42 protein-coding genes (1 of these 42 running past the window's edge) are annotated in these 47,791 nt (G+C 62.3%); 14 read left to right on the top strand and 28 right to left on the bottom strand.

Annotation, left to right across the window (positions count from 1 at the left end; translation table 11 throughout):
- Positions 1-246: 246 nt before the first annotated feature.
- The 7 genes from BW990_RS03630 to BW990_RS03600 are packed head-to-tail and all read right to left on the bottom strand — an operon-like array spanning position 247 to position 5,931.
- Complete coding sequence (locus BW990_RS03630; RefSeq protein ID WP_076445038.1) at positions 247-1,536, bottom strand: MSMEG_0569 family flavin-dependent oxidoreductase; 1,290 nt, start codon at positions 1,534-1,536, stop codon at positions 247-249.
- Positions 1,518-1,796 (bottom strand): MSMEG_0570 family nitrogen starvation response protein, encoded by a 279-nt coding sequence (locus tag BW990_RS03625; RefSeq protein WP_076445178.1) that lies wholly within the window; start codon positions 1,794-1,796, stop codon positions 1,518-1,520. The genes BW990_RS03630 and BW990_RS03625 overlap by 19 nt, the downstream gene beginning before the upstream one ends.
- Positions 1,789-2,769 carry a sll0787 family AIR synthase-like protein gene (locus BW990_RS03620; RefSeq protein WP_076445176.1) on the bottom strand — a complete coding sequence of 327 codons (981 nt, stop codon included), beginning with the start codon at positions 2,767-2,769 and terminating at the stop codon, positions 1,789-1,791. The genes BW990_RS03625 and BW990_RS03620 overlap by 8 nt, the downstream gene beginning before the upstream one ends.
- The gene (locus BW990_RS03615; RefSeq protein WP_076445036.1) at positions 2,766-3,311 is read right to left on the bottom strand and encodes an MSMEG_0567/Sll0786 family nitrogen starvation N-acetyltransferase; all 546 of its coding nucleotides are present in this window, start codon (positions 3,309-3,311) and stop codon (positions 2,766-2,768) included. The genes BW990_RS03620 and BW990_RS03615 overlap by 4 nt, the downstream gene beginning before the upstream one ends.
- Positions 3,308-4,426, bottom strand: a complete 1,119-nt coding sequence (locus BW990_RS03610; RefSeq protein WP_076445034.1) for an MSMEG_0568 family radical SAM protein — start codon at positions 4,424-4,426, stop codon at positions 3,308-3,310. The genes BW990_RS03615 and BW990_RS03610 overlap by 4 nt, the downstream gene beginning before the upstream one ends.
- Before the next feature lie 4 nt (positions 4,427-4,430).
- Positions 4,431-5,396: a Nit6803 family nitrilase gene (locus BW990_RS03605; RefSeq protein WP_076445032.1), complete on the bottom strand. Its 966-nt coding sequence runs from the start codon at positions 5,394-5,396 to the stop codon at positions 4,431-4,433.
- Between the two features lie 52 nt (positions 5,397-5,448).
- A complete protein-coding gene (locus BW990_RS03600; RefSeq protein ID WP_076445030.1) occupies positions 5,449-5,931 on the bottom strand; it encodes an MSMEG_0572/Sll0783 family nitrogen starvation response protein in 483 nt (160 codons plus the stop codon).
- A gap of 254 nt (positions 5,932-6,185) precedes the next feature.
- On the opposite strand from BW990_RS03600, the gene BW990_RS03595 reads away from it, so the two are divergent.
- Complete coding sequence (locus BW990_RS03595; protein WP_076445028.1) at positions 6,186-7,547, top strand: aminotransferase-like domain-containing protein; 1,362 nt, start codon at positions 6,186-6,188, stop codon at positions 7,545-7,547.
- A 634-nt stretch (positions 7,548-8,181) separates the two neighbouring features.
- Here BW990_RS03595 and BW990_RS03590 read toward each other — a convergent pair.
- Positions 8,182-10,974: a winged helix-turn-helix domain-containing protein gene (locus BW990_RS03590; protein ID WP_159441600.1), complete on the bottom strand. Its 2,793-nt coding sequence runs from the start codon at positions 10,972-10,974 to the stop codon at positions 8,182-8,184.
- A gap of 206 nt (positions 10,975-11,180) precedes the next feature.
- Between BW990_RS03590 and BW990_RS03585 the strand changes: the two genes are divergently transcribed.
- A complete protein-coding gene (locus BW990_RS03585) occupies positions 11,181-11,408 on the top strand; it encodes a hypothetical protein (protein ID WP_143526054.1) in 228 nt (75 codons plus the stop codon).
- A 491-nt stretch (positions 11,409-11,899) separates the two neighbouring features.
- On the opposite strand, the gene BW990_RS03580 is transcribed toward BW990_RS03585, so the two are convergent.
- Complete coding sequence (locus BW990_RS03580; protein ID WP_076445175.1) at positions 11,900-12,604, bottom strand: IS6 family transposase; 705 nt, start codon at positions 12,602-12,604, stop codon at positions 11,900-11,902.
- A gap of 257 nt (positions 12,605-12,861) precedes the next feature.
- Positions 12,862-13,833 (bottom strand): MBL fold metallo-hydrolase, encoded by a 972-nt coding sequence (locus BW990_RS03575; protein ID WP_076445022.1) that lies wholly within the window; start codon positions 13,831-13,833, stop codon positions 12,862-12,864.
- 329 nt (positions 13,834-14,162) lie between these two features.
- Between BW990_RS03575 and BW990_RS03570 the strand changes: the two genes are divergently transcribed.
- Positions 14,163-15,359, top strand: a complete 1,197-nt coding sequence (locus BW990_RS03570) for a winged helix-turn-helix domain-containing protein (protein ID WP_076445020.1) — start codon at positions 14,163-14,165, stop codon at positions 15,357-15,359.
- A gap of 212 nt (positions 15,360-15,571) precedes the next feature.
- Here BW990_RS03570 and BW990_RS03565 read toward each other — a convergent pair whose 3' ends face one another.
- The gene (locus BW990_RS03565; RefSeq protein WP_076445018.1) at positions 15,572-15,883 is read right to left on the bottom strand and encodes an antibiotic biosynthesis monooxygenase; all 312 of its coding nucleotides are present in this window, start codon (positions 15,881-15,883) and stop codon (positions 15,572-15,574) included.
- Between the two features lie 88 nt (positions 15,884-15,971).
- Positions 15,972-16,574 carry a 2-hydroxychromene-2-carboxylate isomerase gene (locus BW990_RS03560; protein ID WP_234990147.1) on the bottom strand — a complete coding sequence of 201 codons (603 nt, stop codon included), beginning with the start codon at positions 16,572-16,574 and terminating at the stop codon, positions 15,972-15,974.
- Between the two features lie 414 nt (positions 16,575-16,988).
- Between BW990_RS03560 and BW990_RS03555 the strand changes: the two genes are divergently transcribed.
- The 5 genes from BW990_RS03555 to BW990_RS03535 all read left to right on the top strand — a co-directional run bounded on the left by BW990_RS03555 (position 16,989) and on the right by BW990_RS03535 (position 22,987).
- On the top strand, positions 16,989-18,386 hold the full coding sequence (locus BW990_RS03555) for a pyridoxal phosphate-dependent decarboxylase family protein (protein ID WP_076445014.1): 1,398 nt from the start codon (positions 16,989-16,991) through the stop codon (positions 18,384-18,386).
- 138 nt (positions 18,387-18,524) lie between these two features.
- Positions 18,525-19,475, top strand: a complete 951-nt coding sequence (locus tag BW990_RS21215) for an NAD-dependent epimerase/dehydratase family protein (RefSeq protein ID WP_143526052.1) — start codon at positions 18,525-18,527, stop codon at positions 19,473-19,475.
- A gap of 412 nt (positions 19,476-19,887) precedes the next feature.
- Positions 19,888-21,894: a VWA domain-containing protein gene (locus BW990_RS03545; protein ID WP_159441599.1), complete on the top strand. Its 2,007-nt coding sequence runs from the start codon at positions 19,888-19,890 to the stop codon at positions 21,892-21,894.
- Positions 21,891-22,421, top strand: coding sequence for a TadE/TadG family type IV pilus assembly protein (locus tag BW990_RS03540; protein WP_076445009.1), 531 nt, complete (start codon positions 21,891-21,893; stop codon positions 22,419-22,421). Before BW990_RS03545 ends, BW990_RS03540 begins: the two co-directional genes overlap by 4 nt.
- Positions 22,422-22,432: 11 nt before the next feature.
- Positions 22,433-22,987, top strand: coding sequence for a TadE/TadG family type IV pilus assembly protein (locus BW990_RS03535; protein ID WP_076445008.1), 555 nt, complete (start codon positions 22,433-22,435; stop codon positions 22,985-22,987).
- Between the two features lie 58 nt (positions 22,988-23,045).
- Here the strand turns inward: BW990_RS03535 and BW990_RS21210 are convergent, their stop codons facing one another.
- A complete protein-coding gene (locus tag BW990_RS21210; RefSeq protein WP_143526051.1) occupies positions 23,046-23,414 on the bottom strand; it encodes a hypothetical protein in 369 nt (122 codons plus the stop codon).
- 833 nt (positions 23,415-24,247) lie between these two features.
- Here BW990_RS21210 and BW990_RS03530 point away from each other — a divergent pair.
- On the top strand, positions 24,248-24,553 hold the full coding sequence (locus BW990_RS03530) for a hypothetical protein (RefSeq protein ID WP_143526050.1): 306 nt from the start codon (positions 24,248-24,250) through the stop codon (positions 24,551-24,553).
- A gap of 96 nt (positions 24,554-24,649) precedes the next feature.
- Here the strand turns inward: BW990_RS03530 and BW990_RS03525 are convergent, their stop codons facing one another.
- Positions 24,650-25,159: a 3'-5' exonuclease gene (locus tag BW990_RS03525; RefSeq protein WP_076445005.1), complete on the bottom strand. Its 510-nt coding sequence runs from the start codon at positions 25,157-25,159 to the stop codon at positions 24,650-24,652.
- A gap of 2 nt (positions 25,160-25,161) precedes the next feature.
- Complete coding sequence (locus tag BW990_RS03520; protein ID WP_200798012.1) at positions 25,162-25,455, bottom strand: hypothetical protein; 294 nt, start codon at positions 25,453-25,455, stop codon at positions 25,162-25,164.
- Between BW990_RS03520 and BW990_RS22525 the strand changes: the two genes are divergently transcribed.
- Complete coding sequence (locus BW990_RS22525) at positions 25,439-25,708, top strand: helix-turn-helix domain-containing protein (RefSeq protein ID WP_083950450.1); 270 nt, start codon at positions 25,439-25,441, stop codon at positions 25,706-25,708. The genes BW990_RS03520 and BW990_RS22525 overlap by 17 nt on opposite strands.
- Positions 25,709-25,965: 257 nt before the next feature.
- Here BW990_RS22525 and BW990_RS03510 read toward each other — a convergent pair whose 3' ends face one another.
- From BW990_RS03510 to BW990_RS03480, 7 genes are all read right to left on the bottom strand, one after another.
- Positions 25,966-27,936: an AAA family ATPase gene (locus tag BW990_RS03510; protein ID WP_076444999.1), complete on the bottom strand. Its 1,971-nt coding sequence runs from the start codon at positions 27,934-27,936 to the stop codon at positions 25,966-25,968.
- A complete protein-coding gene (locus BW990_RS03505) occupies positions 27,933-28,433 on the bottom strand; it encodes a hypothetical protein (RefSeq protein WP_076444997.1) in 501 nt (166 codons plus the stop codon). The genes BW990_RS03510 and BW990_RS03505 overlap by 4 nt, the downstream gene beginning before the upstream one ends.
- Positions 28,430-29,008 (bottom strand): hypothetical protein, encoded by a 579-nt coding sequence (locus BW990_RS03500; RefSeq protein ID WP_143526049.1) that lies wholly within the window; start codon positions 29,006-29,008, stop codon positions 28,430-28,432. The genes BW990_RS03505 and BW990_RS03500 overlap by 4 nt, the downstream gene beginning before the upstream one ends.
- A complete protein-coding gene (locus BW990_RS03495; protein WP_143526048.1) occupies positions 29,005-31,185 on the bottom strand; it encodes a hypothetical protein in 2,181 nt (726 codons plus the stop codon). Before BW990_RS03495 ends, BW990_RS03500 begins: the two co-directional genes overlap by 4 nt.
- The gene (locus BW990_RS03490) at positions 31,175-32,716 is read right to left on the bottom strand and encodes a site-specific integrase (RefSeq protein ID WP_076444991.1); all 1,542 of its coding nucleotides are present in this window, start codon (positions 32,714-32,716) and stop codon (positions 31,175-31,177) included. The genes BW990_RS03495 and BW990_RS03490 overlap by 11 nt, the downstream gene beginning before the upstream one ends.
- Positions 32,713-33,762, bottom strand: coding sequence for a site-specific integrase (locus BW990_RS21205; protein WP_159441598.1), 1,050 nt, complete (start codon positions 33,760-33,762; stop codon positions 32,713-32,715). Before BW990_RS21205 ends, BW990_RS03490 begins: the two co-directional genes overlap by 4 nt.
- A gap of 397 nt (positions 33,763-34,159) precedes the next feature.
- Positions 34,160-36,448 carry an adenosylcobalamin-dependent ribonucleoside-diphosphate reductase gene (locus BW990_RS03480; RefSeq protein WP_076444987.1) on the bottom strand — a complete coding sequence of 763 codons (2,289 nt, stop codon included), beginning with the start codon at positions 36,446-36,448 and terminating at the stop codon, positions 34,160-34,162.
- 122 nt (positions 36,449-36,570) lie between these two features.
- Between BW990_RS03480 and BW990_RS03475 the strand changes: the two genes are divergently transcribed.
- The 3 genes from BW990_RS03475 to BW990_RS03465 all read left to right on the top strand — a co-directional run bounded on the left by BW990_RS03475 (position 36,571) and on the right by BW990_RS03465 (position 38,995).
- Entirely contained in the window at positions 36,571-37,005 is a 435-nt protein-coding gene (locus tag BW990_RS03475) for a DUF1489 family protein (RefSeq protein ID WP_076444985.1), read from the top strand.
- Positions 37,006-37,283: 278 nt separating this feature from the next.
- Entirely contained in the window at positions 37,284-38,141 is an 858-nt protein-coding gene (gene yghU / locus BW990_RS03470; protein ID WP_076444983.1) for a glutathione-dependent disulfide-bond oxidoreductase, read from the top strand.
- A gap of 5 nt (positions 38,142-38,146) precedes the next feature.
- The gene (locus BW990_RS03465; protein ID WP_076444981.1) at positions 38,147-38,995 is read left to right on the top strand and encodes a class I SAM-dependent methyltransferase; all 849 of its coding nucleotides are present in this window, start codon (positions 38,147-38,149) and stop codon (positions 38,993-38,995) included.
- A 185-nt stretch (positions 38,996-39,180) separates the two neighbouring features.
- Here BW990_RS03465 and choX read toward each other — a convergent pair whose 3' ends face one another.
- From choX to hisS, 4 genes are all read right to left on the bottom strand, one after another.
- Positions 39,181-40,113 carry a choline ABC transporter substrate-binding protein gene (gene choX / locus BW990_RS03460; protein WP_076444979.1) on the bottom strand — a complete coding sequence of 311 codons (933 nt, stop codon included), beginning with the start codon at positions 40,111-40,113 and terminating at the stop codon, positions 39,181-39,183.
- Between the two features lie 129 nt (positions 40,114-40,242).
- Positions 40,243-40,935, bottom strand: a complete 693-nt coding sequence (gene hisG / locus BW990_RS03455; protein ID WP_076444977.1) for an ATP phosphoribosyltransferase — start codon at positions 40,933-40,935, stop codon at positions 40,243-40,245.
- Complete coding sequence (locus BW990_RS03450) at positions 40,932-42,014, bottom strand: ATP phosphoribosyltransferase regulatory subunit (RefSeq protein WP_076444975.1); 1,083 nt, start codon at positions 42,012-42,014, stop codon at positions 40,932-40,934. Before BW990_RS03450 ends, hisG begins: the two co-directional genes overlap by 4 nt.
- Complete coding sequence (gene hisS / locus BW990_RS03445) at positions 42,011-43,534, bottom strand: histidine--tRNA ligase (protein ID WP_076444973.1); 1,524 nt, start codon at positions 43,532-43,534, stop codon at positions 42,011-42,013. The genes BW990_RS03450 and hisS overlap by 4 nt, the downstream gene beginning before the upstream one ends.
- A 94-nt stretch (positions 43,535-43,628) precedes the next feature.
- Between hisS and BW990_RS03440 the strand changes: the two genes are divergently transcribed.
- Positions 43,629-43,835, top strand: a complete 207-nt coding sequence (locus tag BW990_RS03440; protein WP_200798009.1) for a SlyX family protein — start codon at positions 43,629-43,631, stop codon at positions 43,833-43,835.
- Between the two features lie 246 nt (positions 43,836-44,081).
- Here the strand turns inward: BW990_RS03440 and BW990_RS03435 are convergent, their stop codons facing one another.
- Complete coding sequence (locus BW990_RS03435; protein WP_076444972.1) at positions 44,082-45,011, bottom strand: hypothetical protein; 930 nt, start codon at positions 45,009-45,011, stop codon at positions 44,082-44,084.
- Positions 45,012-45,105: 94 nt separating this feature from the next.
- Positions 45,106-47,791: the 3' portion of a DNA polymerase III subunit alpha gene (gene dnaE / locus BW990_RS03430; protein WP_076444970.1), read on the bottom strand. It continues 878 nt past the right edge of the window; the window shows 2,686 of its 3,564 coding nt (coding positions 879-3,564); its start codon lies off the right edge, out of view; it ends in the stop codon at positions 45,106-45,108.

The following is a 47,791-nucleotide window of genomic DNA, read 5'->3' as shown; positions in this document are numbered from 1 at the left end:
CCCCGACGAACTCCGTCAGAGGCAAGGTTCCACATGGGTCAAATCTCAGTGACAATTCCGACTGCTGCCGGGTCAGTTCTCGGTGACATCCAACAGTGTTGGACCGTCGCGGATGGGCGCGCTTGACTTCGGGCTGGTCCATATTGAGAGGCGCATCCCGCGCAAAAGTCCCAAAAAAGACCGCAGCGAAGATAACATCTGAAAACCATACCGAAGTCTGCGCGTCGGCAGATTTCGCCGCCGGTCTTAGCCGTAGCGGCAATCACGCCCGGTCTGGTCCAGACGCGCCAAGATCACTCCCGTGACATGCTCGGCATCCTCACCAACGCTCAGAAACCGCCCAGAGCCCCAGGTATTCAGCCAGCCAAGCCCCAGGAAATAGACGCCCGGGTCCTGGCAGACACCGCGACGATGCACCGGGCGTCCGTTGGGATCGAGGCAGTCGAGCTGCAGCCAGCTGTAATCTGGCCGGAACCCGATGCACCAAAGAACAGATGTAATTCCCTCCTGAGCAGCGTCGATCTCGGTGATCTCGGTCTCGGGTCGCCAGACCTTCTCAAAAGGCGGCTCCACTGGGGCGTCGATGCCTTCACGCGCGATGTAGGCGTCGATCATCTCGCGGATTCCGACATAGCTTTTGTCGGCATCATCCAGGTTTTTCTCCAGATCGGGCGCGAAGGAGATCTGCGTGCCGTCCACGCCGGTGACCGAGCCGTAAAGCGGCAATCCGCCTTTTGCGAAGCGGCGCAGGTCGATCTCGTGCCCGCCATCGCGCCCCGACATGTAGTGATTGGTCTTGGCCTCAGTCGCCTTGGGGTCAGGCGTCTGATCAATGGTGATGTCGTAATAGCCCATGGCGTGCAGCCATTCGGTCGCGTCACGCCCCCGGTACTGGCGCGGGCTGCGCGGCGCGGGGCCAACGGCGAGTGACACATCCCGGCCTGCAATGTGCAGATCCTCCATCAGCTGCACACCTGACTGGCCCGTGCCAACGACGAGGCAGCGGCCCTCGGGGATGTCGTCCGGGCCCGTATAATCGCGGGTATGGAGCTGGGTGATCGACGGGTCGAGTCCAGCCGCAAAGGACGGCGTGATGGGGCGATCATAACCACCTGAGGCCACGATGACGTGATCGGCCGACCAAAGCCCGTCATCGGTATCCACTTCAATGCGCCCAGCTGCGTCGCGCACCACACGGGTTACGGTCACACCCTCGCGCAGAGGTGCATCGAAACTCTCCGCAAAGGCCTCCACGTAGTTCACAATTTCGTCTTTGAGCATGAAGCCATCCGGATCATCGCCAGAATAAGGAAAGCCAGGCAAGCGACATTGCCAGTTCGGAGTGACGAGGCAGAAACTGTCCCAGCGCTGGTTTTTCCAGGCGTGGAAGCGTGTGTTGCGTTCCAGCACGACATGCTCGATGCCCGCTTTGCACAGATGCCAGGAGGCCGACATGCCCGCCTGGCCCGCGCCAATAATGACGACGGGTAGATGGGTGCGGGCCTCGGCGGGCGCTGTCAGGTCATGGATAGGCATGTGATCGTCTCCTCGGGGGAAAAGGCGGCGGCGCGGGATTTGATCTGCGCAGCCTGTGCATCGGCGGAGCTGCAGCGGAAGCCGAATTTGGCCTCGACGCGCTGTGCGGCCCGATCGAGGCCATGAAGGGCGCGGTCCATGAAGTCCGCCAATGGATAAGACTCGCCAGGTTTCAGGTGTTCGCGGATCGCCGTCGAAGGCGAATAGCAGTTGTCCTCCGACCCGTCGGGCCAGCGCAGGCGGAAGGTCACTTCAGGCATCGATCGGATCCTTTGCGGTGGGGGCGAGGCCCAGATAGGGCTTTGCCGCATGGTCCCAGAGCGGGGCACGCGCAGCTCCGTCGCACAAGGTGACGGCGCTGCCGAATGTGATGCGACCGATCTCGGCGGAGGCGATGTCACGTGCAGCGAATCGCGCGCAGATCGCGGGCGCATCTGCGGGTTTGGCGGTCAGCAGAAAGCCGAAGCTGGGAAAGGTGCGCATCCAGCGCGCGAGATCCGTGCCTTCGGGACGCGGGATCGCGGCGACATCGACCTCTATCCCGCAGCCCGAGCATTCGGCCAGCATCAGGGCCGTGCCCGCGATGCCGCCCTGGCTGATATCCTTGCCCGCGTGGACAAGCCCTGCCTCGGCAAGCTCTGGCAACAGTTCGAGATCGCCGCGCAAGCGCTGAGCCGGCGCACCGAGGAACGCCGCGAAATTGTCGCTCTCGCCGGGATAGCGCCCGCGCAGATCGACCGCCGCGATCAGCACGTCGCCCGGCGTGGCGTCGAAGCTGGTGATCAGGGCCTTTGCGCGGCCCTGCATGGTCGCGGCGAGTTGCGCGCGGTCCGTGCGCAGATTGGAATGGCCCCCGACGATGGGCACGCCATAAGTCGCGCTGGCCTCGGCCATACCGCGCAGGATCTCGGCGGCCTGTTCCGGGCCCTGCGCCCAGAGTGCATTGGTCAGCGCCGAGGCGCGTCCGCCCATCGCCGCGATGTCTGACAGGTTCACCATGACGGCGCACCAGCCTGCGAACCAGGGCGCATCCGCCACGAACTCGTTCATAAAGCCCTCTGTCGCGACCAGCTGCCAGCCGTCGCTGTCCGGCAGCGCGGCGGCATCGTCGCCGGGGCGGCCTGGACTGTTCTGGCTCAGACCCAGCGCGCCGCAGACGACGTCAATGTCGCGCTTGCCGGTGACGTTGGGATGCGCGGCCAGATCTGCGGCAAGAGCAGCAACGTCGATCATGCGGCCCGCCGCCACGTCAATGCCATCCAGCCGCGCGTCGGGTCCTCAATCGCGGGATAGGCCGACAGGTCGGCGCGCATCTTCATATGCGGGTGGCCATGCAGATCCTGCGCGCCAAGCCCCTCCCAATCGAGCTTTTCAAAGAGCGGCACGTTCTGCATCTGCACATAGGCGAGGAACAGCTTGGCTCCGCGCGCATGGGCGGTGCCGACAGCCAGTCGGATCAGCTCGGTGCCGAGCCGCCCGACGCGCCGGTAGCCCGGGGCCACCGCAAGGCGCGAGCCCCACCAGACATCCGGATCGGCTTCGTGGATACGCACCGTGCCAACGACCTCGTCGGCCTCGGACGCGATGGTAGAGATAGCCACCAGCGGCAGCGCGATCTTGTCGATCTCGTCGCGGTCGTGATCGGCGAAGATGCCCTGTTCGGACACGAAGGTGCGGTGCCTGAGCGACGCCGCGCCGCCGATTTCCCAAGGCTGCGTCGCCTGGCGGATCAGGAATTCAGGTGCGACGAAGGCCTGGGGCTTTTCGATGATCATGCGAGCGCTTTCTCTTTCGGCACGAATTTCTCGAAGGCGGAGAGCGCGGAACATGCGCCGCAGCGTCCGCAACCGGCCTTGATATCCTCTGCGCTCATTCCGGCCTTGCGGATCATTGCGGCCAAGGGCGGCAGGAGTTTGTGCATGAACGCCGGGGTCGGCGCAGCATGGCTTTCCAGCGGCGTGCCAGAGACCGGAACGAACGGCACCACGAACGGATAGACGCCCATCGCCGTCAGCCGCTCGGACATCTCCAGGATCGCGTCCGGCGTATCGCCCAGACCCGCGAGGATATAGGTCGAGACCTGGCCCCAGCCGAAGACGTCGACGGCGGCGGCGAAACTGTCGAAATATTTCTCCAGCGGGACCTGCGCTTTGCCGGGCATGATTTCGGCGCGCAGCTCGGGCGTGACGACCTCGAGATGCATGCCGAGGCTGTCGATCCCGGCATCCTTCATGCGCCGGTGCCAGGCATCGTCTTCGGGCGGCTCGCACTGTGCCTGCAGCGGCAGGTCGACGGCGGCGCGGATCGCCTCGGCGCTATCTGTGAGCACCTGCGCGCCGCGGTCCTTGCCCGCAGGGGTTCCGGTGGTCATGACCATGTGCTTCACGCCATCGAGTTTGACGGCAGCCGCCGCAACCTCGCCCAGCTGTGCGGGGGTCTTGTGTGCGATGGTCCGCCCAGCCGCGAGGCTTTGGCCGATGGCGCAGAATTTACAGGTCTTTTTGCGGCTCTCGTAACGGATGCAGGTCTGCAGCACGGTCGTGGCCAGAACGTCTTTCGCATGAAGCTGTGCGATATGGCCGTAGGGGATGCCATCCGCAGTGGCGAGGTCCAGGAAGCTCGGGCGTTTTGGGAAACTGATCTCGGCGAAAAACGCACCGTCCCGCGTGACGCGCGCGCGGCCCTCGGCATCGGGCGCGTCGACGATATAGGGGCTGTCGAAGGCGGCATGGGTGTGGACAGGGATCATCACGGTCAGCCCGTCGATGGTGACCGCCTTGTGGTCGGTAGGGCCCGCACCGCCACGGCGGCTGTCTGCGCCTGCGCGCGGGTCGATCATCCGCATGCCGCGGGTTTGCAGGTCGGTGATGACGGAGCCGGTATCTGGCATTGGGTCAGTCCTCCAGCGGGATGGATGGGAAGGGCACCTCGGGGGCAGTCATGTGGCGTGTCGCCATGGGCGACGGGTCGTGGCGCAGCGCCAAAAGCTCGGGCCGAGCATAATGGCCGACGGAATCCATCATGCGCTTGCGCTTGGTCACCAGCGCCATGTCGAGGTCGGCATAAAGTATGCCTTCGCCCTCGGTCAGGGGCGGTACAGCATGGCGGCCTTCGGGTGTGATGATGCAGGTCATGCACCCGCCGCGCAGGCCCTTTTGCAGGGCGACATCGTCGGTGACGGAGGCAATCTGATCCTCGGTCAGCCATCCGGTGGCGTTTACGACAAAGCAGCCAGCCTCCAGCGCGTGGTGGCGCATGGTGACCTCGATCTGTTCTGCGAAAATCGGGCCGACAAGACTTCCGGGGAATTGCGCGGCGTGGATTTCCTCGTGCTGTGTCATAAGCGCATAGCGGGCAAGCGGGTTGTAATGCTCCCAGCAGGCCAGCGCGCCGAGACGACCGACACGCGTGTCGACCACCTTCAGGCCGGAGCCGTCTCCCTGCCCCCAGACCATTCGTTCATGGTAGGTCGGCGTGATCTTGCGCCGTTTTAGCCTCAGCGTGCCGTCGGCGTCGAAGATCAGTTGCGCATTGTAGAGCGAACCGTGATCCCGCTCATTGATGCCCAGAACGGCGACGACGCCGTGATGGGCGCAGCGTTTCGCCACGCGGCGGGTCTCTTCCGAGGGGACGGTCACGGCCTGCTCATAGAGCGCGAGATGCGGTTTGCCCTGCTGTACAGGTGGCAGCACGAACGAGAAATACGGATAATAGGGCACGAAGGTTTCGGGAAAGACGACAAGATCGGCACCATTGCCCGCGGCCTCGTCGATGGCGTCGAGGACCCTTGCGAGGGTCTTGTCACGACTGGTCAGATCGGGTGCGATCTGGACGGCGGCCGCCTTGACGATGCGGGACATGAAACCTCCGAGAATTGGGGCCGGGGCCTGTGGCGGCCCCGGCGGGCAGCGATCAGAGCGTCCAGGTATCGACGATGACGGCATTGTCGCGCACATGGATCAGCTTGAGATCGAGCACGTCCTGCGGCGCTATCGGAATGATCCCCTCCAGCAGCGACGGCTCGCCATGGCCGTAAAGCGCCTGCAGCGCGAAGCGGCAGGCATAGACCTTGCCGCCTTCGGACATGAACTTCTTGAGGTTGTCGGCGAAGTTCTGGTGGCCCGGAAAGGCCGCATCGCCGAGTGTCGGGAAACCGCGCTGGATGCCGAGCGTGACACCGGGGCCATATAGCAGGATCGAGGTCTCATAGCCCTTCCGGTTGAGTCGGATCGCGTTGAGGATATTCACCAGGCCGATCGAGCCCTCAAAGGCGACGGTGTGGAAGGTCACGAGGGCCTTCTGACCTTCTTCGGCCTTAACGTCCTCGAATACCTTGTCTTCGTAATCGACGAAGAAATCTCCGTCCTTGTGCTTTTCCATGGTGACTGCAGGCATGCGCTTCCTCCGATTGCCGTTTCGCCGGGATGATTTCGTGAGGTCACCCTGCGCAACGTAAATGATGCAATCAAATTGCAGTTCATTTATGCATACAATTTTGTCAGCAGCTCTAATATCAGCGCCTATTTGGCGGCAGGTTAACGCGATTCAGTTGCAAAATTTAGCAGTTTTTGAAGTTTTCATCGCGGGTCGATCAGAATTATCCATACAAAGTGCTTCAATCTGGCACGAATCGATTGTAATCAGATGACATGCAAGAATGGTCCCCAATCCTGCGCCGCGGAGGCGTCGCACGTTACCTGCAACTGGCAGATGCAATCGCCGAAGGGATCGCCGACGGCACGCTGTCGCGCGGGGACCGGCTGCCGCCACAGCGGCGCTTGGCAGAGCGGCTGGGCATCGACTTCACCACCGTCTCTCGCGGCTATGCGGAGGCGCAGCGGCGCGGCCTGATCGATAGTCATGTGGGGCGTGGGACCTTCGTGGCTCAATCACCCGCCGATACGCGGCAGCGCGAATTCCGCAGGCAGGCCGATGTCGATCTGACCATGAACCTGCCGCCCGAGCCCGACGATCCGGTTCTGCTCGCTCGGATGCAGGACGGTCTGCAAACTGTATCGGCGAATCTTATCGATCTTCTTCGCTACCAATCGGCAACCGGCGGGCAGATCGACAAGGAGGCCGCGTCCTCATGGTTGTCGCTCCGTGGTCTTGTGCCTTCACTCGACCGCATCGCGGTCACACCAGGCGCGCATCCGACCATACTGGCTATCCTGACCGGGCTGGCACGTACCGGGGACACGTTACTCTGCGAGGACGTGACCTATCCAGGGTTTCGCGGGATTGCTGGCCGGCTCGGTCTGCGGCTTGTGGGGCTGCCGGGCGATGCCGAGGGCATCGATCCGGACGCGCTTGATGCCGCGATCGTCCAGAATGGTCCCAAGGCGCTTTATCTCAACCCGACGCTGCAGAACCCCACGACGCGCACGATCTCGCTGGCGCGGCGGGAGCAAATCGCGGAGGTCCTGATCGCGCACAAGCTGCCGTTGATCGAGGACGACGCCTATGGCTTCATTCCGCCGCATCCGCCTGCGCCGCTCGCGAGTTTCGCTCCGGATCTGGTTTGGCACATCGGGGGCCTCGCCAAATGCATCGGCGCTGGCCTGCGCCTGGCCTACACAGTCGCGCCCAACAGCTTGGCGGCGCGCGAGTTGGCACACCAGTTACGCCTGGTCTCGGTAATGCCGTCGCCGCTGATGATGGCGTTGGCCACGCGCTGGATCACCGACGGCACCGCCGACCAGATACGCCGCTTTATCCGGGAGGAGACGCTGGCGCGGCAGGCCATCGCATCGCAGGTGCTGGCCCAATCGGAGTACGAATCCGAGCGCCACGCCTTCAATATCTGGCTTCGCCTGCGCGAGGGGATCAGCCGAGCGGATGTCATTGGCCGAATGGCGGGCACCGGTGTCGGGATCATGCCGTCCGATGCCTTCACCGTCAGCGGAGCGCCGTCGGAGAGTTTGCGTGTGTGCTTGGGTGGTCAGATTTCGCGCACCGAGCTTCGGGATGCTTTGGGACTGCTGGCTTACTTGACCACGAATAGGTTCTGAATCGCGATACCCACCCTGTTGGCACGATATCCTCTGAAAGATGGGCTCAAATGCCGATCAGGTGCATGCGAGCCCTTCAAAATCTGATGGAGTCGGGCTGTCCCGTCGAATATTAGGAACGTCAGTCAACAAGTGATAGACCACTTTTTGGCCGACGCTCATTGGCGAAAGCTATTCTCCAAAATGTCGAGTGTGGCTTCTCGCAGAGCGCCACCTGTTCCCTGGCCTTGGCGCGGATCTGAAACAAGCCTTAGTGGCAAATCTATCCGGCCCTAACTTTTGGGCAGATGAGGCAAGGGGGCGGTTCAACAGGCCCACGCGCGGAGATCAAGACATTGTATTTTTCCGCTTAACAGACCTTATAAAAAAATGCTGAGGAGGTCCGGTTCCCGCCCAAGTAACCAAGGACGCGTACGGCCCTTAGCTGCCGTTTCTCAAAGCCGCATGCGCCGCTGTGCGGCGTCGCCAAACCTGTCATTCGCCGCAAGCGCCACATTAGCAACGATCGCATCCCTTTTGTGGGGGCAAAGTGCAAATTAGCTTCATGCGTACCAATTGCCGTTTTCGCACTCCGCTGAACGGTCGCACAAAGCCAATCAAGGCAGCGTCTTCAAAGGTGCGTGCGTTCGAGACATCATTCCGGCCATCCGACTTGGGCAAGCGTTGCCTCCAGCCGGGCCTGGACGTCCGGCAAATAGAGGAAATCGAGCAGCGGTGTGTCGAGGTTCCGCAGTCCGAACTTTTCTCTGACCCGGTCAAGCTCCCTGCGAGCGCGGTCAATCTCTCCGAACTCGATGTAACAGGCCGCGCGCATCAACCCGTCCGCAGGGAAAGGACCGGCGGAGAGGAAGGGCCGCGCCGCCTCACAATCATCCAGGATGAAATGAACAAACGCAGCATCGAAGTAGAAGTAGGGCATCGGTCTCTGTTTCAGAGGCCCCGCGAGTTCGACCATCTTTTGGGCCGTACCGACAGCGCCAGCTCTGGCCGTGTATTGAGCGGCCAGAAGCAGCCCTTCCACGTCCGAAGGGTAAAGCGCTGCCAACTCAATGGCCGTCTGGCTTGCTGTGTCAGCATCTCCTCGGACTGCGGCGAGCGCGATGCGCAGCCATGAGCCATGACGTTTTCCCATCGCGAGGAGCATAGGATCAGCGAGGCCCTCCTCGAGCAGGTCCGCGATCCCTTTGTAATCGAACGGGCCTTCAGAGCAGTAGAGGACGTTACAGAGATACTGCCCCCAGGCCCGCTTGATTTTCAGATAACTGGAATCAGGGAAGCGGTCCTGCCCTTCGTCCCATATCTGCAGGGCGTGCACCATGTCATCGGGTGTGAACTCATAAAACAGGGAGTGCCCGCGCAAGACATAGTCATACTCGTCCAGACGCATTGGACTGCGTGCCCAGCTTTTGCGGAACTCCGCCGTGTGGACGACCCCCATCGTCCCGATAAGACTGCGCTCGATCCGGTCGAAGATGCCGTTGTGCATCGCCAGAATGTCCGCCTCAGTTTCGTCATAGCGCTGCGCCCAGACATTGCGGCCCGTTTCGGCGTCCACAAGCTGAGCGGTGATCCGAATGACATCGCCAAGCCGCCTTATCGAGCCTTCGAGAGCGTACTGGGATTGGGTACGCCCGGCGATTTCGGCGATGCTCAGACCTGAGTCACGAAAACTCATGGCCGTCATCCGATCTACGACCTGAAAGTCTCTCCAGCGCGACAAACCGGTGATCAGGTCTTCGGTCATCCCGTCGGCGAAATGAGCCAGCGACGTATCAGGCGACAGGTCACGGAAAGGCAGGACGATGATCGAGGGGTTCTCGCGCGGGGGCGCTGGCCAGCCGACTTTGGCCAGTTGCGCGGTCAACCTCTCTGCGACACCCGGCGTGGAGCGGAACTCCGCGGGGAAGTCCTCCGGCGCAATAATCCCATGGTCGGCCGATGACTTTGCGAGCAGCCGCTGCGCGTCACCTACCCGGTCGACCTCGGCATAGCAGCCCGCCAAGAGCAGTGTCGCGACATCCGTCATGAGGGCCTTTTCAAGCAGCGGGATCGCCCGCGCGCAATCGCCCTGGGCGTATCGCAGGGTGCCAACATCAGTGTAATCGGGAGGGTCGAGGCGATACCCAAGACCCGAGGCTCTGGACGCCAACTCCTCGGCAAAGGCGTAGTCCCCTACGGCTGTCGTCGGGCCGACCATGATCATGAGGCCTTCGGTATCGAACGGGTAGGCGTCAACGACGTCCTGAACTGTTTCGACAACCCCCGAGCGGTCCCCCATCTGCGCCTGAACCTCGGCAAGCAACCACAGTCCAAACCGATGTCCTGCAGGCGGCAAACTGGGGTCGGACATACCTTGCCGAACCAGATCATGAACGGTTTCGAGGGTGTGCGGAGTGTCTGTGGAATACCAAATCAGCTCCGCCAGATGCCCCCAGCCGAGCTTGATTTTCAGCAAACCAGAGTCTGGGTGCCGCGCAAGCCCTTCTTTCCAGATTTCGATGGCCTTTTCGTTGTCCTCTGGCGTGAACCGGTAGAACAGTGCGTGACCACGCAAATAGTAATCGTATTCGTCCAGATCGGCTTCTGCCCTGGCCCAGGTCTTTGCGTATTCGTCCTCGCGCACGACGCCGTGATTGCCAATCAGCGACTGGACAATCCTACCGATGACACTGTCCTGCAGGGCCAACACATCATCGTCCGTTTCCTCGAACCGCTCGGCCCAGACGTGGTTTCCGGTTTCACCGTCGATCAACTGGGCTGTGATCCGCATCTCGTCGCCAAACCGCCGCACGCTACCCTGCAGCACATAGCGCGTGTTCATGTCTTGCGCGACCTGACGGACGTCGATTGGCTGGTCCTTGTAGGTCATGGCAGAGTTCCGTGCGGTGACCTGAAACTCCTTCCAGCGTGCGAGATCGGTGATCAGGTCTTCGGTCATTCCGTCCGCGAAATGCCCAAGGTCGCGATCCGGCGACAGGTCCGCGAAGGGCAGAACAGTAATGGATGCCTTGGGTCCGCTGGACTGAACCGCCTGGTCAGCCTGTTGCATGCGCCACACGCCCAGCAGAACGACGACAATTAGGGCGAACGCTACGACGCCGCCGACTGCCGTCCAGAGCCGCCCGCGCCCTTGAAAAGGCACACCATCACCGTTCAGCGACAGGGTACGGACCGCGATAAGTTGATACCCCTTTTTGGGTATTGCACGCAGAATGGTGCGGTCTGTATCCCCGATCGCCTTGCGAATGTCGCCAATGCATTGAGTCAGACTGTCATCCGTCACACTCAAATCCTGCCAAACTGCCTCGAACAGGTCTTCCTTACTGACGACCTCATTCGGATGTGCTGCGAGGACGGCAAGAACCTGAGCTGATTGTGCACGTAGCGGACGAGGCTGACCGTCTGAACCGAACAACTCGCTTGTCATCGGGTCAAAGGAGCATCCACCGAGTTTCAACGTAGCCCTCTGATTCATAGAAGAAAATCATTCTCTTTTTGGATTTTTTCGTTTTTTTTCGGCGACCCTTTCAGGACTTTTCGGCGATGGTCATTCCAGAGTTCAAGGACAGTCCCCTCAGCGCTTCAAAGTTCGGGATCATTTGCAAGCGCCCACATGCTCTTAAGGAAAGTTACATGAAAACCCTGATCTGTTCTATCGCCCTCGTCGCCGGAATTTACACCACGACAGCGCGGGCCGACACGTGGACGTGGACCCTCGTCAGCAACGGAAGCACCCTGGATGCCCATCTCGCGCGCTGCAACTTCGCACGGCCCAACCCTATGGAGATTTTTTCAATGATCGACGAATTGCAGGAAAAGATGTTCGCGCCGGAGGAAGCTCCGAGTGCGCCACGTTCATAGAGCTCCAATCGCGCGTGCCCTCAACTCACCTATTGGCCAGCCTCTCGCTGCTAAGCTTATATGTCCAAGGCAGCCCATTTGGCTTGTGCTCTTAATGCTTGACCGTTCGATCAAATCGTCCGCCCTAACAGGCGTAAAGAAAGTCCGCTTAGGGGGCCGGATAACTTGAAGCACTGCGGTGCGGCGAATGCCCACTCCCCGCCCGAACCACCGGACACATGACTACTGGCCAAAAACTTTCGCTCGAGCACTCGACCAGAGGCAGCCGCTCACGGCCCAATGCCAATCTCGGGAAAAGCAGTCGTAGATACGAAGCAGCTTATCAATGTCGGTCCGTCTGACTTGCCGCGAGGAGACTATAGAAACTCACATCGCTCGGACCACTGTAGCATCTTTCAAGAGTACTCGGCTCGAGAAGCGGTCGTCAGCGTCTTCGCCGGTGCTGGCAGACTAATTCGAACCAGTCTCCATTAGGACAGTAGACCTGTCCCTTATACCGCGCAAAGGCCGCGCCACTCAGTGAGAGCGGCGGCGCGGTTCTGCTTGAAGAGGTTTCGGCTTGAGAGGCTGCGTTCCAGCTTGAAATGGTTCGAGACAGAAGCGTGGATGGCGGCGAATTTCTGAAGACTTCGCATCCGCCGGAAGCGGAGCATCGCCCGTTCTCTTCGTCGGAATGGCAGGTGTGAATTCTCTGCGCGATTGTTCTTCCAGCGGCCGGTTTCTTGCCGACCTTCGGATCCAAGCGCCTTCAACGCAGCGCCATAGGATCGGAGCTTGTCAGTCACGATTTCTTCTGGGCGACCGTGCTTGCGCATTGCTTTCTTTAGGAATTTGAGCGCCGCCTTCTTGTCTCGGGTCTTCGTCACGAAGCTTTCAAGAACCTCACCCTCTTGATCCACCGCGCGCCACAAATAGTGGGTCTCGCCGTTGATCTTCACGAACATCCCGTCGAGGTGCCAACGCCAGCGGCTGGAGCGCATGCCTTCAATCCGGCGTTTTCGGATCTCCGAGGCGAACATTGGACCAAAGCGGTGCCACCAGAAACGCACGGTCTCATGGCTCACGTCGACGCCGCGCTCGTGGAGTAGATCCTCAACATTTCGAAGCGACAGCGGAAACCGGACGTACAACATCACCGCCAAACCGATGATCTCGGGGCTCGTCTTGAACCACTTGAACGGGCTGGGTTTAGGCATGGCGGAACGGTACTCGCGCCCCTGCCCTGCCTCAAGCTGAGTTTGTCTGACAGAGCCTTCGGAACCAATCGCGCGGGTTGTCAGCATGATGTCGCCCTATTAGCGCTGTCGGACAAATTGGAATTGATCCGACAGCGCCATTCAGCAGGCGTAGCGTGTCCGGTTCGTCATCTTCGTTTAGGTGCTTTAGTAACTACATAAGTGTAACACCGGTCCGAAAATCCGCGACCAGCTCTCAGTTTGGCGGGACGACTGCTCTATATGTGCTGCCACTCTTCTGGAACCCAAGCGTAAGCCCCGTCTTTTTCTTCGACATGACCGATACCAGGGAACGGCAAATGGGTGCCCGCAACGGCGATCTTGTCGGAAACCACCATATCCAAGACACGGCGGCGCGTCTCGGCGGCCTGCACGCCATCTGCGTCAAAGGCTATACCGGCATCAGGGTGGCTAAACTGCAGCGACGCCAAAGCTGTGCTGTCTCCCCATATGATCAACTGATCAGAGCCATCCGACACACGGACCCCACTGTGTCCTGGGGTATGCCCCGGCATTGCCAAAGTGGTGAGGCCCCCACCAAGATCGGTATTTTCACCAAACATTTCAGTCCGTTGAGTGTAGGCCTCGCTGACAGCACGTGCCAGGGCAAAGAAACCTTGCGACGACTCCGGCGCACCCGATGCGATCGTCTCGTCCGTCCAGAAGGCATGATCGGCTTCGCTGACATGCAACGATGCATTCGGGAAAACCGGGCCACTATCTCCGATCAATCCCCCGATGTGATCCGGGTGCATGTGAGTCAACACAATGCGCGTCACATCTTCAGGTGCAACGCCAAGCAACTCCAGCGATGTGCGCAACCTGCCTGCGGTTGGTCCAAAGGCACCGCCCGCACCAGAATCGATCAAACTAACTTCGTCTCCTTGACGAATGACGTGAGTACTGATTGCCAGCGGAATCGGATCCGTGGGGTCAAGATAGGCTGCCTTCATTCCTTCCGCGATTTGCTCGTCCTCGAGGTTCGTGACAAGATTCTGATCGAGCTTGAAATACCCGTCCAGCAATGTCGTCACGCGCAGATTGCCTACCATACGATCATAGAAGGTCGGAAGTGGTGCCGTTGCATGGGCCGCCGCTTGCAGGGGGTGTGGGCGTCCGGCGGCAAGAAGGGCGGCCCCACCCGCGGCGCCCAGAATCAATCCACGGCGCGAAAGATCGAAAGAAGTCATGAGTTATTCCTTGTTTAATATGCAGAACTTCAATCCTGCGTACCGAATGCTTTTGATCAAATAGGTCTAAATTTCAGATGACCACCCACCGAGAGCATGGACAGACCAACGGCCCTCGGACGAACAGCGGACATCTTACGGATTTGCGGCACACCACAACTCGGGCTCGAAGCTGACCTTCTCCGCTTTGCGGCGTCATGGAGGATCGGCCCAGGTAACATACCACTCACGGCCCTTACCGGACCTCCGATCTCCGGATGCGGTTCCGCAACTTCTCCGGCGCAGCAGACAATAAAACACCAACGCGGTATCGGTGATAGCGTGACTGGATGACCCGACCGTTCTTGGACAATCTCAGCGCGCGCCGCCTATTCCTGGACCTACACCTGTTGCTACGGACGGTGTCGGGCCCCGGCCGGGGCAACGACTTGGACGACGTCATTCAAAGTCTCGGTTTTGTCCAAGTCGACAGCGTCAACACGCTGGCGCGCGCCCATGACCTGATCTTGTGGTCACGGCGCGGACAATATCGGCCACGAGCACTCGAAAACGCCGTGGCGCGCCATCGTTCGGCGTTCGAACATTGGACTCACGATGCGGCCGTGATCCCGATGCAGTTCTATCCAATGTGGCGACTGAAGTTTGCCCGCGACGACGCGCGGATGCGCGCGCAGTGGTCGGAAGCGCGCCGCCACAGATGGGAGGTCGAAATCGAAACCGTGCTTCAGCATGTTGCCGACAAGGGCCCTGCCTGCTCTCTCGATGTCGGTCCTGGCGAGAAACGGTCGTCGTCGGGTTGGTGGGACTGGCATCCCTCGAAGGCGGCCCTGGAGTTCCTGTGGCGATCGGGCCGGCTTGTGGTGTGCCATCGCCGAGGGTTCCGGAAGTTCTACGACCTGGCCGAGCGGATCATCCCCGAAGAGATGCGCAACCGCCGAATTGACGATCAGGAAATCATCGACTGGGCGATGTCAGAGGCGCTCGATCGGCTCGGTTTTGGCACAAGTGGTGAGCTGGCAGCGTTCTTCGAGATCGTGACGAGAGAAGAAGCGAAGGCCTGGTGTGCCAATGCTCTCGCCAGCGGCCGCATCATCCAGGCGGACATCGAGATGGCCGATGGATCCCGACGTCTTGCCTTCACCACCGAAGCCAATCTGGACCACGCCCGGTCATTGCCGGAACCGAGTTCTCATGTTCGCCTCTTGTCTCCGTTCGATCCTGCGTTGAGAGACCGCGCGCGTGCGGAGCGCCTGTTCGACTTCCACTACCGGATCGAGATCTACGTCCCGGAATCCAAGCGAAGGTATGGGTATTACATCTTCCCCGTGCTGCAGGGAGATCGATTGATCGGTCGGCTGGACGCCAAACGCTTCGGCAAAACTCTCGTAGTTCGCGCGTTCTGGCCGGAATTCGGTGTGCGGGTGGGAAAAGCGCGGAGGTCTGCCTTGATGTCGGAACTCGAACGGGTCAGGCACTTGGCCGGGGCTGACTTAGTCGAGTATTCCAGGGGCTGGTTGAACGAATAACCCGGGGTTCAAGGCTGCTCATGGCCCTTGATTTGTCGGCTGCCCGTGCCGGACAAATGCTACCGGCCCATACCGGTCACTCGACGTTGGCGTCGAATTCTGCGGTGGCAACCCGCTTTCCGGACATTCGTTGCGCACGCGAAATTGAGGACTGACTGAACTCGGGGATTGGGGGCCGTTGCAGACACCAAGCTCTCTATCGTTTGGCGTACTCAAATGTCTCGCGCCAGGTCCACATGCCAACCCGAGCCGACATCGATATGGTGGATGGAACAGTCTTCGATCAGGTCCTCGTAGCCGGGCGGAAGAAAGGATTCCCGCCAGGCGTCTCCGAACCGCGCCTTCACCGCTTCGAGATCGCGCCAGACCGATGTAAAGACGACATAATCCTCGTTCGATCCAACGCCGTACCCGTAGAAGTAGCCTTGGTTCCCCGGATGACCGCGCACCACCTTGGCTGAGGTCACCCCGAATTTCCCGATCAGTTCTGCTGCGCGGCCAGGTTTGGTACGGACCTGGAACATTCTCAGTATGGGACCGGAACTCGGCGTCTCATCAATCATTTCGTGTCTCCTGTGATGACAAGGTTTCGGCATACCGCGACGTGCATCGTCACGACGGGCACCGCGCGCTGCTGGCGAATGCGATCGCATCCTCCAATCGGTCGTCGCCCCAGAAGAGTTCGTCACCGACCACCATGCTGGGGGCACCGAATATCCCGAGGCGGCGCGCGCGGTCGGTCGCCGTGCGCAGGGCGTCCTTGGTCTTGGGACAGTGCTTCCGATCGAGCCACGGCTCCGGTGGGATGCTACACGCCTCGAGCGCGGTCCTGAGGATGCCGTCATCCGAGATGTCCGCGCCACGCCCGAACTGCGCCGTGAAAACTGAACGCGCGAAAGCACCGCTCCAGGGCTCGTTTAGGGCTGCGGTCATGATCCGCGCCGCTTTCAAGCCGTTCATCGGAAAGACAGTCGGATGCATGAAAGGAAGTCCGTATTGCTCGCAGCGACGTGCCATATCGCGCCACATGTAACGGCCCTTCACGGGGTCGAGGACGAAAGGCGACGTCTCAAGGCCGCGATCACGAAAGATCGGCCCGAGCAGGAACGGCCTCCATGCCAGTTCGACCGGGGTGCCCGCCAGCAGATCCTCGGCGCGCGAGACCGTAAGGTAGGAATAGGTGCTTGCGAATTCGAACCATATTTCAAGTTTCACGTTATCCGGTCCCTTCCGCATCGAGAACCGCGAAGCGGGTTACCTCGTAAACGCCGGCCAAGCTTTCAAGTGACGGTAGCAGTCGGCGCGCAAGATGTCTCCTCGGGCTGCTTGCGATCGGCGGTACGAGACGAGTCAGCCGAGTGTCGCTCGCGGCCCATACTGGACAACCAAGCTCCCAGCAGACGCCGCGGTGCAGCGTCCCGACAGCGGAGTTTGGCGACATCGCGCATCATCGGCCACCTTGCGAAGTTCGGCAACGCGGGAGGGTACTGCCTCTGGCAAATTCCACGATTAGCCTCCATGGATTGCTCAACCTCGAAGATAAAAGCTACCCTATTGCAGGCATATAGAATGCAAGGCGCGGCAATTTGACGATCAGTCCGGGTCTTTCGATCAAGGAGTGACGTCTGCATGGACTGGGACGAGTTTGAGGAATGGGGTCGGTACGTTTCTCGCTGGGCTGCCGATTACCACAAATCGCTGCGAGACTTGCCTGTTCGGGCGCAAACTCGGCCCGGCGACACGATACGCGGACTTGCGGCCGCACCGCCCTCACAAGGCCAGCCCATGGACGCTATCATAGACGACTTCGAGCGGGTCGTGATGCCGGGAATGACACACTGGCAACATCCCCGTTTCTTTGCCTATTTCCCTGCGAATGCGACGCCGCCCTCGATGATCGCCGAGATGCTGGTCACCACGATAGCAGCGCAGTGCATGCTTTGGCAGACCTCCCCCGCCGCGACCGAGATGGAAACCGTCATGGTCGATTGGCTGCGGCAGGCCCTCGCGCTGCCAGAGGAATACACCGGCGTCATTCAGGATAGCGCGTCCTCGGCCACGCTTTCGGCAGTTCTCACCATGCGCGAGCGTGCGATCGACTACACCGGGAACCGAGACGGTCTGAACGGCAAGGGGACGCTTCGGATTTATTGTTCAGAGCAGGTCCATAGTTCTATTGATCGCGCGGCATGGATCGCGGGGATCGGACAGGAGAACCTGGTCAAACTGCCCACGCGAAGCCCGCGGCATGAACTTGACGTGGATGCCCTTCGTGCAGCGATCCGGGGCGATCGGGCGGCCGGCCATATTCCGGCGGGCATCATCACCATCACCGGCGGCACCGGTGTCGGCGCGTCGGACGATCTTGCCGCCGTGCTCGACGTCGCACGGACCGAAGATCTCTATACCCATCTCGACGCCGCATGGGCCGGAGCCGCCATGATCTGCGAGGAATTCCGCGAGGAGTTCTGGGCGGGGGTCGCAGGCTACGACAGCATTGTCATAAACCCGCACAAGTGGCTGGGGGCGCAGTTCGATTGCTCGGTCCAGTTCCTCCGCGACCCGCAGCCACAACTAAACACCCTCAAGATCGAGCCGGAATATCTCAAGACGACAGGCGCCGCAGTCACCAATTATTCCGAGTGGACCATCCCGCTTGGGCGCCGCTTCCGGGCGTTGAAGCTGTGGTTCCTGATCCGGAGTTACGGACTTGAAGGCCTGAAGGCGCGTCTTCGGAACCATGTGCGTTGGGCCAACGAAATCTGCGATGTGCTGCGCGCCATGGACGGGTTCGACATCGTCACGGAGCCGATGCTCAGTCTTTTCACGTTTCGATGCCCGGGCGACGACAAGGACCAGCAACGCCTTGTCGATGCCATCAACGACGATGGGCGCATCTACCTGACCCAAGGGGCCTTCCAGGGGAAAAAGGTCATCCGATTTCAAGTAGGCCAGTTCGAGACGACACGGGAGGACGTCTTGTTTGCCGCCGATGTCATACGAGACGTTTGGGCAAGGATGAAATGACGTTGGGGACCGGGACCACGTCTTCGCCGGGCCCTCTTTGAGCTCGATACGGACATCAGTTCGCAGTCCCCAAAAGCTTTTATGTTATGGAAATAGGGCGGCGCATTGGACGCTTCCGAATGCAAAGTCAGCTGATTTATGAGACGCGAAAACAACCGTTTTTGGCTAAAAATGTCCGCATTGGTGCTGGCGCTGCTTTCGCGGTTCTATGTTGTTTATCTGGTCGTTGGCGCGGTGGCACACCTCTCCCGACGCATCGAGTCGATTCATTTGACCTATCCTGCAGAGCCTCGCTTCCGAGAAGCGTACACATTTCAAGTCGGCTATCTTCAGGGCCTGTACCGAGCGTTGGAGTGGATATCATCACCTATCGCGATGTTCAGTCAAGGAGGTGGATTGGGCTTGGCTTTGGCCGTCGCAGCAGACGAGAAATGCCTCATGATACCGGAGAACGAAGTCAGACTTCGCCAGCTACTTCGTCGGATGCGCTGTATCCAGCGGTTGGTTGGAGCTGAAAAGATGACCTTTGCCGGTCTTCTGCCAAGCCATTTAGCGAAGCATCAAATCGACACGGGGACACTCGTGGTCAGCGATCCGCGTGAGGCCACTCGATGCGCGTTGCTGAGCGCAATTGATCAGGTTGTTGAAAAAGATTTTGAGGGTGTGAGGCCGCCAATCCTGTTGTTTGGTGGCGCTGGTTATATCGGGTGTGATTTGGCCAAGGCTCTCCAGAAGAAAGGCGATGTTCTTCATATCATTGATGTGAAGGGGCCAAGCGAAGCCCAGGAGACACTCCTGCCAAAGCTGAAAGGTCAAGCGGTCATATTTGTGGACGTTGCACGTCGGAATGCAATCAAACCCGTTGTACCGCACCTCTGGCCTGAACTGGTCTTGCTGAATGAAACGTATCCGGAACCGTCTGGCGCGGTGCTTGCAGAGATACATGCAAGAGGCGTGCGAGTCAGGCATGTGGCGGGAGTTGAAGGCACTATGAAACCAAACCTACCGGGAGGCTATTCAGGTGCCGTTCCCTGTTGCGCTGCTCACAAAATAACTGATGAGACCCGCGCCGTGCTGAAAAACCTTTAGGTATTCTATTTGTGACCGGGTGGTCCGCAGGGCCGACCTTCATGAAGGATGCAGCGAAGGCCCGATCTCCGCCGTTGTTTTCGTGGCGAGAACGGCCCATTCCGGATATTCGTAACTTAGGCAGCGAACGTCAGCTACGGATCGGACGCGGAACTCAGTCCGCGCTTGATTGGCTCATCCTGTCTTTTCACGATCAGAGACAAAGAGCTGCAAACGGAAAGATTGCATTTAAAACAGCGCGTTAAGCACATAGTCTTGACACGTTTCGCTTATATTCCCGCCAACTTCAGAAGTTAATCAAAGGTTGGGGGCCTTCTTCGCGAAGGGCGTCTTCTTTCTATGGCGACGAGTGTGTAAAGCGATGTCAAAGGTATTCGGTGACGTGAACTCTGCCTGCAGGCAGCCCCATGGGTTGCAACGCACCAACCGCGACTTCCTGCAGCATTTTTGGACGGAGCAGGACGGCAGCATGTCCTACCTGGCTCTTACGACCGCTCTCATCATGATGGCTTTCGGGGGCATTGGCGTGGACCTGATGCATGCGGAACTCAAACGGACCAAGATTCAAAATGCGCTCGACCGCGCCGTTCTGGCGGCAGCTGCGATCGAAAACGAACGTGATGCCGAAACCGTGGTGCGCGATTATTTTCGCGTGCAGGGCATTGAAGGGACTTTGGTCAACATCAGTCCAGTGGAACACATGAACTACCGTCGTGTGACTGCAAACGGTCAGCAGTTCATGCCAACGAATTTCATGCAGCTTCTGGGTATCGACAATCTGCACGCCGAGGGCCTGGCGACCGCCGAAAACGGCATCGCCAACATTGAGGTCGCGCTGATCCTCGATATTTCGGGTTCGATGACAGGAAGCAAGCTCGAGCAGTTGAAAAAGGCGGCCAGCACATTTGTGGACAACGCCCTCTCCTCAGAGGCATCGAAGGCGTCCACGTCAATTTCGATCGTGCCTTTCAATGCCACGGTCAACATGGGCACGACACTCCCGGATTACATCGCGTTCGATCGGCAGCATGAGTATTCCAGCTGCGCCGTTTTCGCCGACGACGCGTTCACCCAGACTGCGCTCGACGCCTCGACCCCGCTGGAGCAACTCGGCGAATTCGATCCCTATTCAACCGATACAGTCGCGGGCCAGGCGGATCAGCACTGGTGCCATGGCGGAGATACTGCATCGATCGTCGTTCACAGTTCCGACCCGAACGCCCTCAAGAACCAGATCGCCACGCTGACAGCGGGCGGTAACAAGGCAATCGACGTCGGAATGAAATGGGGGGTGTCATTGCTGGACCCGACCGCGAGGGACGTAGTCAGAAAAATGGTCGAGGACGGGCTGATCAAGGCAGATCACGCGCAGCGCCCTGCCGAATATCGGGCCGGCGAAACACAAAAGTACATTGTCCTGATGACAGATGGCAAGAACACAACGCAATACGATCTCAAACCTGAACTGAAGTCCTCTGACGCGCTGACGGGTATCTACGTGAATACGCAGGGTACAGAAGACCTTGCTGATGACGACTACTCTGTTCGGGTCGATCCTGTACCGAACCTTACCACCGATCACTTCCCGGCTTGGGCGCAGGCAATCTCAAACTTCGTGATGTATTTCGACGTGGATCACGACGGCGCCTGGGACGTCGCGCACAAGGTGGAGGATATGCCCGACATGGCACCCCGGGATCTGGACGCGTTTCTGGACAAGGCGGTCAAGCTTGCCGCCGCCAATGATCCCAGTATCGGTGGCATCCAGCAACTTACCGGTGCGTCGATCAAAGGTGGCGTGCAAACGAGCCTGCATTTTGCGGTCCGTGACAACCAGAACGGACCTCTGCCCGATCAGGGTCCCGTCATGAACACAGGGCCGCTGCCCGGCGAAACCTGGACCTTCGCCGACGTGGAGGCGATCTCGGCGTCCACAGAGGGTACCACCGAGGGCGATGGTCCCCACAGCTACTTCTGGACGCGTCTCGCCGAGATCGAAGACGCGCGGTACCAGCCGAGTATAGATGGTCTCGAGTCCAATCCCGCCAATGTGCATGAACTGACCTATAACGACCTGTTTCATCGCTTTGGCACGCGCGTGGCAGCAGAGCTTCTATTGGAACGGCCCTATACTGACGGCTTGGTCGACAGCGAACGCTACGAGACCTTGACCTCTCCATATCGCGTGATTGCCGATGGCAGCGTCGCCGACGGTCGGCTGTCGCAAGTCTGTGGTGCCGCCAAGGAGAATGGTGTCGTGGTCTATGCGATCGGCGTCGAAGCTCCGGAAGAAGGACGCGCGGCCATGCGAGATTGTGCCTCCTCGCCGTCCCATTTCTTCGACGTTGAAGGCGATGACCTGGAGAACACGTTTTCAGGAATTGCCCGAAACCTGACCGAGTTGAGGCTGATCCAATGATGCGTTTTCCCAAGATGCTTCGTCGTTTCCGCGAGGACGAGGATGGCTCGACGGTGGCGCCCTTCGTGCTCTGGATCACGATCTTCCTCGGGCTGATCGTCTCGACAATCGAACTCGGTACGATGACCGTTCGTCACACGGTGTTTGAACGTGCGGTAGATACCGCGATGCGTGATCTCAAGATTGGAAATCTCGTCGGCGATCCGATTACGCTCAAAGATGCAATCTGTGACCGAGCAAAGATCCTCTCGTCCTGCGAGGCCAATCTGCATCTCGAAATGATCCGCCTCGATTTGGAGAATTGGGAGCAACCGTCGGCCAAGCCAGACTGCGTAGATACCGGCGCGGTCGCGACACCGCATCGCACATTCCAGCAGGGGGCCGCGCACGAGGTCATGCTGGTCAGGGCTTGCTTCAAGTACAAGCCGATCACGCCCCTCGGCGGTTTCAACGCCAGCCTGCCCAAGGACGCTAACGGCTATACTGCACTCGTCTCGAGCAGTGCCTTCGTCAACGAACCGCTGTGAGGATTGGATAAATGAAATGGTTTCTTCAAACTCGACTGGCCGCCTTCGCAACCGACACGCGGGGGTATGTCAACACCGAAGCGGTGATCGTGCTACCGATCCTGTTGGGGCTGTTCGGCGTGGGATGGGTCTACTTCGATGCCTTCAGGCAGCAGAACGTAAACCAGAAAGCGAATTACGCGATCAGCGATATCCTATCGCGACAAACCGATTATATCGATGCGGGCTTCATCGACAGCACGTTCCGCCTTTTCCAGACGCTGACCCTGAGCAACGGCTCCGATGGCGCGCTGCGCGTGAGCCTGGTCGAGTATGACGGCGAGACGGGCAACTGGGACGTCGTCTGGTCGCAAACGCGGTCCGGCGGGGCGAGTCTTGGTACCGAGGGACCCGACGCGTTCGAGTCTCGGCTGCCGCCTGTGGTCGACGGGGACCAATTGTTCGTGGTGGAGACCGTGGATCGCTACACCCCGGTCCTGCAAGTTGGCCTGAACGGGTTCGACATCACCACAATCAGTTTCACCCGGCCGCGTTATGCCGCGAAAGCCGCCGAGGCTGCTGGGTGATATCCTCAGGAAGAGCAGTCATGTCCGCTGATCCAATTTGGCAACCTGACTTCTTGGGTCAGCGATCAACGGCAAGGGATGGAGCAACCTTTTTCGCGCGTGCGGACCGCGTCAGCGAAGTAGCCCAACGATAGATAGCCTTGAAAATCGCAATTGCTTTGCTCGGCTTCTGAATCTGGGCGCGCAAGCATTCAACCTGATACGAACGTCCTTCCGAGCGGCAATACGGATAAGAGGACAAGAGAGCTTCTTTCCCGCCAAACATCCCTTCGGGAGGCATGCAACTGCGATCCATGAGTGTGCGCAAGGTTTGCCCTTTCGTCATTAGCCTCTTGGCAAATGTCGGCTGATTTTGTCGGACTTCTGAAAACAATGTGACGTCGATACGGCATTTGCCTGGAAGGAGGAGAAACAGACGTGGTTTCACCAAATTAGACCTTTGCCAATGAGTGTGGGCCTGTTCCCCGACATTGTCCATGTAGCGGACCTTGGTGCAACTTGCAGCGAAGGTCCGTTCCCCGCCCCTCCTACGCGAGCCTTCGCAAGGGTAGCAAAAATCGAGCGCGTGCAGCGAAGGTCCGGAAGGTCCGCATAGCGGACCAACACAGTTTGCGGACACCCCCTAATCTTTCACCCATCGAGGGGTCGGCGGGTGTCCCGCGCGCAGATCGCCAAAGCGATCTGTTCCGGCGTCGACGCTACGGATCGAGCCAACGGTCTCGATCCGCTTAACGCGCCGCCACCGCGCCCGTGAGCCTCTCACCCGCCTTGACTGTGCCGTTCCTGGCTCGGCCTGCGGCCGCTGCCGCCGGGTCTGCGACCCGCCGACATCGTCAGCATGCGCCAGTCTCGTCACCGTCACCCCCTCGCTCCGTCGAGCGCAAAGTTGGATCCGCCGAGCCAGACAATCTGATATCTGGTGCCACGCCGCCGACAGCATGTGCACACGGCCCGCTCGGCGATCTCCGCAACGGTCCGATCTTCACCCAGGCGCTCGATGAGTTCAGACACAGGGATCTGTCGCCGGTGTCCACATGCGCATTCGAATGCGATATGGTTGACTTTGATCCACCGGAGCTTTGCCATGCCCTGCCTTGTTTTCCTACGCCGCTGGCTATCACGAACTGCGATTTTCGCCGCGAAAATCGCTCGTCGGTCTCAATGGACTCACGATGCTGCCAACAGCTTCAACAGCGCGTTTAGGGCAGCTCGTGGCTCCGTAGATCGCGACATCGATCTGGAATTCTGACGGTGAGGCCGGTGAGCAAATTCAACACAACCGAGCGGGTACTGCGCGAGCTGCTCGCCCTACGCAAAGCCGGGGACTTCGTGTCGCTCGAAGAAGGCGAAGAAAGGACGCGCAGGATGATCGAACGCAAAAAACCTGAGATCGACCAAGCCAAACTCGAGCGGGTGAAACGCGCCGAGCTGTCCCCAGGCACGCTGAACGAGGCTGAGGAGGCGTTATGGCTGGATTGGTTCACTGAACGGATGAGCGAGCCCGGCCCAGAGGAAGAAGCCTTCTTCGAGGAACTCCGGCGAAGCCATCCCAGCCCGAAGGCGTGAGTTATACCGACTTATCTGAGTCAGGTATAAGTTATACCTTGGCCCGGTAACTTCCGGCGTGGCGGCGTTACCGACAATCCTCGGAACTGTCTGTAACTACCGGAGCAAGGCTTTCCGCCACACGTACGCAAGGTTCGCCGCGTCTTCACCGGCACGATGTGTTGAATGCTGCTTCGCCCGAAACTTGTTCGCGATCGCAAGGCGCCCAGGTCGCAGTTTTCCATCTGACGCAAACGACCACCAGAGCGCCTCCGTCAGGCCGTGCACTTCGCACCACATCTGATGCGATGCCAGCCGCCGCAACCACATACCATCGAACTTGGGTGCATCAGATATCAGCGGCCGATGACGGACAGTGTGCGCGAGCCACCGCGCGACATGCTCGGCTGGCTCGGTATCATCGAGCTCATTCCGAGCGATACCATGAACCGCGGCACTTTTATCGCTCCACGCGCTCTCTGGCCATTCCGGCTTCGGCTTGATGAGCTTGCTGTGAACGATGACTTTTCCGTTGTCGTTGAGCCACGCGATACCGACCTCGATCGGCCAGCTATCATCATCGAGCGACGACGCTTCAAAGTCTATGAATACGGGATCCTCAAACATTGTCAGCCTCGCAGCGCCTCGTGCGCCCTGGCGATGGCATTTGTTGACTGGGCCGGAATCGCGACCACCCCACCGCAGTTGTCACAGACGGCAGCCAGGACGTTAGGCACCACGCCGATCCCAGCATCGAACGGCACGTCTCGAAGCGCGAAGGTCGTCGAGACAATGTGCCCGCAAACCGAGCAGATCGCCCTGGATCGGTCGCCTTCTCTGTATTCCGTCATATCGGTACCTCCGCTATTCTCTACAAAAGTGGCATAAAACGGTTTTTCTACAAAAATGGCATACAGAAGCAAGACAGAACGCTTCCGTGATGTGAAGAAACTCGGGCGTATCATCAGGAAACATCGCAAGAAAAAAGGGTGGACGCAGCATGATCTTGCGCAACGGTCCGGGTGTGATGCACGACAGATCTCGCGCATCGAACTCGGCACACATGAGCCACGGATTTCCATGTTGTACGGTGTACTTCGTGCGCTCGGGCTCGATCTTGCCGTTACGCCCGATAAGCCAGACCGGCCGCGGCCACCTATTGAAGAGATTTTCTGAAGTGTTTGTTCCGGGCCTGCCGAGGCGCACAAAGCCTCGTACATCTGGCAAATCTCCGATGGGGCTCAGGTATCCTTAAGGGCTCGATAGACTGAGGCGCGTAATACGCCTGTGATCCGAGCGATATCGGCAGGCTAATCAGTCTTTGCACTCAGTATGCGTATAGTGTCCCTGTCGATGCTTGGTTTTGGTGGTACGCTTCACCTCAACCGCCGCAGCGGCGCTTGAGGCTCTTGCGGCCTCCACGCCACCGCTCCTCACCGAGCCCACCTCTTACTTCCCATTTGTTTCTGCGTGGTGTTATTGTGTGCCTCCGCCATTCGCAGTTTCAGTGTCAAGGCCCGTTCAAGAGCACGAGATGGCTTGACTATGGCTTTTTGAAGGGCATGCGGGTCCCCAAGCAAAATCACCTGGCGCGAGGCGCGGGTGATCGCTGTGTAAAGGAGGGTTCGGTCCAGAAGCCGGTTCTGGAAGACCGGGATGATGATGATCGGCCATTGGCTGCCCTGGGACTTGTGAACGGAGATGGCGTAGGCAAGTTCAAGGAACTGCCCGTCTGTCGCGGAGAGCTGCTGCGAAGTACCGTCGATCGTCGCATGGACGGTCCCGCCGTCAATGCGGTCCACTCGGCCCATGGACCCGTTCATCAGCCCCCGCTCATGATCGTTGCGCGTCCAGATGACGGGGTCACTTTCGGCGATGTCCGGTCGCCCTGGGAAAAGCGGTACTGTTGGCTTTAGCTTACGCCGCATCCGATGGAAGACGGTGTTGATGGCGGTAATCCCCGCGGGACCGGCCTTCACCGCAGCCACGATCTGCATCGCGTCGCGGTTCATGCCGTCCGCGCGCAGGCGCAGCCCGACCTCGCGGATGCAATCGAGCGCGTCGTCTTCTTTGCAGTCGATGAAACTCACGCCGTCCTCTCGTCCAGTGAAGGCGCTCAAGGTGGGCTCCCGTCCATGACGGATGGCTTCCGCAATCGAGGGAATGCCACTGTCGGCGCTTTGGCGCATAACGCGGTCGAGCACTGTTTTGGGCGCGCCTGGGTGCTCGCAGAGCACATGGAACGTAAGGCCAAAACCGATTGGTGGCAGTTGGGCGGGATCCCCCACAAGGACCAAAGACGCCTTCCCCAGGGCTTTCACGATGCGCCAGAGCGTCGGCAGGTCCAGCATCGAGCCCTCGTCGATGACGACAATGGACACGTTCGTCAGCGCGCTCCGCTCGCTGCGAAAATCCTTGAGGAACCGCGCAATCGTCATGGCGCGCCGTCCTGTGCTCTCGCTCATGCGCTGCGCGGCGCGGCCCGAGAGAGCCATAAGGACCGGTTGTCGTCCAAACCGCTCGGCGACCTCGCAAATGCCACGAAGTGAGGTCGTCTTCCCCGACCCTGCATAGCCGGCTAAGACAGACAGACGGAACCGAAAGGCCAAGGCAATGGCGGCGCGCTGCCGCTCTGTGGCCCTGTACGGTAGAGATCTCTCATAATCGGCAATGGCGTCGGCGAGTTCCGAGTCCGTGATGGGTCGGACCAGGAGGTCGACGACCGGAGCCTCGTTCGACAGAGCCGTGAGCCGGTTCGCCAAGAAAGCCTCCATGGCCGCCGCACCGGACGGCTGGAGCCAGCTCTCGAAGGCAACCACCGCGCCCTGCGTCACAGCCAGGTCGATCGCCCGCTCGGCGCACACACCTGTTGCGCCGATGAGCCCCTCAACCCCCTGCGCCACATAACTCGGCCACGTGGCTGTATGGTTGGCGTCCAGCCGTCGATAAAGAAGGGCTTCGACCACGGCGACCGCGCGGCGCGAATCATCGGGGGCCCCCCCGAGCGACTGTGCAAAACGGTCCACCACCGGCCAAGCCAGAAAGGCGGTCAGCAGGTAAGGGTTGGCTTGCAGCGCTGAGAGGCCGTCATGCCCCCAGCAGCGCGCTATTTTCAGGGCAGCCGGGATACCCACAGCTTCGAGCGCGCCACAGCCGGTGAGCCATTCCAGGACATCGGCCTCGGCGGCCTTCGCCTGGACAGCCGCGAACGCGGCCACGGCGGCCTCGTCACCCACCAGCTCAGCCACAGCGGGATCGCGGCTTTCGAGCGCCGCGCGTAGTTCGGATCCGAACCGCGCGTCCAGCGCGGCGGCCTTCGCTGGTCCGATCCCGCGAAACGCGCGATCCTTGGCAATCATGGCCGCGAACGCCGACGGCGCGTTGATGCGCGACAGCTCTGTCACCCCTCGGACTCTCCGAGGTTGAAGAGCGACGGAGAGTTCGGCGCGGGGGCGTAGCGTCGCCCTGTGGCGATCAGATCATCAGTGGCCCTCAGACGTTCAACCTGGGCCATCAGGTCAGCGTTGCGCGCGAGGAGCTCCGCGACGCGGCGTTCCGCAGAGTCAGCGCGCCGTTGTTCTTCGCGAAGCCGCGACGCTGGCACAAGGTCGCTTCCAGCGGTATGCAAGCCATCCGCGGACGGCGCGGAAGGGACCCCTGCCTTCGATTGCTTCGAGAAGGCGATGCCGATTTGGTTGGCGTACGCTTTCAAGACGCGCTTAAACTCTGGATTCTGCTGGATGGTCGCGCGCCCGACGCCGACGACCTGGCAGATCTGCCCAAGGTGCAAGGCCCCGGCTTTGACCGGCAATGTCTCTCCCGCCGCGTCGCGCGCCGCGATCTCCTTTTCAAGGCGCTCCACGGCGAGGCGGGCCTTCTCGCGGTTGCTGGGCGTCGTCATGGCTTTTTCCGACGCGAAGTTCGTGAGGCACCGGCGGGAAGATCGACCACGTTGCTCGGCTCCGAGCTTGGAGGCGTTCCGCCGCACAGCAAGCACCGCCCCTCGCGCTGCGAGGCGGCCTCGGCGTCGTCCCTGAAGAGAGCAGCCACCGGAGCCGACTGCATCAACAGACGGACGTAGAGATCGGCGTGATGGGCGCGCAGAGCCTCCAATTCCGCTTTCAGGCCGGCGATTTCTTCCTTGTAGAGGTGGGCCCGATGAGCCAGCGCCTCGGCGCGCGCCCCACCTGTGCGCCGGGCGGCCCGGTATCCCAAATCGCGCAGCGCGTCATCGACCACGTCCTGGTATCGCTGCAATGTCGTGCGCGAGCATGGCACGCGTTCCGCGATGGCCTTCATCGACACACGCCGTGGGTCGATCGTATCGCCGAGGTCTCGTGCAAGTTCCCGAACGGCGTCGCCAATCCGTGCTTTGAGCGCCTCGCCGCGTAGCTGCGGGGTTTTCGGTTTGTGCACAGCGCTCGATTTGCGCGCTGCGCGTCCGTTCGACTTTTGCGCTGGCGGTCGTGTATTCATGGGCGTCCGGCCTTGGTCAGAATGGAGCGGGTGGAGCGGGCGATCCGCTGAAACTGGGCGAGCTGCGGGCTGTCTTCGGCACCGTCGTCAGTCATGATCTGGACGATCGATTGGGCGTTGCAATGGATCTGCGCGATTTGGTCGATCTGGGCCGCGTCGGTGGTATCGACGATCAGGTGCTCGCATGGCTCAGACGCGTCGTCCTGCGCGTCACCGCAGCTGAAGCAGCTCAGCGCGTGAGGGCAAGGCTCCAGTGCCCAGTTGAGCCGGCAGATTCCGTGCGGCATCGGATTCTGGAACTTTACCGCGCTCTCGAGATAGGCGGTGGCGTCTTCAGGGCTTTCCTCTGCGATCCGCACATAGGCTTCGGCCGCGTGGCCGATAAGCAAGCCGTCGGCCATGGCATCCTTGAGGCGCTCTCGCCGCACCGAGCTGTTGGTGTGGTCGTAAACGGAGTTCGACGTGGACGATGACCGATTGAAAAGGGTCGCGATCTGGGTCTGGGACATACCGCCGTTTTCATAGGCCGTTTCGAGCCAGTGGCGGAAGTCGTGATTGGTCAACTTTGCCGGCTCCTCGGTTCGCGGGTCAAGAATGCCCAGCCGCGCGCACAGCGCGTCCCCCGGCTTGCCGGTTCCTCGGTCGCGCTTGTACCCGGCCAACCAATGGTTGAACTGGTTTATCGACACGGCCTTGATCCGACCTGTGTCCACCACATGGGTGTCCGACAACTGATTCTTGAACAGAACGAATAGGGCCTCATGCAAATTGAGCACCGCCTCGCCGGTTTCGGGATCGCGCAGAACCTCGGGTGCAACGCGACACCTCTCTTCCAAGGCAAGATCCTGATGCGGAGACGGGTACTCCGTTTGTTTGATCTGCGCGTCCCGCGCTTCAGCGATGAGGTCTGCGAGACGCGCGTTGCGCGGGGAGTTTTGGAGGTTCCGACCCGTCAATGCCTTGAAGGCCATAATGGACGGAATGCGCCGATCCGTGTCGAACGCCCGTCGAGATTCGGCGGTCTTCTTACCAAGATAGACCTCACCACGACGCGACGCCTCAAGTTGAGCGACCAGCCTGGACATGCTGGCGCGCCCGATGCCAACCTCTCGGGACACCGCCGAGATGTTGCCGCCATGCGCGTCAAGAAGGTCCGCAAGCGGCACCCACTGAGACCGGTCGCCGCAAGAGAAGTACGCGCATCGTGGATCGATTATCCTGTTCACAGGGTTCGCGATCCAGTCCGACAGCCAGCGCCGCACGAAATATTCGAACGCGGTGGGGTCGGGATCACGTATGATCGCCGCCCAGTCGATGGGCGCGTGTTCAGCCCAGGTGCGCGCCTTTTCTCGCGCGGGACGCGTGACGTCGCGGATGTGATCCACAGCGTCGATCACGATGTCAGCCAGCTCGGGCGGGACCGGTCGCGGGGCCGCCTTGCCGTGCTTCGACACAAAACTGCGCACGAGCAGGGCACCTCGGTCTTGAATGAGGCAGTCGGAAGGAAGCGTGAGAAGTTCGCCCAGGCGAAAGCCGGTCGCGACGGAGATTGCGATTGCGGAGAGGTAGAAGCGGTCGCGGTCCGGCAGATCTGGCAAATGACGTGCGTTCAGAAGATCGGCGATGACGGAGTCAGGAAGAAGCTTGGCGGCGCGGCCGTCATCCGTCGCTTCACGACCATGAGCGGCGGGGGCGCGGCGCATGGATCTGTAGTCAAGCCGAAGCCCTGTCTGCCGAGTGAGCCATGCAGCAACGCGCTGCAGGTCCGCGCACATGCGCGCACTCGTTCTTTCGGCGTAATGGGAAACGATGTCCTGTTCTACAGCGTGGAAGTCTTCGGTCCTCAGTGTTTGCAACGGACGCGCCCCAAGGCGTTGCCCGAGATGAGCGAAGACGTAGAGCGATGCACTCAAGGATTGAGGACCAAGCTGCCGTTCCACGATGCTCCAGACCGCGTGCGCGCGAGCGACAGCCTGAAGCTCGGGATGGGAGACCCGTGTGAAATCGAGGGTCCAGATTTTCTTGTCTGACCGCCGGTGGAGGGGTGCTACGTTCCAAGTGTCGGCGTTGGGATCGAGCCAACTCGGGGCCCGCGCCATCTGTCGCGGCAACGCCTCGACGAGAGATGCGCTGCCCACGGCGTCTCGAAGCAGGGTGTAGAGCGTGTCAGCGGCCATCGTCGGCCTCGCCGCGCGCAATCAGGTCCATAACATCGCGAACGCCGGCGGCGATCCGGTCGAAATCCTTGATGGCCTTGGACCTGGAATTACTCGTTTCGACGGCGCGCCAGCGCTCATATTCGGCTTCGACGAAGTCAAGAACCTTTTGGTGATCGGCGCTTCGGAACGCGAGGAAATGCTCGCATGAGTAGCAGCTGAAAAGCGGATGCACCGGGCACGTCCCTTCTTTCCCGCACGCGCCGACTACCGCTGGAACTTGGCCATCCGGAACAACGATTGGACGGTACGGTGCGTCTGAAGGGTCGACAACGCGACCATTAAACCAGGCGGCGCGTAGCATGGAAAAGCGTCCACCGAGATTTCGGTCGGCGGCCTCGAACGCGGGAAGATATTCAGCACCCACCGCGTCGACGTAGAAGCGTGTCGAGGCGGGATTTGAGTGCTCCAGCACGTCCGAGATGAGATCGAGTGGATAGCCTTGCATAGCCAGGTGGGTTGCCCCGGTGTGGCGGATGCGGCGGAGGTTGATTTTGAGCGGATGTTCGGTGCGAGGGCTGACGAGACGAAGGCTCTTGATCCAGTTCTGAACAGCGCCCTTTGCCTGAGCGCCATAGGGCGCGAAGATGCGCTGTTCCGGCATCCGTTCATGACTGATTAGGGGCAGAAGGCAGGCGTCGAGAACATCCATGTTCGACGCATCGGCCCATTCCAGCGCGTCCCGCACACGACGACGGTAGTCGTCGATGTCGTCCGCGAGAGCGGTTGGAATGGGAAGCCAGCGCCCGTCTTGTCCAGTCTGCCCCTTGACTCCCGGAATCCGCAGATCGGCGGTGGTTCCGATGTGGGTCGTTATTCGACGGAGGGCTTTGGCGTCCATCTTGATGAGCTGCGAGGGCCGGCGCAGGGTCGTCAGGGTCAGCCATGTGAACAGGCGCGCAAAATGCGCAGATGTTCGCTCGATCCTGGGTGGTTTGAGGTAGCGGCGAAGCAATTCGAGTTCCGCTGACGTCAGCGATCCTTGCTCCGGATCCCATTCGAGCACGGCCCTCTTCCAGCGCAGAGATCGATTGGCCTTCCAGGCAGACATCATAAGGGCGATATCGCCGGCGGCCCCAGGGTCGACCGTTTCGGCCAGATCGACGATCAGTGTGCGCAGCCAGGGACGAACCGACGGCCGCGTAGAGTCCCAGACATGGCGGATCACATCTGGGTCCAGGAGGTCATCGGCGTCGAAAGGCAGACCAGGCGGTTGAGCGGCGACTATCTGTGCGACAACGTTCCTCATCTTGCTCAACGACGAGGGACTGCGCCGCCGCATTTGGTATTTCATAACATTTTCAATCGCCTGTTTGAGAGTTGGATCAATGGTGTCCGGCCAGGTCAACGTGAATGTTTTGTTAATGTGGTGTCCCGACCAGGCATGTTCGGTCACAACGATGAGCGTTGGGCGCGTCGGATCGAACTCGTTGCGCACGAACCGTTTTCCATCCACACCGATCCAGTAGCCGGCGATCTCGTCATAAATCATGCCAGCGGATCCATGCGTTGCGCGCCGCCCCAGATCGCGATGCTCGTACGCGCGCGTTCGCGCCGTGCGCGTGCTGTGTAAATGTTGAGGCTGTTGGAATCGCGCCATCCGCCCCAATAGACCAGGTCCTGCATACGCGAGGCCTTGAGATTGGGATCTTCGAGGTTAGCAACCGCGGCATATGCTCTATTAAAGAAGGCATGCCGGGCAAGGTGCCAGTTGAAGGGCACGCCGGTTTCGGCCGCAATGGCGTCCGCGAGGCTTTTTGCAGAAGCCGATGGAAGCGGCTCTCCGGTGTCGCTGACAAGCAAATATGTGTGCGCCATCACGGGCCGCCAGACGGTCTGGCCGGTAACGCGTTGGACTTTCTTGAGACGATGATCCGCCTGGTAGTCGACAACAAGACGTGGAAAGACTGTGTTGGAAATCACCGGGGCAAGCGCGCGTCCAAGCGTTTTGGGACGCGGAGCTTTCAGGCCGCGTGGGTCGGATTTTCCCGTTCGATCTTCAATTCGGACGACGCGAAAAGTTGGATCGACGCGGGTCGGACAGTCTTCAAGGCGAAGTGCAAGGATTTCCCCAATTCGAAATCCAAATTCAATGGCAAGCCTCCAGATGAGATACGCGCGCACCCAGCGAGGTTTCGCGTTGGACCCTTTCGAGGCACCGCGGAGAAATGTTTCAATTTCTGAGATTTCATGGTCCGAAAGGTCGGGAGCCACCTGTTCGGATCGGGACGCTTTGCGCACGCGTCGCCACCATCGTTGAGAAGCAACGCGCTGGCTCTCAATGGCCACGCTGCGATCGCGTCCGACAGGTTCGAAGTATTGATCCGAAAACCATGTGACGATGCCCTCGGCACCCGTGAGGTAAGCGTTGAAGGTGGTCACGTTCTCGCGCGTCAGCGTGCTCTTGCTGCCCTTCAATCGGCGTTCAAGCCACAACGCGTAGTTTTCGATGTCTCTGCTTGAGAGCGCCTCGCCTCTGAGAAGGCGGCGGTCGAGATCAACCCCGGCCTCGAGACCCCAAGACAGCAGAGCCTGCATGAACCGCAAATATCGGTAGAGCGTGTTGGGGGACGCGCACCGTCGCGCGAGAGATGCGGCGTAGAGCGACCCGGGAATCGATGGAGCAAAGGTCTCACAGTTCACCAGCATGCCATGAGCCCGACCCTCCGCGTCCGGAAAGCGGCGGAGTGCGACCGGGAACGGTGCCGGAGTTTTAGAAGAGGTCATTTTGACAATTCTTATCAAAACAATATCAATTAAATCAATATTTTACGTGAAATGAAAAGTTTCACAAGCACATTGATTGATAAAATTCGTGCCCGGCCGGTCACTGTAGGTCGGCTCGACTCGGCAATTCTATAGAAAAAGCCCTCAAGTCAGAGACTTGAGGGCTTTTCCGATGTCTAAGGGTTCAGAAAATCTGAACTAAGGTATTTCAGCCAGAACATTTCGAATGGCCGCAGGAGGCGCAGGTCATGCAGCCCTCGACCATGCGCATCTCGTATTGGCCGCAGGACGGGCAGGCCTTGCCGCGGGGGCCGTCGAGATTGACCACCTGCGCCCGGGGGTCGGATTTGAGGCCCATCCCCTCGCCTTCGAGAAAACCGATGGCGATGAGGTGCTGTTCGATCACCCCGCCGATGGCCGCGAGGATGGAGGGGATGTATTTGCCCTTCACCCAGGCCCCGCCGCGCGGGTCGAAGACGGCCTTCAGCTCCTCGACCACGAAGGACACATCGCCGCCGCGCCGGAACACCGCCGAGATCATCCGCGTGAGCGCCACGGTCCAGGCGAAATGCTCCATGTTCTTGGAGTTGATGAAGACCTCGAAGGGCCGCCGCCGCCCGCCGATCACCGTGTCGTTGATCGTCAGGTAAATGGCGTGTTCGCTGTCGGGCCATTTGAGCTTGTAGGTGGCGCCTTCGAGGGTCTGCGGCCGCTCCAGCGGTTCGGACATGTAGACCACTTCCGCGCTGCCCTCGCCTTCGGAGACCAGAACCGGTGTCTCGGCGGATTTGGGCTCGGCGTCCGAGACCGACAGGACGGAGCCCGTCACGTCGTTGGGCCGGTAGGTCGTGCAGCCTTTGCAGCCCGTCTCGTAAGCCTTCATGTAGACGTCCTTGAAATCCTCGAAGGAGATGTCCTCGGGGCAGTTGATCGTCTTGGAGATGGACGAGTCGACCCATTTCTGCGCCGCCGCCTGCATTTTGACGTGATCGAGCGGCGAGAGCGTCTGCGCATTGACGAAATGGGCGGGCAGCTCGGCGTTCGTCCCGAACTTCTCGCGGTAGAGGGCGACGGCGTAATCCACCACCTCCTCCTCGGTGCGGGTGCCGTCCTTTTGCAGAACCTTGCGAGTATAGGCGTAGGCGAAAACGGGCTCAATCCCCGAGGACACGTTGCCCGCGTAAAGCGAGATCGTGCCCGTGGGCGCGATGGAGGTCAGGAGCGCGTTGCGGATGCCGTGTTCGCGGATCGCTTCGCGCACGTCGTCGTCCATCTGCATCATGTTGCCCGAGGCGAGATAACCTTCGGCCTCGAAGAGCGGGAACGGTCCCTTTTCCTTCGCCAGCTCGACCGAGGCGAGATAGGAGGCGCGGGCGATCTGCTTCAGCCAGGCTTCGGTCTGCGCCGCGGCCTCGTCCGACCCGTAGCGCAGGCCCAGCATCAGGAGCGCATCGGCGAGCCCCGTCACGCCAAGCCCGATGCGGCGCTTGTTCTGCGCCTCGGCGCGCTGCTGTTCCAGCGGGAAGCGGGAGGCGTCGACGACATTGTCCATCATGCGGAGCGCGGTCGCGACGATCTCGTCGAGCCGCGCGGGGTCGAGGGCGGCGTCGTCCTCGAACGGATGGGTGACCAGCCGCGCGAGGTTCACCGAGCCCAGCAGGCAGGCGCCGTAGGGCGGCAGCGGCTGCTCGCCGCAGGGATTGGTGGCGGCGATGGTCTCGCAATAGTTGAGGTTGTTGGCGGCGTTGATGCGGTCGATGAAGATCACGCCGGGCTCGGCGTAATCGTAGGTCGCACGCATGATGCGGTTCCACAGATCGCGCGCCTTGAGCGTGCGGTAGACCTTGCCGCCGAAGACCAGCTGCCAGTCGGCATCGGCCTTCACCGCTTCCATGAACGGGTCGGTGACGAGGACCGAAAGGTTGAACATGCGCAGCCGCGCGCTGTCGGCCTTGGCGGAGATGAAATCCTCGATATCGGGATGATCGCAGCGCATCGTCGCCATCATCGCGCCGCGCCGCGAGCCCGCCGACATGATCGTGCGGCACATCGCGTCCCAGACATCCATGAAGCTGAGCGGCCCCGAGGCATCCGCCGCGACGCCCTCGACCAGCGCGCCGCGCGGCCGGATGGTGGAGAAATCGTAGCCGATGCCGCCGCCCTGCTGCATGGTCAGCGCGGCCTCCTTCAGCATCTCGAAGATGCCGCCCATCGAATCGGGGATCGTGCCCATGACGAAGCAGTTGAAGAGCGTCACCGCGCGGCCGGTGCCCGCGCCGGCGGTGATCCGGCCCGCGGGCAGGTACTGGAAATCCTCGAGCGCCGCGTAGAAGCGGTCTTCCCACTTCGCGGGCTCCTTCTCGACCTCGGCAAGGGCGCGCGCGATGCGGCGCCAGGTCGCTTCCACATCGGCATCGATCGGGGTGTCATCCGCCTCTTTCAGGCGGTATTTCATGTCCCAGATCTGCTCGGCGATGGGGGCGGCGAAACGGCTCATGGCGATGATTCTCTCACGGCTGCGGCGGGACAGGGGTTATCCACAAGGGTTTGAAGCCCATCGCGGAGGGACTACAACATAGAGGAAGGTGGCACTTTAATCCACCCGTTAATGGAGCGGCGATGACCACTGAGATCGTGCACTTGATGAAGCTGAGCGCCGGGACCGAAAGCGTCGAGACGCTGACCCGCTGGCAGGCCTCGGCGCGCGCCAAGGGTCCGGACGGGCTGCCGCGCCACGTCACCCGCATGTGGCCGAAGAAGGAGGCGCAGATCCTCGCGGGCGGGTCGATCTACTGGGTCATCAAGGGCTTCATCCAGTGCCGCCAGAAGATCCTGCGCCTCGACGAGGCCACCCGCGAGGACGGCATCCGCCGCTGCGCGCTGGTGCTCGATCCCGAGCTTGTGCGGGTCGCCCCGGCGCCGCGCCGACCGTTCCAGGGCTGGCGCTATCTCGACCCGGCGGACGCGCCCGGAGACCTGTCGCCCGCGCGGGCCGACGACGACGATCTGCCGCCCGAACTCGCGGGCGCGCTGGCCGAGATCGGGGTGCTCTAGGCGCGAAGTCCCCCCCGGATGTGCGCGCGACCACGCGCGGAAGCGAGGGGGCTGTCTGCCCCCTCGCGCTCCCCCGAGAGGTATTTCCGGTCCGGTCGTGACAAGGGGGCTGCGCCCTTTTCCCGGCGCGGGACAAACCGATGGAGAGGCGCGCGGCGGCCCGGTTCCGTGTGCAGACGGCCCTGCCCCTGTGCGGTCAGCCACCGATGCGGCACTGGCCTTTCGTCGCGAAGTGCATAGGTTCCGGGTCAAACGGCACGCAATGCACGAGGACGATCATGAGCTATACGCCCCCCGAAGTCTGGACCTGGGACGCCGAGAACGGCGGCACCTGGGGCAGCCTCAACCGCCCGATCGCGGGCGCCACCCACGACAAGGAATTGCCGGTCGGAAAGCATCCCTTCCAGCTTTATTCCATGGGCACGCCCAACGGCGTGAAGGTGACCGTGCTGTTCGAGGAGCTGCTGGCAGCCGGCGTGTCGGAGGCCGAATACGATGCCTGGCTGATCCGCATCGGCGATGGCGACCAGTTCGGATCGGGCTTCGTCGAGATCAACCCCAACTCCAAGATCCCCGCCCTGGTGGACCGCTCCGGCGACAGACCCGTCCGGGTCTTCGAATCGGTCGCGATCATGATGCACCTGGCGGAGAAGTTCGGCAAATTCATGGGACGCCCAGAAGACCGGCCCGAGCTGCTGTCCTGGCTGATGTGGCAGATGGGCTCCGCGCCCTTCCTCGGCGGCGGGTTCGGGCATTTCTACGCCTATGCGCCGGAGCCGATGGAATACCCCATCAACCGCTACGCGATGGAGACCAAGCGCCAGCTCGACGTTCTGGACAAGCATCTCGCGGACAAGGACTTCATGCTGGGTGACGAGTACACCATCGCCGACATGGCGATCTGGCCCTGGTACGGGCGGATGGTGCAGGGCCAGGCCTATGACGCGGGCAAGTTCCTGTCGGTGCATGAATACACCAACGTGATCCGCTGGGCCGAGGCGATCGAGGCCCGTCCCGCCGCGCGGCGCGGGCGCATGGTCAACCGGACCGCTGGAGAGCCGCACGAACAGCTCCTCGAACGGCATGACGCGTCGGATTTCGAGACCCGGACGCAGGACAAGATCGGCGCGACGTGAGCGGCATGACCCGGCCCGCCAATGCCGAGCAGGAGGCGTTCTGGAGCGGCGATGCCGGCCAGCGCTGGGTCGCGCATCACCGCGACCTCGACATCCTGCACGACGCGGTGCGCGCGCGGATCATGGCCGCGGCGGCCCCGCAGGAAGGGGCGCGCATCCTCGATGTGGGCTGCGGCGGCGGTGCGCTCACCTTGTCGGCGGCCCGCGCGGTCGGACCGGACGGCGCCGCCCACGGCGTCGATATCTCGCAACCGCTGCTGACGCTTGCCGCCGAGGCAGGCCTCGCGGCGGAGCTCGGTCAGGCGCGGTTCTTCCATGCCGATGCCCAGACCCATGCCTTCGAGGCGGGCTATGACCTGGTGCTGTCGCGTTTCGGCGTGATGTTCTTCGCCGATCCCGCCGCGGCCTTCGCCAATCTGCGCGCCGCCCTGCGGCCCGGCGGGCGCCTTGTCGCGGCGACCTGGGCGGCGGCGGAGCATAATCCGTGGTTTTCGACCCCACGCGCGGCGGCGGTAGCGCGGCTGGGCGCGCCGCCCTCCTCCGATCCGGATGCGCCCGGGCCGATGGCCCTGCGGGAGCCCGCGCGGATCCGCGCCATCCTCGAGGCGGCGGGGTTCGACGACATAAGCGTCACGCCCGAGGACATCCGCCTCCACCATCCCGACGGCTGGGAGGCCGCGCAACGCCTTCTGCCCGCGATCGGTCCGATCCCGGGCGTGATCCGCGACCGGGAGGGCGGCCCCGACGACCTTCGCGCCATCCTCGAGGACATGCGCGCGCGCTGGGCACCGCATCTGCACGCCGACGGGCTTTTTCTGCCGGCGCGGATCAACCTCATGACCGCGAGGGCCTGAGGGCACCGCGGCTCCACCTGCGCGTCCCACGGCCCCGGGGCGCGCCACGCCGCTGTCACGGCCGGACCGAAAATACCTCTCGGGGGAGCGCGAGGGGGCAGACAGCCCCCTCGCCGCCACCGCGCCAGACGCGAAAAGGCCGGTTCCGAAGAACCGGCCTTTCCAGAATCCGCAAGATGCCGGGATTACTGCAGCACGGCCATGACGGCCTCTTTCGCGTCGCCGCCATCGCGCGTGGTGACCCCGTCGAGCCAGGCTTCCACGACGCCGGTATTGGCCGACATCCAGGCGGTCGCGGCCTCCGCCGGATCGGTGCCGTCGTTCAGGATCGCGCCCATGATCTCGTTTTCCATGGCCAGCGTGAATTCGAGGTTCTGCAGGAGCTGACCCACATTCGGGCAGTCCTCGACGAAGCCCGCGCGGGTGTTGGTGTAGACCGTCGCGCCGCCGAGATTGGGGCCGAACCAGTCGTCGCCGCCTTCGAGATAGGTCAGATCGAAATTGGCGTTCATCGGGTGCGGTTCCCAGCCGAGGAAGACGATGGGCTCGTCGCGCTCGGACAGGCGGCCGACCTGCGCCAGCATGCCCTGTTCGGAGCTTTCGCGGATGTTGAACTCGCCCAGACCGAAGGCGTCGGCCTCGATCATGTCGAGGATCAGGCGGTTGCCGTCATTGCCGGGCTCGATGCCGTAGATCGTCTCATCGAGCGCATCGGCGTTCTCGACGATCGCGGAGAAGCTGTCGATGCCGAGCGCGGCCCCGGCGGCATTGGTCGCCAGCGTGTACTTGGCCCCTTCGAGGTTCGCGCGCACGGTGTCGACGGTGCCGGCCTCGCGGTAGGGTTTGATGTCGTTCTCCATCGTCGGCATCCAGTTGCCGAGGAAGATGTCGATGTCGCCATCGGCCATCGAGGTATAGGTCACCGGCACCGACAGGACCTTGATCTCGGTCTCGTAGCCCAGCGCCTCGAGCACCACGGTCGTGGCGGCGGTGGTGGCGGTGATGTCGGTCCAGCCCACATCGGCGAAGGTCAGCTCCGAGCAGGCCTCTTGCGCCTGCGCGGCACCGGCGGTCAGGCCGAGGGCAAGGATCGAAGTGAGGGTCTTTTTCATGGTCATACTCTCCCAATATTCGGGGTTAGCCGTCATGGCGCAGATCATGCGGTTTTTGACTCGTGAGTCAAAGAGGTTTCCGGAATTGCCGGATATCTCCGGCCAACCCCCTGAAAACAGGGGACATCCCCCGGCTCAGAGACCGAGCTTTTGGATCAGTTCGGCCAGCGTCGCCCGGGCATCGTCGCTCAGTTCCGCCCGCCGCGCGCGGAACAGCGTGGCCTGGCTTTCGAGGATCGGCGCCTCGCGCAGGACCTTGAGGTGATTGGCGCGCAACGTGTCGCCCGAGGAGGTGATGTCGGCGATGGCCTCGGCGGTCAGGTTCTTCACCGTGCCCTCGGTCGCCCCCTGGCTGTCCACGAGCGCGTAATCGGCGACGCCGCCCTCGCGCAGGTATTCCCGCACCAGCCGGTGATACTTCGTCGCGATCCGCAGCCGGAAGCCGTGTCGCGCGCGGAAGGCCGCGGCGGCGGCATCGAGATCGTCGAGCGTGTCGACGTCGACCCAAGCCTGCGGCACCGCGACGATCAGGTTCGCCTCGCCGAAGCCGAGTTCCGCCAGCGGCTCCACCTTCTGGTCCCATTGCACCAGCTTCTCGCGCACGAGGTCGGTGCCGGTCACGCCCAGATGGATGCGGCCCGCGGCCAGTTCGCGCGGCACCTCGCTGGCCGACAGAAGCACCAGCTGCACGTTGTCGATGCCGTCCACGCGGCCTGCATATTCCCGCTCCGATCCGGTGCGTGCCAGCGTGATGCCGCGCGCGCCGAACCAGTCGAAGGTCTTCTGCATCAGCCGGCCCTTGGAGGGCACGCCGAGTTTCACGCTCATACCCCACACTCCAGCATCAGGGTCAGGTCGGGCCGGATCACGCCGCCCACCGCCGGGATCGACCGGCCCGCGCCCAGCCGCGCGGTCAGCGCGTCGTAGCGCCCGCCGCTGGCCACCGGCGGCAGGTCGGGCCGCGCCTCGGCACCGAAGCCGAAGACGAAGCCGTCATAATATTCCATCGAGGTCCGCCCGTAGGAGGCCTCGAACATCAGCGCGTCCACGTCGACGCCGCGCGCGGAAAGCGCGTCGCAGCGCCGCTCGAACCGGGCGACCGCGTCGCGCAGCACCGGGAAATCCATCGCGATATGCTTGAGATGCTCGAGCGCGAAGGGACAGGTCTCGGCCACCGAGAGCAGTTCGTCGATCATCTCGATCTCGGATTTGGCGATGGGGGGCTCGGCGGCATCGGCGCGCAGCGTCTCGATCCGCGCGGCGATCTCCTCGCGTGAGCGCAGCCCGATCAGCGGCCCCGCCCCCGCCATGGGATCCGCCGCCGCCAGCAGCGCCGCGCGCCCCTCGGGCACGGGCGTCTTGCCGGCATAGCGCGCCAGAAGCGCGCGGAACCGCTTCGGCCGCCAGATATGCCGCATCAGCGCGGCGCGCCGCGCCTCGGAGGTGTCGAGCCCCGCCACCGCTGCCGTCAGCACGCCGATATCGCCTGTCACGGCGCGGACCGGCAGCGCGCCCAGCGCATCGCGGATCGCCACGAAGACCTCCGCATCGGCGGCTTCGGGATCGGCGCGGTCGAAGACCTCGAAGCCCACCTGCAGGTATTCCGAGGCGCGCTCGGGATGGTCCTCCTGCCGGCGGAAGACCTCGCCCGCATAGGTGTAGCGTGCGGGCTCGGCGCCCTCGGCCATGTGCATCTGCACCACCGGCACGGTAAAATCCGGGCGCAGCATCCGTTCGCCCCGCGCGGGGTCCTGCGTGACATAGGCGCGCGCGCGGATATCCTCGCCGTAAAGGTCGAGCAGCGTCTCGGCGGGCTGCAGGATGGCGCAGTCGATCACCTCCGCGCCCTGGCCCGCGAAGCCGTCCCTGAGCATCATGGCCCGGTCCCGCGCGGCCCCTGTGCTCATCGCTGGCTGCCCAGGATCTCTTGCACCTTCGCAACCATCCCGTCCCGCGGCACTTCGAATTGCGAGGGGCGTTCCTGCCATTCCTCGAGCGTCGCGGTCTCGGCGATCTTGGCCCCGAGCACGAGGTCCTTGATCTGCACGATGCCCTGGGCGAACTCGTCGGACCCGGCGATGATCGCAACCGGCGCGCCGCGCTTGTCGGCATATTTGAGCTGGTTGCCGAAATTCTTCGGATTGCCGAGATAGACCTCGGCGCGGATGCCCGCATCGCGCAGCTCGGCCACCATGGTCTGGTACTCGGCCATGCGCGCGCGATCCATGACGGTGACGACGACGGGGCCCTGCGCCTCGCCGCCGATGCGACCCTTCTCGCGCAGCGCCGCCAGCAGCCGGTCGACGCCGATCGACACACCCGTGGCGGGCACGGCCTGCCCTGTGAAGCGCTTGACGAGGTCGTCATAGCGCCCGCCGCCTGCGACCGAGCCGAACTGGCGCGCGCGGCCCTTCTCGTCGAGGATCTCGAAGGTTAGCTCGGCCTCGAAGACCGGGCCGGTGTAATAACCGAGGCCCCGGACCACGGACGAGTCGATTACTACTCTGTCTTCACCATACCCCTGAGCTTTCAGAAGACGGGCAATTTCCTCCAACTCAGCAACGCCTTCTTTCCCTGTGGGTGAGTCGCCTACCGCAGCACGCATGGAGCTCAAACGGCGCTCATTCAGTTCGCCGTGCGCATCCGCACGGTCTTCACGCGGCGGTACAGACTCTTGTGTGAGATATTGGGCAATTTTAGCAGCTTGGATATCCGGCAACCCAACACCGGGAATCACTGCCCCAGATTGGTCATTTCTGCCAAAGGTGAGCAGTTCCATCACCCCTTGCTTACCGACCTTGTCGAATTTATCCATCGTCCGCATTACGTCGGCTCTGGCTGGGCTTTCAGGCTCTAGACCCGCAAAATCTAAAACGCCTTCCAACACCTTTCGGTTGTTCACCCGCACCACGTAATCGCCGCGCGGGATACCCACCGCCTCGAGCGCATCGCAGAGCATGGCGCAGATCTCTGCATCCGCAGCCACGGACGGCGCGCCCACCGTATCCGCATCGCATTGATAGAACTGCCGGTACCGCCCCGGCCCGGGCTTTTCGTTGCGCCAGACGGGGCCCATGGCGTAGCGGCGATAGGGCGTCGGCAGGTCGTTGCGGTGCTGAGCATAGACCCGCGCCAGGGGGGCGGTCAGGTCGTAGCGCAGCGCGAGCCAGTCGCCCTTGCCCTCTTCCTCGCCCTCCTGCCAGGCGAAGACGCCCGCATTGGGCCGGTCCACATCGGGCAGGAACTTGCCCAGCGCCTCGACCGTCTCCACCGCCGCACTTTCCAGCGCGTCGAAGCCGTAGCGGTGATAAACCGCGGCGATCTCGGCCAGCATGGCCTGCCGTTCGGTCACATCGGCGCCGAAATAGTCGCGGAAACCCTTCGGCGTCTCCGCCTTCGGTCGGGGCTGTTTCTTCGCTTTGGCCATGGTGTATGTCTCGGGCTGAGAGGGGGTGTTCGCGCGCGGCACTCCCTAGCCCCTCCGCCCGCCGGGGGCAAGCTGCGCCGCCGAAGGAGACAGCATGACGGATGCCATCGACCGGATCGAGGAACGCCTCGCCCATCTCATCGCCCAGATCGAAGACCTCTCGGACGTGGTCGCGCGGCAGGATCGCACGATCGACACGCTCTCGGGCAAGGTCGAGCTGCTGATGCGCCGGGAAGCCAGCCGCGATGCCGACGGCTCGGGCGCGCATCTCTACGGCGACGAACGCCCGCCGCATTACTGAGCGGTCCGCTCGCGCCCTCGCGCGGGCCGGGCAACCAAACGCCGCAGCCGCATCCCCGGCTCCCCCGGATCCCCCCTTTGCCACCCGGGCGGGTCCCGCAGCCCGGGCCGGGCGCCCCGGCCACCCGGCGCTCCCTCCCCCGCTTCATCTTTCCGGAATGTCGCCCGGGGTTCGGGGCCACGCCCCGATCCGCGGGATGATCCGCCCAGGATCAGCCCGCCAGACAAGCGCCCGCTGCAAGCGGGCTCAATTGGAGGCGATATCCGTCGCCGCCACGTCCCCGTCATGCAGGAAGGCGTTCATCCAGCGCGCATTGCCGCCGAAGCGCTCGTAGACCGTCACGAAGACGCTGGTCCGGTCGAGCCGCCCCAGGCGGGACCCGCAGGGCTGGCTGCGCCCGACCCGGCAGATGCGCGACTTCACGTCCTTGTAGGCCTCGTCGGTCGCGGTCATCGGCAGGTCGCCCGCGGCGGCGCCGTAGCGCAGGCTCTCGTGGGTCTCGACCGTCCCGAACAGCGCCAGGGCGGCGGTGAACTGGCGCGCGCAGCCATCGTCGAAGCCGGTGATGTACCAATTGCGCGGGCCGGTCTGCCCCGGCGCGCTGTCATAGAGACGGTACCGCTCGTGCCGTTCGATGGCGCTGGCCAGGCGCCCCACATCCACGCCGCAGAGCCGGGCGAGCGCGCCGAAGGGCACCGCTTCGTTGGGCCCCACCTCGGAGCGGGCGGACGGCACCGTGGCGCCGCCACCGCCGAAGAGCCCAGAGAAAAATCCAGTGCCCCCGCTCTCATCGGCCGGTGCATCGGGGGGCGCCACGCGGCTTTCCGCGGGCAGGCTCGCAAGGACGCTGTCGCGCGCCCGGTCAGCGGCGGTCGGGGCGGGCGCGGATGCGGCATCCGCGCGGTTCCGGAAGAAGCCCAGAAGCCAACCCTCGGGGGCCGCATCGCCCGGGGTCGCGGCCGGGCGCCCGCCGACCCCCGCGGCCTCCGAAAGGGGCGTGTCGGCGGCCTCGGGCGCGGCTTCCGCGGGGCGCGCGGCGATCTCGGCCTGACCCGCCTCGTCCGCAAGCTCGAGACCTGACAGGGTCGGCACGTCGCCTTCGGCACCGGGTTCGGGCGCGATCCCGCAGGCGGAGAGGGCAAGGGCGAGACAGCACAGGATCGGGGCGCAGCGCAAGGCGGACCTCATCAAGGGGTGGTTCTGCTTCCTAGCCCGGGGGGCCTCGGGGGACAAGCCGCCCGGCGGCGTCGCGCCGGGGCCGCGGCCCGCCTCAGAACTCCACCACGTCCATGATACCCGACAGCGACTTGATCGCGCCCTTGATCTCCGGGGTGACGGGAAACGGCTCCTCGAGGTCGATTTCCACTTCGCCCGGCAGGCCCTGCGCGCTCAGGCACAGATGGATCGGCCCGCGGCTCGCCTTCGGCAATTGATCGGCGGCCCGGCTCAGCACCGAGGCGATCTGCGGGATCGCCGCGCGGTCCTCGACGAAGATGCGCAGCCCCGAAGCCCCGGCCTTGGCGATGAGCGGATCGGCCAGGCTCACGGACCGCCCGAGCAGCTTCAGCTGGTCGCTTTCCATCGTCGCCTCTACGGTGACGACGACCTTGGCGCCGGTCTCCAGATGCTCGCGGCTCTTCTCGAGCGTCTCGGAGAAAAGCGTGACCTCGTAGGCGCCGGTCGGATCGGACAGCTGGCAGAAGGCGAAGCGGTTGCCGCGCGCCGATTTGCGTTCCTGCCGTCCGGCGACGGAGCCCGCGAGCTTGGCAAGGCACGGACCGGCCTCGGCCTTCTTCATCACCTCGTCGAGGGTCAGCACGCCCTCGCGCTTCAACGCGGGCATGTAATCGTCGAGCGGATGGCCCGAGAGGTAGAAGCCCACCGCCTTGAATTCCTCGGCCAGCCGCTCCGCCGGCAGCCAGTCGTTCACCGGCGCCAGCCGCGGTTCCGGCAGATCCTCGCCCGCCTCGCCGAAGAGCGACACCTGCGCCGAGGCCTTCTGCTCGTGGATCGCCGCGGAATAGCCGGTCAGCGCATCGAGGCTTTCGAAGATCCGGCGCCGGTTCGGGTCGAGCTGGTCGAAGGCCCCGGCGCGCGCCAGCATTTCCAGCGGCCGCTTGCCGATCCGCTTGAGATCGACGCGGCGGGCGAGATCGAAGATCGTGGCGAAGGGCCGCTCCTCCGCCGTATCCGGCGTCTTCGCCGCGTCCTGCGAGGACGCCCGCCCGGGCGGAGGAGCCGCCCCGCCGCGTCCCTCGACGATGAGGCGCATCGCGTCGAGCCCCACATTCTTCAACGCGCCCAGCGCATAGACGAGCGCGCCGTCCTTCACATCGAAAGTCGCCTGCGAGCGGTTCACGCAAGGCGGCACCCAGGGCAGGCCCAGCCCCTTCTTCACCTCTTCGAAATAGACCGCGAGCTTGTCGGTCAGGTGGATATCGCAGTTCATGACCCCCGCCATGAACTCCACGGGGTGGTTCGCCTTGAGCCATGCGGTCTGGTAACTCACCACCGCATAGGCCGCCGCGTGGGACTTGTTGAAGCCGTAATTGGCGAACTTGTCGAGAAGGTTCCAGACCTCGGTGGCCTTGTCCTTGTCGACGCCGTTCTCCTTGGCGCCGGCGAGGAACTTGGGCCGTTCGGCATCCATCGCCGCCTGGATCTTCTTGCCCATGGCGCGCCGCAGAAGGTCCGCACCGCCCAAGGAATAGCCCGCCATCTCCTGCGCGATCTGCATCACCTGTTCCTGGTATACGATGATGCCCTGCGTCTCGTCGAGGATATGATCGATCGACGGGTGCAGCGTATCACGCTCCGATAGGCCGTTCTTGACCTCGCAGAATTTCGGGATGTTCTCCATCGGGCCGGGCCGGTACAGCGCGACGAGCGCGATGATGTCCTCGATGCAGTCGGGCTTCATGCGCTTGAGCGCATCCATCATGCCCGAGCTTTCCACTTGGAACACCGCGACGGTCTTGGCCTTGGCATAAAGCGCGTAGGTCTTTTCGTCATCGAGCGGGATCTGCCCGATATCGTTCTCGGCCCCTTCGAAGGGCGCGTAGATCTCTGCCCCGTCCTCCGCGATGTGCAAGGGACGCCCGCCCTTGTGAATGAGGTCGATGGCGTTCTGGATCACCGTCAGCGTCTTGAGGCCCAGAAAGTCGAACTTCACGAGCCCCGCCTGTTCCACCCATTTCATATTGAACTGGGTCGCGGGCATGTCCGAACGCGGATCCTGGTAGAGCGGCACCAGCTCATCCAATGGCCGATCCCCGATCACCACGCCCGCAGCATGGGTGGAGGCGTTCCGCAAGAGCCCCTCAACCTGCTGGCCGTAGGTCAGCAGACGGTCCACGACCTCCTCGTTGCGGGCCTCTTCGCGCAGCCGCGGCTCGTCCGCGAGCGCCTTCTCGATCGAGACGGGCTTCACCCCCTCGACGGGGATCATCTTCGACAGCCGGTCCACCTGCCCGTAAGGCATCTGCAGCACGCGGCCCACATCGCGCACCGCGGCCTTCGACAGCAGCGCACCGAAGGTGATGATCTGGCCCACCTTGTCGCGTCCGTACTTCTCCTGGACATAGCGGATCACCTCTTCGCGGCGGTCCATGCAGAAGTCGATGTCGAAGTCCGGCATCGAGACCCGTTCGGGGTTGAGGAACCGCTCGAACAGCAGCGAATAGCGCAGGGGATCGAGATCGGTGATCGTGAGCGCATAGGCCACGAGGCTGCCCGCGCCCGAGCCGCGCCCCGGCCCCACCGGGATGTCGTGATCCTTGGCCCATTTGATGAAATCGGCCACGATCAGGAAATAGCCCGGAAAGCCCATCCCCTCGATGATGCCGAGCTCGAATTCGAGCCGTTTTTCGTATTCCTCAACCGAGGTTGCATGCGGGATGACCGCGAGCCGCGCGGCGAGCCCCTCCTTGGCCTGGCGGCGCAGCTCGTCGACCTCG

The organism is Roseivivax lentus, from assembly GCF_900156805.1.
Taxonomy (GTDB): Bacteria; Pseudomonadota; Alphaproteobacteria; order Rhodobacterales; family Rhodobacteraceae; genus Roseivivax; species Roseivivax lentus.
This window is presented reverse-complemented; position numbering and strand designations above follow the sequence as displayed.

Excerpts from the sequence above, each read along its gene's own strand:
- BW990_RS03540 (WP_076445009.1), top strand. The coding sequence starts at position 21,891 with ATGATGCGTTTTCCCAAGATGCTTCGTCGTTTCCGCGAGGACGAGGAT.
- BW990_RS03450 (WP_076444975.1), bottom strand. The coding sequence starts at position 42,014 with ATGAGCACAGGGGCCGCGCGGGACCGGGCCATGATGCTCAGGGACGGC.
- hisS (WP_076444973.1), bottom strand. The coding sequence starts at position 43,534 with ATGGCCAAAGCGAAGAAACAGCCCCGACCGAAGGCGGAGACGCCGAAG.
- BW990_RS03580 (WP_076445175.1), bottom strand. The coding sequence starts at position 12,604 with ATGCCTAAACCCAGCCCGTTCAAGTGGTTCAAGACGAGCCCCGAGATC.
- BW990_RS03605 (WP_076445032.1), bottom strand. The coding sequence starts at position 5,396 with ATGTCCCGCATCGTCAAGGCGGCCGCCGTCCAGATCGCACCCGATCTG.
- BW990_RS03615 (WP_076445036.1), bottom strand. The coding sequence starts at position 3,311 with ATGATCATCGAAAAGCCCCAGGCCTTCGTCGCACCTGAATTCCTGATC.
- BW990_RS03525 (WP_076445005.1), bottom strand. The coding sequence starts at position 25,159 with ATGTTTGAGGATCCCGTATTCATAGACTTTGAAGCGTCGTCGCTCGAT.
- BW990_RS03565 (WP_076445018.1), bottom strand. The coding sequence starts at position 15,883 with ATGTTCCAGGTCCGTACCAAACCTGGCCGCGCAGCAGAACTGATCGGG.
- BW990_RS03475 (WP_076444985.1), top strand. The coding sequence starts at position 36,571 with ATGACCACTGAGATCGTGCACTTGATGAAGCTGAGCGCCGGGACCGAA.
- BW990_RS03590 (WP_159441600.1), bottom strand. The coding sequence starts at position 10,974 with ATGACAAGCGAGTTGTTCGGTTCAGACGGTCAGCCTCGTCCGCTACGT.
- BW990_RS22525 (WP_083950450.1), top strand. The coding sequence starts at position 25,439 with ATGGCATACAGAAGCAAGACAGAACGCTTCCGTGATGTGAAGAAACTC.
- BW990_RS03535 (WP_076445008.1), top strand. The coding sequence starts at position 22,433 with ATGAAATGGTTTCTTCAAACTCGACTGGCCGCCTTCGCAACCGACACG.
- BW990_RS03585 (WP_143526054.1), top strand. The coding sequence starts at position 11,181 with ATGAAAACCCTGATCTGTTCTATCGCCCTCGTCGCCGGAATTTACACC.
- BW990_RS03555 (WP_076445014.1), top strand. The coding sequence starts at position 16,989 with ATGGACTGGGACGAGTTTGAGGAATGGGGTCGGTACGTTTCTCGCTGG.
- BW990_RS03600 (WP_076445030.1), bottom strand. The coding sequence starts at position 5,931 with ATGCCTGCAGTCACCATGGAAAAGCACAAGGACGGAGATTTCTTCGTC.
- BW990_RS03490 (WP_076444991.1), bottom strand. The coding sequence starts at position 32,716 with ATGATTTATGACGAGATCGCCGGCTACTGGATCGGTGTGGATGGAAAA.
- BW990_RS03495 (WP_143526048.1), bottom strand. The coding sequence starts at position 31,185 with ATGGCCGCTGACACGCTCTACACCCTGCTTCGAGACGCCGTGGGCAGC.
- choX (WP_076444979.1), bottom strand. The coding sequence starts at position 40,113 with ATGACCATGAAAAAGACCCTCACTTCGATCCTTGCCCTCGGCCTGACC.
- BW990_RS03630 (WP_076445038.1), bottom strand. The coding sequence starts at position 1,536 with ATGCCTATCCATGACCTGACAGCGCCCGCCGAGGCCCGCACCCATCTA.
- BW990_RS03575 (WP_076445022.1), bottom strand. The coding sequence starts at position 13,833 with ATGACTTCTTTCGATCTTTCGCGCCGTGGATTGATTCTGGGCGCCGCG.
- yghU (WP_076444983.1), top strand. The coding sequence starts at position 37,284 with ATGAGCTATACGCCCCCCGAAGTCTGGACCTGGGACGCCGAGAACGGC.
- BW990_RS03625 (WP_076445178.1), bottom strand. The coding sequence starts at position 1,796 with ATGCCTGAAGTGACCTTCCGCCTGCGCTGGCCCGACGGGTCGGAGGAC.
- BW990_RS03480 (WP_076444987.1), bottom strand. The coding sequence starts at position 36,448 with ATGAGCCGTTTCGCCGCCCCCATCGCCGAGCAGATCTGGGACATGAAA.
- BW990_RS21205 (WP_159441598.1), bottom strand. The coding sequence starts at position 33,762 with ATGCAGGCTCTGCTGTCTTGGGGTCTCGAGGCCGGGGTTGATCTCGAC.
- hisG (WP_076444977.1), bottom strand. The coding sequence starts at position 40,935 with ATGAGCGTGAAACTCGGCGTGCCCTCCAAGGGCCGGCTGATGCAGAAG.
- BW990_RS03620 (WP_076445176.1), bottom strand. The coding sequence starts at position 2,769 with ATGATCGACGTTGCTGCTCTTGCCGCAGATCTGGCCGCGCATCCCAAC.
- BW990_RS03505 (WP_076444997.1), bottom strand. The coding sequence starts at position 28,433 with ATGACGACGCCCAGCAACCGCGAGAAGGCCCGCCTCGCCGTGGAGCGC.
- BW990_RS03610 (WP_076445034.1), bottom strand. The coding sequence starts at position 4,426 with ATGCCAGATACCGGCTCCGTCATCACCGACCTGCAAACCCGCGGCATG.
- BW990_RS03595 (WP_076445028.1), top strand. The coding sequence starts at position 6,186 with ATGCAAGAATGGTCCCCAATCCTGCGCCGCGGAGGCGTCGCACGTTAC.
- BW990_RS03570 (WP_076445020.1), top strand. The coding sequence starts at position 14,163 with ATGACCCGACCGTTCTTGGACAATCTCAGCGCGCGCCGCCTATTCCTG.
- BW990_RS21215 (WP_143526052.1), top strand. The coding sequence starts at position 18,525 with ATGAGACGCGAAAACAACCGTTTTTGGCTAAAAATGTCCGCATTGGTG.
- BW990_RS03465 (WP_076444981.1), top strand. The coding sequence starts at position 38,147 with ATGACCCGGCCCGCCAATGCCGAGCAGGAGGCGTTCTGGAGCGGCGAT.
- BW990_RS03440 (WP_200798009.1), top strand. The coding sequence starts at position 43,629 with ATGACGGATGCCATCGACCGGATCGAGGAACGCCTCGCCCATCTCATC.
- BW990_RS03500 (WP_143526049.1), bottom strand. The coding sequence starts at position 29,008 with ATGAATACACGACCGCCAGCGCAAAAGTCGAACGGACGCGCAGCGCGC.